The following is a 57,671-nucleotide window of genomic DNA, read 5'->3' as shown; positions in this document are numbered from 1 at the left end:
GGGCGCGAGCAGGACGCCCGCAGCGCAGCGCTGGCCGCCGCCGCGCTCGGCGACCTGGCCCACGCCCGTAGCCGCGAGGCGGTGGCCAACGCCCAGGTGGCCCAGCGACGCGCCCAGATCTCGCGACTGCGCGAACAGCTTGGCATGGCGGAGAACCGGGAATGAAGAACGTTGCGATCTGGCTGCTGCTCGCCGCCACCCTGTGCCTGCCGCTGGCCCAGGCCGCCGACGATCCCGAGACGCAGGCCCTGGCCGCGCGCCTGCAGGCGCTCGACGCCGACCCGGCGCTGCACGAACTGGCGGCCTACGAGCGGCTGCAGGCGCGGCAGGCGCTGGCCGCCGCTGCGGCCGCGCGCGGCAACCGCGCCGATGCCCTGCAGGTCGCGCGCTGGCGCGTCGAGATCGCCGAGATCGCCGCCCGCACCGGCACCCTGCGACGCGAGGTCGAGGAGCTGGACCGCCAGCGCAGCGACCTGCTGGTCGAAGCGAGCAGGCAGGAGGCGGCGCGCGCGCGCCGAGAAGCGGAGCGCCTGCGCGTGCAGGCGCAGATCCAGGCCGAGGAGGCCGCGCGCCTGCGGCTTGCGGCGGAGGCGGAATCCAGCGCCCGGCAGGAGACCGAGATCGTGCTCGACGGGGTCGCCAGCGATCAGGCGGCACGGCTGCGTGCAGCGCGTGCGCGTGAGGCTGAACTGGCGCGCCGCGAGGCCGAGCTGATGCGCGAGGTCGAGGACGAGCAGTAATCGGCCGAGCGCCAGGATCGCGGAGAATTCTGTTTGTATTCAATGAGTTGAACGAAGCCGTGGCGCCCGTCACAGCGATTTGCGCCTCGCGACAGGCGTTCTTCATCCCTGTTCATCTTGTCCCGCGCCGCGCCGCCGTGCGGCCCCCGCGAGGTCCCTTGCCGGTCCGTATCGGGAGGAGTAGGGTCGACCCTACAGGTAGCGTGCAGCCCTCCTGCCGCTCCTGCAGACAGGCCGAATGACGATGACCCACGTGCACCATCCCAGGGAGCATGCCGCCGGAAGCAAGGGCCGCGCGGACGCTCTGCCGGGGTCGTCCGCGCTGTCACGTTTCCCAATACCGGCCGCTCTCCCCAGACGCCCCGTGCCCGCTCCGGCCGGGGCGTTCGCACGTTCACGATCCAAGGAGGTTTCCATGTTCGAAGGGCAACCGCAGGCGGACCTCGACGCGGTCTTCCAGAGCCACCCGGAATTCCGCAGGCTCTACCATCATCACCAGGAGCTCGACAAGAAGGTCATGGATGCCGAACTCGGGGTGCTGCCGATCGACGACACCACCCTGTCGCAGATGAAGCGCGAGAAGCTCGCAGCCAAGGACCGCCTGGTCCGGATGTACGACACCTTGCACCACTGACGCAGTCACCGCTTCCTTTCGCGGGCGGCGCCGGCCTCCTCGTCGGCCGGCGCCGCCTGCGGGGATGCTGGCGCGCGACGGATGCGATAATCGCCCGTCGCCCCAACAGCCGCCGCCAGCATGCCGACCCGCAGCTCCGTCCACGACTCCGTCCTCGACCTCATCGCCGAGACCCCGATCGTCCGCGCCCGACGCCTGGACGCCGGACCCTGCGAGCTGTACTTCAAGCTCGAGAGCCAGAACCCCGGCGGCTCGATCAAGGACCGCATCGGCCTGTCGATGATCGAGGCGGCCGAGCGACGCGGAGAGCTCCAGCCCAGGGCAACTCTGGTCGAGGGCACGGCCGGCAACACCGGGATCGGGCTGGCGCTGGTGGCGCAGCAGAAGGGCTACCGGCTGGTCCTGGTGGTCCCGGACAAGATGAGCCGGGAGAAGATCTTCAACCTCAAGGCGATGGGCGCCGAAGTCATCCTGACCCGTTCCGACGTGGCCAAGGGCCATCCCGAGTACTACCAGGACCTGGCCGAACGAATCGCCCGCGAGACGCCCGGCGCGTACTTCGTCAACCAGTTCGGTAATCCCGACAACCCCGCCGCGCACGAGCACGGCACCGCGCCGGAGATCCTGCGGCAGATGGCCGAGGCGGGCGGGCTGGACGCGGTGGTCTTCGGCTGCGGCAGTTCAGGCACCATGACCGGGCTGTCGCGGCATTTCGCCGAGCATGCGCCGGAGGTGGAGCTGATCCTGGCCGACCCGGTGGGCTCCATCCTCGCCGAGTACATCAACGAGGGCACGCTCAGCGACAAGTCGGCCAGCTGGATGGTCGAGGGGATCGGCGAGGATTTCCTGCCGTCGATCTCGGATTTCTCGCGGGTCCGCAAGGCCTACGCGATCACCGACCAGGAGAGCTTCCTGGCCGCGCGCGAGCTGCTGCGCAGCGAGGGCATCCTCGGCGGCTCCTCCACCGGCACCCTGCTGGCGGCGGCGCTGAAGTACTGCCGCGAGCAGACCGAGCCGAAGAAGGTGCTGGTGTTCGTCTGCGACACCGGCAACAAGTACCTGAGCAAGCTGTACAACGACTACTGGATGCTCGACAACGGCTTCATCGAGCGCGAGCAGCACGGCGACCTGCGCGACCTGATCCTGCGCCCGTTCTCGCAGCGCGACACCGTGGTGCTGGCGCCCGGCGACCTGCTGATGACCGCCTACCAGCGGATGAAGCTGTACGAGATCTCGCAGCTGCCGGTGATGGAGGACGAGAAGATCGTCGGCATCCTGGACGAGTCCGACGTGCTGTTGCACGTCTACGGCGACGAGGCGCGGTTCCGCGACCCGGTGTCCACGGCGATGGTCAGCAAGCTCGACATCATGGACGTGAAGTCGCCGATCGAGGCCCTGCTGCCGGTGTTCGACCGTGGCCAGGTGGCGATCGTGGTCGACGGCGAGCGGTTCCTCGGCCTGATCACACGCATCGACCTGCTGAACTGGCTGCGCCGGCGGGTGCAGTAGCGGGCGCTGCAGGCAGCCCGCCCGGCGGTCTGCACCGGCACTCCCCCGAGGCACCCGGCTTCCCGTAGGAGCGCCCCATGGGCGCGAAGGCCGGCGTGGTCGCCCGGCCGGTGAACGCCGCCAACCGGCCGGAGAGTAGAGTGCCGGGAGGCGAAACCATGCCGACGCCCCGCCTTGTCCCCGGTGGGGCGGATACCTGCTGCCCCTGGACGGCTGCTACGAACTACGGACCCGGGCGAGGGAGAACGCCGCGCCGGCCCGCGGCGCGACAACCCGGGGCCGGCATGGGTTAACCCTGCCGATGATAGAATCCGCGCCCTGTTTTCATAGGATTTCCCTGAATGACGGACGACCGCCGCGCGGCCGACGCCGGCCCCCGACCCCGGGGCCTCGGCACCCTGGCCATCCACGCCGGCCAGTCGCCAGACCCCAGCACCGGCGCGGTCATGCCGCCGATCTACGCGACCTCCACCTACGCCCAGCGCAGCCCGGGCGAGCACCAGGGGTTCGAGTACTCGCGCAGCCATAACCCGACCCGCTTCGCCTACGAGCGCTGCGTGGCGGGCCTGGAGGGGGGCAGCCGCGGCTTCGCCTTTGCCTCGGGCATGGCCGCCACCTCGACGGTGCTGGAACTGCTGGACGCCGGCAGCCACGTGGTCGCCATGGACGACGTCTATGGCGGCACCTACCGGCTGTTCGAGCGGGTCCGACGGCGCTCGGCCGGGCTCGACTTCAGCTGGGTGGACCTGAGCGACATCGCGGCGTTCGAGGCCGCGATCCGCCCGGAAACCCGCATGGTCTGGATCGAGACCCCCACCAACCCGTTGCTCAAGCTGGTCGACATCGCGCCGATCGCGCAGATCGCCCGCAAACGCGGCTTGATCGTGGTGGTCGACAACACCTTCTGCTCGCCGATCCTGCAGCGCCCGCTGTCCCTGGGTGCCCACATCGTCATGCACTCGGCCACCAAGTACCTCAACGGTCATTCGGACATGGTTGGCGGTATGGCGGTGGTGGGCGACGACGCCGAATTGGCCGAGCAGTTGGCCTTCCTGCAGAACTCGATCGGCGCCGTGCAGGGGCCCTTCGACAGCTTCCTGGCCCTGCGCGGGCTGAAGACCCTGCACCTGCGGATGAAGGCGCACTGCGAGAATGCGCAGGCGCTGGCGGAGTGGCTGGAAGGCCATCCGGCGATCGAGAAGGTGGTGTACCCCGGGCTCGCCTCGCATCCGCAGCACGAACTGGCGATGCGGCAGATGGATGGCTTCGGTGGGATGGTGTCGATCTGGCTCAAAGGGGGCTACGAAGCGGCCCGGCGGTTCTGCGAGCGCACCGAACTGTTCACCCTGGCCGAGTCGCTGGGCGGGGTGGAGAGCCTGGTCAACCATCCGGCGGTGATGACGCATGCCTCGGTGCCGCAAGAGCGCCGGGCGCAGCTGGGGATCGATGCGAACCTGGTGCGGTTGAGCGTGGGGGTAGAGGATCCGGAAGATCTGCAGAGTGATCTGGAGCGGGCATTGCGTGACTAGTCACGTCGAGCCTACGCAGATGTTTCCCCGTGCCTGCTCGGTGGAGCGCTGGGGCCTCTTCGCGCACTTGATTGCGAGCATCCGCAGGCCGGAGTTTTGGGCCTATTCGACGTGGCTCGACATCGTTACCAAGTATCGCCGGACCCGATTGGGGGTGGCGTGGCTGCTGTTGCCCACATTGGTGTTCATCACCGTGTTGGGCAATGTCTATTCGCACCTCATGGGTCACCCGGTGACGGAGTACCTGCCATATCTGGCGGTGGGATACGCCTGCTGGCGCTTCATGCTCCAGTGCATCAACGAGTCGAGCACCGTATTTCGGGGCCACAAGGCCTTCATTATGGATGGGAGGGTGCGTTTCACGGATTATGTGTTGAGGGCCATTGCCAAGCCGCTCTTCTACTTCACGTTCGCTCTGGTGATCGTTATCGGGGTGCTGGTGTGGTCGCCGGCAGTGAGCTGGATAGGCATCTTCTCGATGCTGGTTTCGTTGCCCGTCCTCATCCTGAACATGATGTGGATCAGCTTCTGCGTAGGCCTCGTTGGAGCCAGGTTCCCCGATACGAGCGAGTTCATCGGCACCGTACTCGTCGTGGGCTTCCTGCTCACTCCGATTCTCTGGCACGTCGACAGGTTTCCCGCCGACACTACACGCGGCTTCTTTGCACGGCTCAATCCGGCTTTTCACCTGATCGAGGTCGTGCGGGCGCCGGCGCTGGGTCAAATGCCCGAGAGTGGTTCCTTGTGGGCGGTGGCGGCGATGACCATCTTTGGATGGCTGCTGATGGCGGTCCTCTACCGCCGCTATGCACGATTCGTGCCCCTGTGGATCTAGGGAGAAGTCAGCGGTGACAGCCTATATCAGCGTCAGAAACCTCACTCTCGATGTGCCCTACTATGTGCAGACGGCCCAGGCTGCCCAGACGGCCAGATCCTGGGGCACAACTCTAGTAGGGGCCCTGTTCTCGCCACCTAAGCGTCGGTTCGCTCGAATTCTGGACGGAGTTTCGTTCGACATCTCGGCCGGAAGCCGTGTGGCCCTCCTGGGCAGGAATGGGGCGGGGAAAACCACGCTATTGCGTGTTCTTTCCGGCGCCTTTCAGCCCACCCGGGGTGAGGTGGAGGTTGCAGGGGCACGGCAAGCACTGCTGAATCTAGGGCTGGGGTTCAACCCGGAAGCCACGCTGACGGAGAACGTCTTCCTCCGGGCGACGGCCATGGGCATGTCGCCCGCGGAAATTCGGGGTATGGTGGAATCCATCTTCGAGTTCTCCGAGCTGGGAGGAGTCGCCGAACGCAGGCTCAGCACGCTGTCCTCCGGCCAGCGAATGCGCCTCGGATTCGCTATCTCCACTTCGGTGCAGCACGACATCATGCTGATGGACGAGTGGTTCGGCGCAGGCGACGCGAGTTTCGTCAACAAGGCTCGCGCGCGGCTCACCGACAGGGTGGCGTCGAGCCAGATCGTGGTTCTTGCCAGCCACAATTTCAACATGCTGCGCAAGATCTGCGACGAGGGAATCGTGATCGAGCGCGGCAAAGTCGCGTATATCGGGGAGGTCAACGACGCGATCAGCGCCTACAAGGATATCTATCGTGCAGTCCCGATGTCGGAGAAACGAAGTGCAGCCTAATCGACGGCCCATGGCGGCGAAAGGTAACGTACGAAAGTCGAAGATTCTCGTCGCGATCGGTACGCGACCGGAAGCCATCAAGATGGCTCCGGTCGTTCAGGCATTGCGCTCCCAGGATTGGGTGGAGGTAGTGGTGCTCGCCACGGCGCAGCACAGACAGATGCTCGACCAGGTCTTGAACGTTTTCGGCATCGTGCCGGATGTCGACCTCGATATCATGCGTCAGAACCAGTCGTTGTCCGATTTGACCGCACGCCTGATCCAGAAGCTGGATCACGTGCTGGAGGATATCGCTCCTGACGCAGTGCTGGTCCAAGGAGATACCACCACTGTGCTCGCCGTTGCCCTATCGTCCTTCTATCGACGCATTTCGATCGGTCATGTCGAGGCGGGCCTGCGCACCGGCGATATGAGGAACCCGTTCCCGGAGGAAATGAATCGAAGCCTAGCAGGCCGGCTTTGCCGGTGGCACTTCGCTCCTACTGATTTGGCGGCCCGCAATCTCTACGGGGAAGGTTTCTCCGATCATGCGGTGCACGTCACGGGCAATACCGTGATCGACGCGCTGCAACAAGTTGCGTCGCGTGAACTGGAGATCGGCGTAGAGCTCGAAGAAGGCAAGCGCCTGGTGCTGGTCACGGCGCATCGCAGGGAGAACTTCGGCGATCCGTTCCTCGAGATATGCGCGGCCATACGGGAACTCGCAGACGTGCGCGAGGATATTCAGATTCTCTATCCCGTGCATCCGAACCCCAATATCTCGACGGTAGCTCGGAGCCTGCTGGCGTCTCACCCTCGAATCGTACTGTGCGAGCCGCTAGACTATCTCCCTTTCGTTGCTGCGATGAAGCGGGCGGAGATAGTTCTTACCGATTCGGGAGGGGTTCAGGAGGAGGCCCCGGCGCTGGCGAAGCCGGTGCTGGTGCTTCGAGACGAGACAGAGCGTCCGGAAGCGGTGGAGCAGGGCGTGGTCAGACTGGTAGGGCCGCATCGGGAAGCGATTGTCCGGGAAGCATGCCTGCTGCTCGATGACCGTGCCGCTTATTCGCGTATGGCCAAGGGTGTGTCGCCCTACGGCGACGGAAACGCGGCCTCGCGAATCGCGGAAATCCTGAGGCGGGACCTTTCAGGCGCTGGATGACGTTTCAGCAACCCAGGGATTCGGCTGGCACCTTGCGATGCAGCGACCCTTCCTCTTTTCCACCAAGAATGTCAGAACCCGAGATTCCGGAGCAGACAATTGAACGATCAAACTAGACCCGCCGAGGGCTCGCGCGCTCCGGAATCCGATACGACGATGGCGGGCATCGGCACCCTTTCGGTAATCGGCCTGGGATACATCGGCCTGCCGACTGCGGCCATGTTCGCTTCGGCGGGCGTGGACGTGATTGGCGTGGATGTCAATCTGCGCGTGGTCGAGGCGGTCAACGGAGGTCGCGCGCACATCGAGGAAGGCAACCTCGACGAGCTGGTTGAGCGGTGCGTGAGGGCAGGGAAGCTCAGGGCAACAAGCGAACCAGAGCCGGCCGAAGTATTCATCATCGCTGTCCCGACGCCCGTCGACAACGGGGACTCTCCGTCCCCGGATCTGTCGTACGTGCGTGCTGCGGCGATCTCGCTCGCGCCATCGCTCAAGCGCGGGGATCTGATCATTCTCGAGTCCACCTCCCCCGTGGGAACCACCGAAATGGTGGCCGGCATCCTGCGCGAAGCCCGTCCCGATCTGACGTTCCCCGATCAGGCCGGGGAGGACGCCGACATTTGCCTCGCATATTGCCCGGAGCGGATCATACCCGGGCAGATGCTGAAGGAGCTTGTCGAGAACGACAGAGTCGTCGGTGGCATGTCGCCACGTTGTGCGGAGCGCGCCGCCGCGGTGTACAAGACATTCGTGCGCGGTGTGTGTCATATTTCGACCGATCGGACGGCCGAGATGGTCAAACTTACCGAAAACGCCTTTCGCGACGTGAATATCGCATTTGCCAACGAGCTCTCCATGATATGCCGCGATCTCGGGGTCGACGTCTGGAAGGTCATAGAATTCGCCAACAGGCACCCGCGCGTCTCGATCCTCAACCCGGGTGCCGGCGTCGGCGGACACTGCATCGCAGTCGACCCATGGTTCATCGTGGCCTCCGCTCCGGACCGGTCGCGGCTGATCCACGCCGCGCGCAAGGTCAATGACGCGAAGCCACTGTTCGTGATCGAGGAGATCGAGAGGGCTATTGCCGAGAATCCGGGTGAGCGGGTGGCCTGTCTCGGATTGACCTACAAGGCGGACGTGGACGATTTCCGGGAAAGCCCGGCGCTCGAAATCGCGAGCGTATTGTCGCGAAAGTACGGCGAGACGATCGTATGTGTCGATCCCTACGCCGAGGCGTTGGGAGAGCGAGAATGCGCAAATCGCGGCTTGCGGTTCATCGATCTGGACGCAGCCATGCGCGATTGCGGAATCCTCGTCATGCTCGTTCCCCATCAAGCGTTCCGCGCCCATCCGAAGCCGGAGTCTGCGGTAATCGTGGACCCGGTCGGCTTCTGGCACTGATCAGCGATGAGTGGCGTGAGAACCGGAGTACATGCTCACGACGCCGGGCCGTCCGGGGGCGATGCCGTGGACGCCGCCGCGAATGCCCTCATGCAGTCTATGGACGAGCACGGCTGGGCGAGAATCCGTTGGACTCGAGATGAGCTGCTGGAATGCGACCGGGTCCTGATCATCGGGCACGAAACGGCGGCGCTCGCCGCCCTGCTCGTGCGCGAGGGCCTGGCGGTGTCCGCGCTGGAAACCGACCGCCAGTCCATCCACCTGTTCCATGCCGTTCTGGATCGGGAGGAGCTGGCCTCGGATAGCTGCGCAGTCGAGCCATTCAGTGACGGGGCGCTGCATTCTGCTCTTGCCGAACACCGGCCGGACGCGGTCGCGATTGTCGAAGAGCATGGCGGTGACATGCGCTCCCTGTTGGCGTCCATCTTCGACGAACCTGCGCGGATCGAGCGCCTGGTGGTGGTGATTCCGTTCGGCTTGACCGATTCCCGGAGCGGATCTTCTCTTTATCCTCGCGGAATCGTCGCGAAGGTGCCGCCGACATGGTCGGTTTCGATGGATGTGAACGATGGCCACTTGCGGGTCGTCGCTACGAAAGGCATGGCCCTGGGGCGACCGGATACCTTCGATCTGTTGGAGGTCACGGAGTCGGGCGCGACCGAGGAGCACGAGCGCCGGCGCTTGGTCGAGCGCGAGTTGCAGGACACGCGCGAGGCGCTGCAAGACGCCGAAAAGCTCGCCGAGGAGCTTCGCACGAGCACCTCGTTCCGGCTAGGCCAGGCCCTGGTGACGGCGCTGCGTTCGCCACGAGAGTTCCTCGCGCTGCCCATTTCGATCCTGCGCATTGTCCGGGGTCGCCAGCAGCGGAACCTCGAGCAGGCGTCGAAGCCCAAGGCTCGTGCGGGTCTGTCGGAATGGGAGAAGGAGCGACTGCGCAGCCGTGCACGCCATGCCATCGACGGTGGCGCCGATGCGGTCATCGCTGCAGTGGACGAATCGCTCCCCGAGGCCCCGGATTCGTTGAAAGCGTTCGCGTACCTGGTAGCTGCGCAGGCGTGCAATGCGGCGGGTCGGCACGACCTGGAATTCGAAATCGCGAATCGCGCCCTCGAACTCAACCGGTCCATCGGCATGCTGCGTGGCTTCCTCCATGTCGCGTTGAGGTGCAGGCAGATGGAAGCGGCATCGGAGGTGCTGAGGGAGATTCACGCCGCTGAGCGCGCGGGTAACCAGATCGCGAAGCGATTCCTGGCCAACTTTCGCGAGGCGTCCTCCTACAAGATTGCTGCGCTGGAGGCGATTCCGCCGCGTCTCGAATACGCTTCGACGCTCGCCGATGGCCGATTCGCCTATATCCTGCACAACAGCCTGCCCTATTCTTCAGGCGGCTACGCGACACGCTCGCACGGGGTAGCAACGGGGTTGCGCGGCGTCGGAGTGGAGGTGATCTGCCTCACGCGTCCGGGGTTTCCTTTGGATATGAAGAGGGAACTGGCGCCGGTCGATGTCGCTGCCGTGGACGTTATCGATGGCGTGCCGTATCAGAGAATCAACGAGCCGCTACGCGCAAACATCTCGGAGTACAGGTACGTGCTCGCGGCGGCGAATAGGCTGGAGGCCGAGCTGGCCCGGCTCGGCGTGAGCTACGTGCAGGCAGCATCCAACTATGTGACCGGGCTTCCAGCGCTGATCGCAGCCAGGCGGCTCGGCGTCCCCTTCTTCTACGAGGTGCGGGGGCTCTGGGAAATAACCCGAATGTCCAGGGACGAGGAGTTCGCCAAGAGTATTTCGTTCGACGTCCAGAGACACCTTGAGGGGACGCTGGCCAGGGAGGCGGACCACGTGTTCACGCTCACCGAGCCCATGCGCGAGGAGCTGATCGATCGCGGCGTGGACCCGGAGCGCATCAGCCTGCTTCCCAACTCGGTCGATGCGAAGCGCTTCGTGCCTGTGCCTCGCGACGATGCTCTCGCTCGGCAACTCGGATTGCCGGAGGGCGTGCCCGTCATCGGCTATGTCGGAACCTTCGTCATCTACGAAGGACTGGAACACTTGGCGGAAGCTTGCGTTGAACTGCATCGCCAAGGGCGGAACTTTCGCCTCCTGCTCGTCGGCAACGAGAACGCATCTGGTCAGGGGCGCGGACCAATCACCGAAGAGATCCTCAGAATCTGCATGGAGGGGGGTATCGAGGACAAGCTGATCCTTCCGGGGAGGATCCCGCACGAACAGGTGGAATCCTACTATTCATTGATCGACATCTGCCCGTTCCCGAGGAAGCCCTGGCCGGTATGCGAAATGGTGTCGCCCATGAAGCCCCTCGAGGCCTTGGCGATGGAGAAGGCCGTGGTCGTTTCGAGCGTCCGGGCTCTGGCCGAAATGGTCGAAGACGACGTTACGGGCGTCGTCTTTGAAAAGGGAAACACGGCGAGCCTGGCAACCGCCATCGACGGCCTGATGGCGGATCCCGAAAGACGGCGCCGGCTCGGCAGGAACGGGCGCGAGTTCGTGGTGCGCGAGCGCAGCTGGACCCAGGTGGCGGAGCGGATCCTGGCGGTCAAGCACGGTTTCGACAGCCTGCGCGAGCACGAGGCCGGCGGAATGGGTGGCCGGGGTGAAGGTACGGAATCGCCGATGCCCGCCGCGACGGAATGATAGGTCCTCGTCCCGATCCGACAGCCGAGGTGGTAAAGGCGCTTGTCGAAGCCCAGGATCTTTGTGGCCAGCTGATCGATGAACGACATGCCGCCCGTGCCGAGGCGCAACGCGCAGCGCTGCGTGTTCGGGTCCTGGAGAATTCGCTCGCCTTCAAGCTGGGCTCCGCCGTGCTGGATGCGGTGCGCTCGGCGCGCGGCTTTCTCAGATTACCCGGAGCGCTGATTGCCGTGGTGCGCTACTGGCGTGCTCGACAGGGGCTTCCCGAAGAGGGCTGCTTTGAAGCTCCCGTAGAACGACCCGATATGCCTGGATCGGATCTGGTCAGGGCATGGCACATGGAGCGGCGGCCCAGCGCGCCAACGGTGCTCGCGGAGCTGAAGGTTGCAACCGTGGTCGACGGGTTCACGCGCTCCTGCCTCGCACCGGATTGCCGGCTGCTCGACCTCCCCGCATCGGACTACGAGCGGATGATCGACGGCTTTCAGCCGCATCTCCTGTTCGTGGAGTCGGCATGGCGCGGCAAGGACGGCGCCTGGATGCACAAGATCAATCCGCTGTCGCAAGAACTCGTGCGTCTCGTCGACGCTTGCCGCCGTCGCGGGATCCCGACGGTCTTCTGGAGCAAGGAGGATCCCTCTCATTTCGACGGGTTCATCGACGCGGCAGGGCTGTTCGACCACGTGCTCACGACCGATCTCGACTGCGTCGAACGCTATCGCGCCGCACTAGGCCACGAGCGCGTAGGGGTATTGGGCTTCGCGTGCCAGCCCAGGATCCATAATCCAGTGGAGGAGGTTGGGCGCCGGATCGCGGCCGGTTTCGCGGGCTCGTGGTATGCGCAGTATCCGGAGCGTTCCCGGGATTTCGAAGAGCTGGTGGCATCGGTCTTGGACGTCATGCCGGTCGAGATCTACGACCGCAATCACGGCCGCAACGATCCCGCCTTCGAGTTTCCGCACAGGTTTCGAAAGATGATCAGAGGGAGTTTGCCGTACGAGCGAATCGACGAAGCGTACAAGGCGTGCGCCTTCTCGATCACGGTAAACACCATCAAGACTTCTCCTTCCATGTTCGCGCGGCGGGTGCTCGAACTTCTGGCCAGCAACACCATCGCGGTGAGTAACCATTCTGTGGCGCTGGAGAGTACCTTCGGCGACATCGTCGTGATGGCGGCAAGGGACGACGTGCAAGAGAGATTGCGATGGCTTCGGGATTCCGGCGAGGCTCGGAATCGCTTGAGACTTCGCGGTCTCCGCGAGGTAATGATGCATCACACCGCCTCCAGAAGGCTGGCGGAAGTCGCCAGGGTTGCCGTAGGACACATCCCGTCCACGGTGACCAGGGTGCATGTGGTGGCGCAGGCGCGTTCGGCTGCGGAAATGGAGCGCGTCATCGACGCTTTCCGGGCGCAGAGATGGCCGCAGAAGAGCCTGCTTCTGGTCGTTCCCGAGCCATTTGGGAAAGGCGACTCCATCGCCGAGGACGTGCGGCTCGCTTGCGGTGAAGCCGCGCACGTTCGCGTAGGTGCATGGATTGCCGAAGGCGACTGGGTCGCACCCTGGCACGAGCGGGACTACTACGGCCCTTGCTACCTGCTGGACCTGATGCTGGCCACCCAGTATGCGGAAGCCCCAGCGATCGGGAAATCGGCCTGCTTCGTGCTGCACGAAGGCCGGCCCAGGCTGGAGGGTGGGGGAGCGCCGTATCGTGAAGGGAGCCCGTTGCGACTTCGCAGTTCCATCCTGCAATCCACCCAGTTGCACGACAGGGAACTGATCGATCTCGTCAATGACACGGAAGCCGACGTGGCCAATGACATGCGGGGGCTTTCGGTCGATGAGTTCGGCTACTGCCGATTCGGTGCGGGATCGCGCGTTTCGTCCGTCGACGTGGATTGAAAGAATGCAGCCGCCTAAGGGAAAGAAGGCCGTGTCGCAAAAGCTACTGAAGAGCGATTTCTACGTTTTTGGTGCGGGTTATGCCGAGCAGGTGGCGGGGGGCTTTCGGCCGCGAAAGGACACCAGGCCGGTCAGGCTCAGCCTGCCGCTGGACTGGAACATGGATCCTCTCAAGGATCGCAATTGGTGCTTTCAGCTGCACGCGTGGCGAATGCTGCAACCCGTCTGGTCTGAGTTCTATGGCCGGGATTGGGCGCGATTGAAAGCCGAGGTCCTGCCGTGGGTGCGAGACTGGTACGCCTACCACGTGCGGCGTAGGAAGAAGTCCGCGTTCATGTGGTACGACATGGCTGCGGGTTTGCGTGCCCAGCACCTCGCGCTCCTGTTGCACCTGCAGGACGAGGGACGCATCGTTCTGGACGAAGAAGAGCAGGGTGAGGTCGACGAGTTGGCGAGATTGCACATCGCCAAGCTCCGGGACCCGTCGTTCATCAGCGGCGGCAACCACGGCATATTCCAGCTGGTAGGACTCAGACTCTTGGGGATCGTTCGCAGGGGACGACCCGAGGTCGAGGGCGAAGAGGCCTACTCGAGTGAACTGATGGGGCGGCTCCTCGACTCGCAGTTCGGGCATCATGGGGTACACGTGGAAAACTCGCCCGCTTACCACAACTTCGCAGTAACTCACTTCGGTCGAATTCGCCCGGAGCTCTTCCCGTCCATTTCGAAGCTGTTCAAGGAAAAGTTGGGGAAGGCGAGGGACATCGCCCCTTGGTTCACCCTTCCGGACGGGACTATCGCCGCGATTGGGGACAGCGAAGGTCTCGGGCAGAAATTCTCCCCCGATATCCGCCACGATGCGGAGTCACGGAGCAAGTGGGGGGACCGCGTGCTCATGCGTGATCTGACCCCGGGAGGCTACGCGGCAATCCGGACCGGACTGGATACTCCCCCCTATCGCGCGGAAATGCTGATCATCAAGGGCCAGGCCTTCACGACTTCCCACGCGCACGCGGACCATCTGGGCTTCGAGCTATATGCCCATGGGCAGCCGATGTTCGTAGACTCGGGGAAGTTCACCTATAACAGGGACAGCTGGCGCAACTATTTCGTAAGCGATCGCGCCCACAATGTCGTTGGCTTGCTCGGGCGCAGTTTCGGCCCCTACGACACCGCGCCCGGGCAGGGTGGCCTGGTTCGCGCGGAGCGCCTGCGCGACGAGTACGTGGTGGAGGGGCACGTCTCGAGAGGGGACGAGTTCATCCACCATCGAAAGTTCTTGTACAGGCCCGGCGAGCGGCTGACCCTGTGGGAGGAGATCGAGGCGCCCGCGGGAGCTGCTCCCGTCGCCTACTTCCACTTGGCCGAACACGCCGATGCGTTGGTGACCGACGCGGGAGTGGATGTCGTCGTCCGCGGACGGGCCGTCGCAACATTGACGTTTACCGCGTCTGATCTCGTGCCCAGACTTGCAAGAGGGCAGAAGGGAGCGAGCGTTCAAGGGTGGAGGAGCCCTTCCTACGGCAAGCGACAGCAGGCCACTACGATCGAGCTCGTCGGACGTTCGGATCTGCGCTGCTGGCAGGTGGATATCCACCTGCATGAGCCTAGACAGCCAAGCGACCTGTTGCAGACGCCATTGCCGCTGAGCATCCAGGTCCCGCTCCTCTACTCGTGCAGGACGGACCGGGTCATGCCAGGATCGGAGCTCGGGACGGAGCGTCGCATTGTCCTCGAGTACTACAACGGGAACCCGCGAGGGGTGGATACGCTCATGCACCAGGAGCTCTCACGCGGCGGATTTGCCAGGATCAGCAGCCGGCCCGAACAGGAAGGGGTTCGTGCCTACTATCGGCACGAGAACGGAATCAAGGCGAATGTACTCATCAGGCCCGCCGAGACTTTCGCCGTGCGGTCGCAAGGAGCCGTCGGCACCATCTACATGGCGTTTACGACGCCGCACGTCCGGCACCCCGGAGCTTCGGCTCCCGGTCGTGCCGGCGTATGAGCCGCGAGGGGCACACTCCGCTTTCGTACCGGCCAGATATCGACGGCCTGCGCGCTGTTGCCGTTCTTAGCGTCGTTGCCTATCACATCGACGAGGCGTACGTACCCGGCGGATACACAGGCGTTGACATTTTCTTCGTCATATCGGGGTACCTGATCACTTCTATCATACGCCGCGACCTTCTGAGCGGGACGTTCTCGCTGTCCGACTTCTACCGACGACGACTGCTCCGCATCGGCCCTGCCTACTTCGCCGTCACCGTTGCGACGATGTTGGCTGGTTCAGCGATTCTCCTGCCAGCAGACATGCGAAGTCTGGCGGTGTCCGCGCTCTGGAGTGCTTTCTCCCTTCCCAATGTCTATTTCTGGCTCCACCTCGATGCCAGTTACTTCGCGGCATCCAGCAATCAGGTCCCGTTACTCCACCTATGGTCTCTGGGGGTAGAGGAGCAGTTCTATCTCGTCTGGCCCATCACGCTGCTCCTGCTTGGCAGATGGATCGGCTGGCAGAAGGCGATGCTTCTAGCGGTTGGGGCGGCTGCGGTAGCTTCGTTCATTCTGGCGCAGTATGCCGCGGTCTCGCATCCTTCGTTCGCGTACTACATGCTTCCGACCCGCGCCGGGGAGCTGCTCGCGGGCGCTCTGCTTGCCCTTCGGAGTGTCGAGGCCAGTAATGCAACCAGGTCGCGCCTCGCAAACGAGAGCGTGGGGCTGGCCGGAGTGATCTTGATCGGAGCGGGCTTGTTCGGCCTGGACGGTGAGTCGATTTTCCCCGGGCTCAACGCCTTGTACCCATGCGCTGGCGCGGTCCTGCTGTTGCATTCCGGCGCGTCCCGCTCTTCGATCTTCAATACAGCGCTGCGGGCTCCGCCGCTGGTGTACGTGGGATTGATCTCGTACTCGCTCTATCTGTGGCACTGGCCGATTCTTGCGCTGATGCGCTACTCAACAACCACGTTGAGCCCATCGGCGAAGCTTGCGGGTGCAGCAGCGATGCTGGCTCTCGCCACGCTCAGTTACAGATGGATCGAGCAGCCGTTCCGGAGGAAGCGATCCACCATCGCCACGGGTGGTCGCGCGCTCGCGTTCTACGCAGTATGTACGATTGCGATCTGCGCCGTCGGTGCGGGAATGTTCGGGTTGTCGCATGCGCGCGAGGAGCGGATGGTCATGCGGCACGAAACCGAGCTTCGCGACCTTGGCCAACGCATGCAAGCGGCGCTTGAGTACGAATACAACTGCCAGAGAGCCAGCTACGATCCCGCGCTGGCGGTCGGCGACAGGTGTGTAATCGGCGCGTCCCGGGCCTCGGGCGACTCCAGGGTGCCGGCGGTGCTGATCGGTGACTCCAACGCTGCGCACTACATCGGTGTCCTGGGAGCGATCGCGGAATCGCATCGCTTCTCTTTCAGGAACCTGAGCGTTTCGTCCTGTCCACCCATCTTCGGTGGAGGAGACAAGTATGGAAAACCAACCGACCGGGAGGGATGCTCGTTCTTTCGCAACGAAATGCGCGAGCAGACGCAGCGCTACCAGTATGTGTTTCTCGGAGCACAGTGGAGCTTTCACTCCCGGGTACCAGGCTTCAAGCGGGATCTCGAGCGGACGATCAGGGAATTGACGAAAGCCGGCTCCCACGTCGTTATTCTCGGCCAAGTCCCCAGGTTTCCCGCCTTCAATCAGAACTGCGAGTTCAAGCGAGTCGGAAATCCCGACCTCAACTGCGAGGCTTCGGTTGGCGGCAGGGTGCCCCATATCAATAGATATCTGGCTTCCCTGGCCGGCAAGTACTCCCGCGTCGATTATCTGGATCTGACGCACGTTATCTGTCCAGCCGGAAAATGCTCTCCTTACCTTCACGGTCGGCCGGTCTATTACAACGCCGGCCATCTGAGCATGGCGGGCTCCTGGGAGCTCGGGAGAGAGCTGGTTGACGGCGGGCTGCCAACCGAGGATGTGTTCCAGGCTATGTCCAGGCCTGCGCCATCTCGTTGATGATTTCCTGGTGCGCGAGCATGGATCTGCACGACCGATGCTGAGCCCGGGCCGGAAGCGGAGTGCGGCACTCCGCGACACCGCGAGCCGTCGGCGCAGTAAGAGGACGAAACGATTCAGCCTTCGGGCATTGTAGATGGGGTGTCGATCCGCGGGAAGAATATTTCCACGAAGGTGTCCTCCTGCCGATAGCTTCGACTCGGCTCGCCGCGAATCGTGAGGTCGAATCGCAGATTCGTGCACCCGCCGTCATCGAGCGGTAGTCGAGTACGCACGCGGCGCGGGTGTGCCCGATCAGACAGAGGGGAGCTCCAGATCAGGTTCTCGTTGGCGCGCAACTCCAGCGAGAGTTCTCCATTCCGCATTAGGGTTCCGCCGGGCGCGTGGTATTGGAACTCGAACTCGACGGGGGGGTTCAGGCCGCATACCGAGGTCCGGGCGGAAGCGCCGTTCGGCTGGGGCCGCGGCGAGGGAAGCATCAGCTTCAGCGAGAGTTCGTCGAACTTCGCCAAGATCGGCTCTCCGTCACGGCCCTTCATCACTGTGGACCTGCGGTCCTGCAGGGTCGCCAGGAACTCCCGGGTGCCAGCGTCGGCACCTGGGCCAGAGAGCGTCCAATCGTGAAGGATCAACCCGCGTGCGGGAGTGAAGATCCACGTGGCGAGCAGCCAGAATGCCGCAAGCAACGCGACTAGAACGCCTGCGGAGGTGGCCAGAAGCCACGCCGGGCCGGGCGCCCGGTCCCTGGCCAGGCTCTCGGCCGCCATCTGGCTCGGGATGGCGATTGCTCCCGCCAGCCACAGAAGCGAGAGATAGCGAGGCTGGTTCTCGCCGATCAGAAGCATCGCCGCGGAGATGGCTGCGGTCAGCAGCAGCAGAAACGATTCTACGATGGGGACGTCGATCCGACGCTGAGCGAGTCGGATGATCGCAAGCAGCAACATCGCTACGAAAGACATCGCGAAGAAGATATTGTAGGCACCGAGGATCCGCCGCGCCGGGGCGTCCACCCCGCGCAAGTAGAATCCGAGCTGTGACCCGAGAGAGTACTGGCGCTGCATCCGCTTCAAGCTCGCTTGCAACCGATCAGTGGGCTCCACGATGAAGTCCGTAAGGGCCAGCGAACGACGAAAGCTTGCGAAGGCTTCCGGATCCTCGCGGAATTCGGTCATGAACGCCAGTTCGAAGGCGCGCATGAAGGCGTATGTGCCATCGGACAGGGAAGTTGTGTGTGGCGTCGTGTAGCGGATCCGGGCATGTCGCTCGGTTTCGTGGGACGTCAGCATGCCGGCTTTGCGGAGCGCGCTTTCCGTGGCTGCAGAAGACGCGATGACGAGTACGAGCCCGACCAATGACAGGATCGCCCGGCGTCTCGAGCTCGGAATTTTGCGAGCTCCCCGGATGAGCGCCACCGCCAGCGCCGCAAGAGTGATCAGGGTGAGACAGATCAGATACAGTGTCCCGAGCCCACGGATCGCTTCGAGCAGCGCGACCAGGACCCCCGCGGCGATCCAACATGCGACGGATACACTCTTTCGCGTAGTGGCAGAATCGTGGAACTGTGCGATCAAGCCGAGCCAAACCGCGGCGCTCACCAGCAGCATTCCCACCAGATCGTGGTTGGGCACGACGGCCGACATGAGTGGGATCGGGACTACGAGCCACAGCAGGCTGAAGCCCTGGGCGGCCTGGTGGCTTCTGACGCGTCTGAGGATGTCGTAGCCGATGATCTGGATCAACGTCAAGACGAGGACGTTCGAATAGGGGACCACCGCGGGGCGGGGGCCGAACAGCTCGATCAACGGGCGAGTGATGAAGTTGGCTCGGCGCAGGTAGCCATTTGTGATCTGCCCACCATCGCTCTTGGCCAACTCGAGTCCATATCGCCAGTAGCGTTCGAAATCGCTGTACCATTCCGGTTCGATGGCGCTGACATAGGCAAGGCGGATCATCAATCCGGTGGCGATGGTGACTGCCAGGAAGGGCGCCACGGGAAAAGCGGTCGCGCGCGTGGCTGTCCGGTGGACGATCTGCCAGAGGATCAGGGTCGCGAAAGCCAGTGCGGACAGTTCGAGAGCGTGATCCTGCCAAGGAAGCGAAAGCACGCGCTGGCCGCTTACCACCAACCCGATCAAGAGGCCCACGCCGAGCACGCCCACGATCGGGCTTCGTCCCAGGGTGAGGACGACGGTTTCGCTCGCGCTTCGCAGTCGTTGCGAGTTCACTTTATGCTCCTGGCGGTGCGCATTCGCTGTTGAAGTCTGCCGTTCAACAAAGGCCGGCCCGAGCTTCGGGAGATCCGGAGGCCGCCAATCGTCGTTGTGGATTACGAACGCGTCGTAGTTTTCATGGGGACATGCCTTCCGGGGGCGTTTGGGAGCAAAGCGCAAGCGCTCTCGTCTCGAGGAGCGGCGCGATCGCTGGCCACTAGTGAACCAAGCGCGGGAACCAGATCTCTACATGGGAAGCGCGAGCCCAGGACAGGGCGTTGCGATCGACGTTCGACACGAGCTCTATGGACAGCGTGCGGCACTGATTCTGGTCGTCCATGACGTCGGGAATTGAAACGAGCGCCATGGTATCGCCTCGATCCTCGTAGGGAACCGGAAATTGCCCGAGTTGTCTGCCGTCGACCGCTACGCGCACCGAGAACGCATTCGTGACGCTCCTTCGTTGATAAGGTGCAAACATGAAGAACTGCAGCGCCTTCCGCTGACTGGTCACGCATACCTCCCTGGCTGCGGAAAGCTTGTCGCCAGCCGAGATGTGCCCGTCCGGGAATCTGAGCGTCATGTAGAGCGCATCTGCGCGGTGGAGGATGCGGCCCCCATCCTGTGGAGCATCGCGAAGCACGAAGTCCCTCGTGTCCCGGACGTAGTATTTCGGCTCGAACGCCCGCGTGGGCTCGTTCTCCAATATCGACGTCCAGTCACCCCGGGCGGCGCCGGACTGTTTCAGACTGAGTGCCCATCCATCGAGGATCAGGCCGTCGTCCTCCCCGTAGCTCGCGCGCAGGCAGAGCCAGATGGTCAGAAGAGCGGCGATTCCGAAAAGAATCCCCACCGATGTCGCCAAGATCGCGCGCCTTGCCGGATGCACGGCTTCGTCGTGCCGGCCGTTGCGCCCGCCAAGGGAGAGCGCGCAGCCGACTAGGAGCGGATAAACGAACCATGCAGGAGCGATGTTGTAGGGCTTGTTCTCAAAAAGCGACAGCAAGGCCAGGCTCACCGCGACCAAAAGCAGGATCCCCGCCAGCACAGGGAATGCGATCCGGAATGGGCGACTGGCGAGTACGGCAAGTGCGAACAGCGTCGCGACAAGCAGCATGAAGCCGAATGCCCCGATATGCAGGATCAATGTCTTTCGGACTTCCGGGTCCATCTCGGCCGGCCTTCGAAGGATGGTGTCCCAGTCCGGTGGGTAGCTCAGGGAAAACAGCCTCTCGGCGTGCTCTCGCATGCCGTCCAGCTTGCCAGCGGGCTGGAGCGCCCACGTGGAAATGATCACCGACCGCGAGAAGTCTCTGGCCGGGTCCGCGCCGTGCGTGGTTTGCGCATGAAACCTGTCGTTGAACCTCGCGTACCATGCGCTCCTTGCCGTTCCCATCGCGCTGCCATGCGCAGCGAGCTTCATCGCACGGGGAACTGCATTGCGCTCGGTCTTGACGGGGTGCACTTCGATGGCCCGTCCGACTGTTGCGAGGGCGGGCTGCAGTAGAAGTGCAGCCGTTGCCACGATAGCCATCGACGCCGCGGGCATAGCCAGGCATCTGCGGCCTTTCCGCCAAGATGCGCCCAGCTGGATCGCGGCAGCCAAAGCCATTGCGGCGCACAGTATGGTCCCGATGGAGCGCTGCAGTTCCAAGGCATAGGCCGAGACCGAGCACAGCAGGATCAGCGCGCATAGACACGCCACCCTCGCCAGCCTGCCCCCCTGTAGGGATCGTGCTCTTACCACGGCCCAGATCGAAACAGCGACGAACGGAAGGGCCCAGATGTCGTGGCTCGGAATCAGAGCGGCGTATGCGGGAAGCGGAGAAGCTGCGAGTATGATCGAAGACGCTTGCGCGGCTTGATGGCTCGTCGACAGGCGCATCATGTCGTAGGCGGCGAGCTGCACAATCAAGAGCAGAGCCGCATTGGTCCACTTGAGTGCCGTGGTCGCTTCCGGTCCGAATACGAGCGCGACCGGGTAGGGAACAAAGAGTGCCCGTTGGTGGTAGATGCTGGTCACGGAGAACGCGTCGCTGCCGGCCATCTCCACGGCACGCTGCCAGTATCTGAGGTAGTCGGTGCTCCAAGCGGGTTCTACGTGGCCGATCAGCGCGGCTCTCAGCGCCAGGGTCGCGACGACCAAGCCAAGGAGGAACAGAACTGGCGGCAGGGGACGAGCGCGGCGCGCGAGCCACCAGGCTGCAGCGAAGGTCGCCATTGCTGGCGCTACCGCCAGCACGCTACGCAACACGAGGTGGGCGCCGCTCTCCTTCGAGAGGGCGTCCCACAGGTCCATCCACGTATGTCCTATGCCCAGAACCACGCCCAACCCGAGCAGCGCAAGGACGAAGGCGATGCAAGCATGCATCAGTCCGTTGCGGATCTCATCGAAGCGCAGTGGCAGGTAGTGCTTCATCCCCATAGAAGTATCCAGCTCGCGGCACGTCCCTCGACTACCGGTTGTCCGATCCCCAGCTCATCTGGAGAAGCGATCGACCGCCCCTCCCCCCTTCGGACTGGGCCGCCGCGATGTTCCATGGCGGCGCGGTACGAACGAGCCGCCGCGGTTCTTTGGCGGGCGAGCGCAGGCGAAGGCGCCTATTCCTCATCCAGCAGTGCCTCATCTGCGATGCGCAAGACCTCTTCGAATGCCTCGCCCATGCCCAGCCAGAACGGCATGCGCACCAGGCGCTCGCTGGCGTCGGAAGTGACATCCAGACGGCCCGAGGTACGGCCATAGCGCACGCCGGCGGGCGAATCGTGGAGCGGCACGTAGTGGAAAACGCTCCCTATGCCGCGGCCGTTGAGGCTCCCGAGGAATCGCGCGCGCTTTTCGCCAGTAGGCAAGAGAACGTAGTACATATGAGCGTTGTGGTCGCAATGAGGCGGAACTACCGGTCGCCGCAGCCGACCCTCTTCCTCGTGTCGCTTGGCCCAGGCGTGGTAGGCGCTCCACAGCTCCATTCGCTGCCGGGAAATTTCATCCACCTCGTCGAGCTGGGAGTACAGCAAGGCGGCGATCAGATCGCTTGGCAAATACGAGGATCCGACGTCGACCCAAGTGTATTTGTCGACGTGCCCGCGAAAGAACCTACTTCTATTAGTGCCCTTCTCGCGGATTATTTCCGCGCGCTCTACCAGCTCGGGATCGTTCAGCAGTAGCGCACCGCCTTCGCCCGAAACGACGTTCTTCGTCTCGTGGAAGCTGAGTGCACCTAGGCTGCCGATGGAGCCAAGCGGAAGGCCACGATAGCGTGCCCTGATCCCCTGTGCGGCGTCTTCGACGACGGACAAACCATGGCGCTCGGCGATCGACATGATGGGATCCATCTCGCAGCCCACTCCGGCGTAGTGCACGGCACAGATTGCGCGTGTCCGCGGCGTAATCGCGGCCTCGATGAGCGATTCGTCAAGATTCAGCGTGTCGGCTCTGATGTCGACAAAGACCGGAACTGCGCCGCGGAGAACGAAGGCGTTTGCCGTGGAGACGAAGGTATAGGACGGCATGATGACTTCGTCGCCGGGTTCCAAGTTCAGCAGGAGAGCGGCCATTTCCAGCGCGCCGGTGCACGAATGCGTCAGTAGCGCCTTGCGACAGCCGATGTCCTCCTCGAGCCACTGCTGGCACATCGCCGTGTACGGGCCATCTCCGGACAGGCTGCGGCTCTCCAGCGACCGGCGGAGGTGCTCCAGCGCCCGGTCCCCGACGTACGGCTTGTTGAAAGGCGTACGTCTGTTCGTTGCAGGTTTCACTTTCGAAGGGTCCCTAGCATCTGGTCCAGGCCGCCCAAGATACCAACTAGTACACGGATGAAGAAGATGACCAGTGCGAGGAGAGCCGCCTCTGAGGTCGAAACCCCGGCCTGAGCGAGCACGAGCACCAGTGTCGCTTCCCTGATGCCGAGCCCGGACGGGGATATGGGAAGCGCGGTTGCGAGATATGCGAGCGGCAGGGCCACGAGGAGCTCCGGACCGTGGAGTGCCGTGCCCAGAGCCTGGCCAACCAGATAGGTACCGAGAATATCGGAAAGCTGAAAGCCACCGCTGAGACCGAGAGCTTTCGCTAGTCCAGCGGGACGGAGGCCGCCCACGGCATCAAGCAAGCCCCCGAGCCGGGCAAGACGGGGGTGGAGAGCCACGCCCAGAGTGTTCCGCCGCACGAGCGCGGGAACGGCCAGGATCGCTGCGAGCCCCGCCGCCGCAAGAAGCGGCGCCACGGTCGCCGCCTGCGGCGGCAGGAATTCGGCGGACGAGCTCGAAAGGCCGATGACCAGCAGGCACAGCAGCGTCACTACGCCCAGATACCGCTCGAGAAGAACGGATCCCGTGAGCTTTCCCAGCGGCGCACCGGTCTGGTGGCGGCAGATCACCACACGGCTGACATCTCCTCCGATCACCCCGGGCATCGCCAAGCCATAGAAAGCGCCGGCCAGATAGCACCGGAACGCGTCCAGGATCCGGTAGCCTATTCCCGCGGACCGCAGCAGGATCACCCAGCGCAAGGACGCCGAGAACAGACCGAGCAAGGCAAGGAAGAAGGCCGCTGCGAAGAAGCGCAGGTCGATGCCAGACAGGGCCCGCCTCGCTTCCTGCAGGTCCACGAGCGAAAATACATAGAAAAAGGCCGCCACAGCGACGGCCAGTTGCAATGCCCGAAAAGACCGACGCTTGCGCGTGGAGTGCGTGCTCATCCGGGAGGCTTGAAGTACTTGCCGAAAGCCGGATCTGCGTAGCGTTGGCGAATGTGGGTGTCCCGGTAGACGCAGATCGTATGTTCGAAGAGTGGAGAGGCGTGGTCGACAGTGAAGAACCGCGACAGGTCGCTGGAAATGAACCGTGTGACCTCCCCCACGTCTCCATAGAAAAGATCCGGCAGCCTATAGCCGACGTATCCGGTAACAAAGTTGACCGCGATCCCTTTGCGGGCGCTCATGAACCCATGCGTCAGCATGCGTTTGACGAACTCCCAGAACTCGGCGGAATCACTGCCGGCGAGATGGTAGAAGGTGCCGCCGAACACCAGGTAGTCGTACTTCTCCGGGAAAGGTGCGGCGGAAAGATCGCGAAGTTGGAAATCCTTGTCCGGATAGACGCTCTTGCAGTGCTCCACGAAAGCCGGGGTGATCTCCGTGCCAGAGTAGTCGATCTTTCTTTCCGGATAGTGCTTTCCCAGAAATTCGTAGAAGTGCCCAACCCCGCAACCCACGTCGTGCACGGAAAATGCGTGGTCTTGGCCGAACATCGAGGCCAGTTTTTCGTACCTGAGGTTCTTGTAGACCTGATTTCCGGAAGCCACGGCGTCCACCCCGGGGCCATGCTGCTCATAAAGGCTGCCGTAATAGGCCGCCTGTCTTGCGGCAATGTCCTGTTCCCCATGACTCATACCAGACCTCCCAAGTTGGAGCCGTCCCGCCTTCATTCGAAACGGCTTCCCGCGGCGACGCGGAAAGCGCTGCAAAACTCCGCTCCATCCAGTGTGGGAGCGGTATGAAAGGCCTCCGGCCAGAATCGATCGGACGCCGGCTGCACCTCTGTCAGAATAATTGCGCCCTCGCCACAAGTCACCAGAGGACCCCGATCCGTGATCTTCACGACGCGCCCGATCTCGCACGGCATGGCGGTAGCTGGTGGGCCCGCAATCGCACGTCGGACCATGAATCGCTTCTCGCGAAAATGGAAGTACGGCCCGTTGTAGCGATACGACTCCTGCGTGCAGGCTAGAACGAACCGACGGATTTCTTCCGCAGGCTTGTCCCACGACAACCGAAGAAAGTCCAGGTCCTCCCACTTCCATCTCGAAAAGTACGGCGCGCCTGCAGGGGGGGGCTGCTTCTCGGTAGCGGCGCGTCGGGGCTTGGCTTCGTCTATGAGCGCCAAAGCGTGCGCCATCAGCGGTCCGGCCGAGATGGCGGCCCGTCTCGCCAGGACCTGAGGCGGGTCGGAATCGTCCACGCAGAATCGCACTTGGCCGACAATCGCGCCGGTATCGAAGGATTCGTCGACGTAATGGATGCTGCTCCCGGATTCGTCGACACCGTGCAGCACCTGCCAGCGGTGCACGTCGGTGCCCCGGAATTCTGGAAGTAGAGACGGATGGGTGTTGATGACTCCGAGAGGCGGGCACGAGATCACGCGGGGCTTGAGCATTTGCGGCCATCCGCCGCCCAGCACGATCAGCTCGGGCGAGTACGAACGCAACAGGGCAAACCCCTCTCCAGCATTGAGGTTGGCAACATGATGCACCGGAACGGCATGCTTTCGGGCGAGTTCGTCGATTGAACCGGTCGAATCGCACTTTCCGGTAGCACTGGTCGTGGCGGCGTCGGCTGCGTCCGAAGGGGCGGCATGCCGGAGATACTCCACCCTTCCCCGGTAAGGCGGGAGTATTACGCAATCGGGAGCGTAGCGGGTTTCGGTGAGCAGGTGCTCCAAGATGAGATAGCCGCTACGGTTGGCCTGGCGTGAGAGATAGACGAAGCGCATCGTCACTTGCCCGAAACGCCAGGTGCTGCGCTGGACGCAATGCGCCGGACGATCCTGTGATTCAGTCGTTCGGTATTGCGGCTGATGCGCAGGATGTACTCGCCCAGAACGCCGAAGGCGAAGAAGTTGAATCCGGATAGCCCAAGCAAGGTCAACAGCAGCGTCGTCCAACCTGGCACACCGATGCCGTGGGCGAAATAGCGCACGGCGAAATAGACGCTGAACAGGATGCTGAACAGAACTCCGAATGCCCCGATCGCAGCAAGCATATGAAGGGGGAGAATCGAATAGCCGATGAAGTTCGCGAGCGTCTGCTTGATGATCCGCCTGAGATCGTAGCCGCTCCTTCCGTGTTGGCGCGCGTCGTGACGAACGACGAGATTGACGATCCGCGGCGTGATCGAAATGAGCATCGGCCCGAGTGCGGGATACGGCACGCGCTGGCCTAGGAGGGCTTCTGCAACGTTGCGCCGCATCGCCCGGAAGCCGGTGAAGCGCAACTCCGGATCCTTGTGCAGAAACCATGTGTTGACGCGGTTGACCAGGGCGCTTCCGGTGCGCCGGACAAGGTTGTGCCGCTTGATTTCAGGTGCGCCGATGACGACGTCGCATTCGTGGTCTGCGCGCAGCGCCCCGATCATCGACGGAATCTCCTCCGGCGGATGCTGGAGATCGTCGTCGAGCGTGACGATGATTTCACCGGTGGATTGCTCGATTCCGGCGAGGGTCGCATTGCCCTGGCCGGAGTTGCGCATCAACTGCACGGCCTTCAGTCTCGGGTCAAGCTCAGCCAGCGTTTCCAGGACTTTCCATGAGCCGTCGCGGCCGCCGTCCTCCACGAACACCAGTTCGAACGGCTCGCCGAGAGCTTCCATGGTGGTCGTCAGGCGTCGATGGAGTTCAGGTAGGGTCGCTTGTGAGTTGTAGACCGGGACCACGATCGAGAAGCCGGTGTTCGCTGGCATGGCGTTCTCCGGGAGCAATGCGTTCATCCTGGCTCCACCGCAAGATCGAGTGCCTTCCGGATCCGGCCTACGGTAGGCGCGTATAGAGCGGGTTCCGGGCAGTCGAATAGCGCATAGCCGAGGAGTTGTCCGCCGTGGGTGAATGGTTCGACCTTTCCGCCCACGGGAATGGCTTGATGGAACTCGAATAGCTCGGGAACCTTCTGGCGTACGGCATCGAAATCGGCAATCCTTTTGAGGGTCCCGGACGAATCGCTTCCGAATATCCAGGATGCCACACCTTTGGGGTGAGCCGATGTCCGCAGGTCTGGGCGTTCTCCGAGTGCCAGGCGAATGGCGGCGACCTCCGCGTCGACCCCGGTCGCCCGGGCAATGACGGCGGCGATACCGTTCCCCCCGTTTCTGGCGCTCATTTCCAGGACGTAGACGGTCTCCGCCGTGACCATGACATCGAAGTTCAGCACGCCTTCGCTGTATCCGAGAGCACGACAACACTCGTCCAGGGCCGCCTGTACCCGAGCCTGATCCGCTGCGTCGATATCGGCAGGCAAGCTGTGCCCCGTCACCACGAACCGGGACAGGTGCTTGTGCGTGATCGCAACGAAGGCGATCTTCCCGTCCAACAGAAGGGCATCGCCGCCCACCTCGGTTCCCTGGATGAACTCCTCCACGCATACCGTGCCGGAGGGCGAGAAACGCTTGGCTTCATCGAACGCTGCGCGGGCGCTCGTCTCATTCGCCTCGGGCACGGAAATCACGCCGCGCGAACCGGACGTATCCACCGGCTTGAAGATCAGTGGGCAGCGCATACGGCCGATCGGCTCGCGCAGCATGTCGAAGGACTCGCCAGCGGCGAACAGCGGGTGAGGCAAGCCCTTCTCTTCGAGGAATCGCCGGAACCGGTTCTTTAGCGACATGGTTCGTGCGATCTCCGGCGCGACTCCCGGAAGTCCGAGCTCGGAGCAGGCAAGCGCGAGGGCCTGGATCGCGACGTCGGACGAGAAGGTGCAGATGCCGTCGACATCCAAGTCCCGGGCCGCTCGGGCGACGCCTTGGGCATCGGCCGTACTGCAATTTACGCTGCGGTGAGAGTATCGATGGCCGACATTGTCCGGCCGATAATCGAGGGTGATTACTTCGTGCCCGAGATCCACCGCCTTCCTGATGCCGCTCAGCTGGAACGGGCCGGCGCCGAGTATCAAGAGCCTGCTCATCACCGGAGCCTCACTATGGCGATTTCCTCCATACAGGTGCCTAGTTTCTCGATCATGCGAAGCGCCCCTCCGTCATCGGCACCATGATGCCGCCCCCTTTCGTCTCGTGGCTCGGCGCGTGCCCATCCCGGGTCAAAGCGCCGCTTCCAGCTCCGGCAGTACCTTGAACAGGTCCCCCACCAGACCGATGTCGGCGATCTCGAAGATCGCCGAGTCCGGGTCCTTGTTGATGGCGACGATGGTGCCGGCGTCCTTGATGCCGGTCAGGTGCTGGATGGCGCCGGAGATGCCGATGGCGATGTAGAGCTCGGGGGCGATGATCTTGCCGGTCTGGCCGACCTGCAGTTCGTTGGGCACGTAGCCGGCGTCGACCGCGGCGCGCGACGCGCCGACCGCCGCGCCGAGCTTGTCGGCGAAGTCGAAGATGATCCTGAAGTTCTCCTCCGAGCCGACGCCGCGCCCGCCGGAGACCACCCGCTTCGCGCTCTGCAGGTCCGGGCGATCGGAGCTGCCGGCTGCCAGTTCCACGAAGCGGGTGTGCGCAGGCAGATCGGCTTCCACCGATATCTCTTCAACGACCGCGTCGCCGTCGCGGGCCGCTTCGCGCCAGGATGCCGTGCGTACGGTCGCCACCACCGGGCGGTCGGCCGGGGCCTTCACCGTGATGATCGCGTTGCCGGCATAGATGGGCCGGGTGAACTCATGACTCGACTCGACCGTCATCACGTCCGAGACCTGGGCGGTGCCGAGCAGGGCCGCCACCACCGGCATCAGATCCTTGCCGAAGGTGGTGGAGGGACCGAACACGTGGCTGTAACCCTCGGCCAGCTTCACCACCTGTGGGCCAAGCACCTGGGCGAGCGGATGGGCGTTGGCTTCGTTGGCGACAGTGAGCACCTTGCGCACGCCGGCGAGCTTGGCCGCCTCGGCGGCCACGGAAGCGGGGTCGGCGGCCAGCACGACGATGTCGATGGTGTCGGGCGACAGCGCCTGCGCGGCCGACACGCATTTGGCGGTCGAGCCGTTGAGCCGGCCGTCGAGGTGTTCGGCGACGATGAGGACGTTGGACATGGGAGTTCTCCTTGCGGTTCGGGTCGGTCGCGACAGCGCGGTGCTTCGCGCCCTCACCCTGGCTCTCTCCCGCAGCCGGGAGAGGAGCTGGAAGCGGGTTACAGCAGGCCCTTTTCCTTCAGCATCGCGACCAGCTCGGCCGCGTCTTTCACCATCACGCCCTTGCTGCGCTTCGGCGGCGCGGCGTGGCCGGTGGTCTCCAGGAAATCGCCGGACTCGACGCCGAGGTCGGCGAACGGGATCGTCTCCAGCGGCTTGCTCTTGGCCTTCATGATGTCCGGCAGCTTGATGAAGCGCGGCTCGTTCAGGCGCAGGTCGGTGGTGACCACTGCGGGCAGGTCGACCTCCAGCGTCTCCAGCCCGGCGTCGACTTCGCGGGTCACTGTGGCCTTGCCACCTTCGATCGCCAGTTTGCTGGCGAAGGTGGCCTGCGGGCGGCCCCACAGGGTGGCCAGCATCTGGCCGGTCTGGTTGGCGTCGTCGTCGATCGCCTGTTTGCCGAGGATCACCAGGTCGGGCTGCTCCTTCTCGATCAGCTTGAGGAAGGTGCGCGCGGCGGTGAGCGGCTGCACCGGCTGGTCGGCGACCACGTGCAGGGCGCGGTTGGCGCCCATCGCCAAGCCGTTGCGCAGGTGCGCCTGGGCGTTGGCCGGGGCGATGGTAGCGACGACAACCTCGGTCGCCACGCCCTGGTCGCGCAGCCGCAGCGCCTCCTCGAGGGCGATGTCGTCGAATGGGTTCGGCGACAGCTTGACGCCGTCGGTGACCACGCCGGAGCCGTCCGGCTTGACCTGGATGCGGACGTTGTAGTCCACCACGCGCTTGTAGCCGACGAGGATCTTCATCGTTGCGGGGGTTCCTTGTGGATGCGGCGGGCAGCTGCCAGCCTGGATGCAGAACCCGTGGATTTTACCGGTTCGGCCCGGTCGGGCGCGAATCCGCCTTCACGCACCGGTTTGGAGGCGTTCGGCCAGTGCGGTAGCCAGGCGGCCGGCCGCCCCCGGCGCCTGCGGCAGGAACAGCGAGGGCTCGGTGAGTTCGAGTTCCAGCAGCCGGAAGCTGCCGTCGGCGGCAGCGAGCAGGTCGACGCGGGTATAGGGCAGGGGCGTTTCCAGCCCGAACCTGCGCCGGATCGCCTCCATCGCCTGATCCGCGAGCCTGCGCTGCGCGGGCGTGGCTTCGGCCGGGGTGATGGCTTCCGGCGCCAGCGGCACGCCGTCGGCATCCGAGCCCAGTCCCAGCAGCGGTCCCTTGCGTGCGGCGTGGCTGAACGTGCCGCCGATGTACACCAGCGCGGTCTCGCCCTGGCGGTCGACCTCCGCCAGGTAGGGCTGCAGCAGCACGCTGCGCCCGGCGTCCAGCAGGCGGGCGATATGGCTGGCCGCGGCCACCTCCTGGTGCGCCGCGTGGCGCTGGGCATCGCGGGCGCCGGCCCCGACCGCCGGTTTGACCACGAAGCCGTCGTCGTGGCGGCCTGCGGCCAGGAACGCCTGCAGCGCCGGCATCGGTTCGGCATCCGGCTCGACGAAGGTGCAGGGAATGACCGGCACCCCGTCAGCCGCCAGGTCGGCGAGGTAGTGCTTGTCGGTGTTCCAGGCCACGATCGGTGCCGGATTGAGCAGGCGGGTGCACGCGGCCACCCGATCGCACCAGTCGAGGAAGTGGGCGCGTCGCAGGGCGTAGTCCCAGGTCGAGCGCAGCAGCACCAGGTCGAAGCGGGCCCAGCCGACGCTGGGGTCGTCCCAGGCCAGCACCTGCGCGTCCAGTCCGGCGTGCGCGCAGGCCTCCAGCAGCAGCGGCATGTCGGGGTCGTGGCCGGTCACGGCGACGGCGGAGGCGAGGGCGATCCGGGGCATCCGCCAAGTCTACCGGCGGCGCGGCCTGTCCGAAGGTACGGGTCGGCCCGGGCGGGGCCAGGCGGTAGACTGTGTGCTTTCCGCCCGAGGAGCCGTCCGATGGCCGAGGCCGTAGCCCCATCGACCGGGGATGCCCGAAACAAGCTCTATCCCGACGCCGCCACTGCACTCAACGGCCTGGTCGCCGACGGCCAGACCCTGGCCGTGGGCGGGTTCGGCCTGTGCGGCATTCCCGAGGCGCTGATCGCCGCGCTCCGCGATTCCGGCGCGAAGGACCTGACGGTGATCTCCAACAACGCCGGCGTCGACGGCTTCGGCCTCGGCCTGCTGCTGGAGACCCGGCAGATCCGCAAGATGGTGTCCTCCTACGTCGGCGAGAACAAGGAGTTCGAGCGCCAGTTCCTGGCCGGCGAACTCGAGCTCGAGTTCAACCCGCAGGGCACCCTGGCCGAGCGGCTGCGCGCCGGCGGCGCGGGCATTCCCGCCTTCTTCACCCGCACCGGTTACGGCACCGTGGTGGCCGAGGGCAAGGAAACCAGGCAGTTCGGCGAGCATCACTACGTGATGGAAACCGCGCTCACTGCGGACGTTGCGCTGGTCAAGGCGTGGAAGGCGGACCGGTCCGGCAACCTGGTGTTCCGCAAGACCGCCCGCAACTTCAACCCCGCCTGCGCGACCGCCGGCCGGGTCTGCGTGGCCGAGGTGGAGGAGGTCGTCGAGACCGGCGCGCTGGACCCGGACCACGTGCACCTGCCCGGCATCTACGTCGACCGTATCGTCCACAATCCGACCCCGGAAAAGCGCATCGAGCAGCGCATCGTCCGCGCAGCCTGACTGGAGACCGAGATGCCCTGGAACCGCGACCAGATGGCGCAGCGCGCCGCCCGCGAACTCACCGACGGTGCCTATGTCAACCTCGGTATCGGCCTGCCCACGCTGGTGGCCAACCACATCCCCGAGGGCGTGGACGTGTGGCTGCAGTCCGAGAACGGCCTGCTCGGGATCGGCCCGTTCCCGACCGAGGAAGAGGTCGACGCCGACCTGATCAACGCCGGCAAGCAGACCGTCACCGCACGCAGCGGGGCGAGCTACTTCGGCAGCCATGACTCGTTCGCCATGATCCGTGGCGGCCACATCGACCTGGCCATCCTCGGCGCGATGCAGGTCACCGGCACGGGTGACCTGGCCAACTGGATGGTGCCCGGCAAGATGGTCAAGGGCATGGGCGGGGCAATGGACCTGGTCGCCGGGGTCAAGCGCGTGGTGGTGCTGATGGAGCACGTGGCGAAGGACGGCAGCCACAAGATCCTGTCCGAGTGCAGCCTGCCGCTGACCGGTGTCGGCGTGGTCGACCGCATCATCACCGACCTTGGCGTGCTGGACGTGACCCCGGACGGACTGAAGCTGGTCGAGCTGGCACCCGGAGTCGCCGAGGACGACCTGCGCGCCAAGACAGGGGTCTCCATCGCGCCACGCTAGTGGCCTGCCACGAGCTTCGACGATCCCGCTTCGCCCGCGGCGGCCCAGCATCGGCGTCCACCATCGACCATGAACTGTAACGGGTGGAGGCTAGGCTAGCCTCCTGACGCGAGAGCCGGGATGAGAAGGATGAAGGTCAGCATCTTCGGGACGGGTTATGTCGGCCTGGCGACCGGTACTTGCCTGTCCGAGATCGGGCACGATGTCACCTGCCTCGATGTCGACGAAACCCGAATCGAGAGCTTGAAGCAGGGTCGCCTGCCGATCTACGAGCCTGGACTGGCGCCGATGGTGGCCAGGAACAGCGGCGATGGTCGTCTTCACTTCACCACCGACGCTGCGTCCGCGCTCGAGGGTGCGGAGATCGTGTTCATTGCGGTCGGCACCCCCCCGGACGAGGACGGCAGTGCCGACCTTCAGTACGTGCTGACGGTGGCGGCGACGATCGGCGCGAACCTTCGGTCGTCGACAATCGTGGTCAACAAATCGACCGTCCCGGTCGGCACCGCGCGATTGGTCGAGGAGGCCATTGCCGGCGAGCTGACACGGCGCGGGGTCGAGATCGATTTCGAGGTCGTATCCAATCCCGAGTTTTTGAAGGAGGGCGATGCGGTCAACGACTGCATGCGTCCCGACCGCATCGTCATCGGCGCCGCTACCCAAGCCGCCGTGGACAAGCTCAAACGGCTATATGCGCCGTTCGTCCGCAATCACGACCGCTTCGTGGTGATGGACGTGCGTTCGGCCGAGCTGACCAAATACGCAGCCAACGCGATGCTGGCGACCAAGATCAGCTTCATGAACGAGATCGCGAACATCGCCGAGCGTGTTGGCGCCGATGTCGAGAAGGTCCGGCAGGGAATCGGCTCGGACCCGAGGATCGGCTGGCAGTTCATCTATCCGGGCGTGGGTTACGGGGGATCCTGCTTTCCCAAGGACATCCAGGCGCTCGCACGCACCGCGCGGCAGCACGACTACGAGGCACGGCTCATCGAGGCAGTGGAAGACGTCAATCAGCGCCAGAAGGGTCACCTGTTCGAGTTGATCCTGCGACACTATGGCGACCGGATCTCAGGCCGTACCTTCGCGTTGTGGGGCTTGGCGTTTAAACCCAACACGGACGACATGCGCGCCGCATCCAGCCGCCGCCTCATTGACCAGCTGTGGCAGGCAGGAGCGCGGGTCCGGGCCTACGATCCCGAGGCGATGAGCGAGGCACGCCGGATCTACGGCGAGCGTGCCGGCCTGGTGCTCTGCGATTCGATGGAGGAGGCGCTCGGTGGCGCCGACGCCCTGGCCGTGGTGACCGAGTGGCGGCAGTTTCGCAGTCCCGACTTGACTGCACTGCGCGCGCTCGGCGATGCGGTCGTTTTCGACGGGCGAAACGTCTACGATCCCGCCGAGCTGGAGCAAGCCGGTATCGCCTATTACGGAATCGGCAGGGGCCGCTCGCTACGGGCTCCTGTCCCGATCGTCGCGTGAGCTGGTGTAGGGGCGAGGGAACAGGCGCGGTCAGCGCAGCGTCGCCGCCACCAGCGCGCTGGCGCCGAACCGGATCTGCCGGTCGGCCGCGATCCGACGTGCCTCGGCGTCGAGCAGGACGTTGATCGCGCGAACCGCGATACCCTCGCCGGCGCCATGCTCGGCCTGCATGGACAATACGCCTTTGCGCCCGAATCCAAGCCGATAGGGCAGGGCGCGCAGCAGGTACTGGGGCAGTACCAAAGGGGCGAAGTAGTAGCCCAGGTAGTCGATGTCGAACAGGCCCTCCAGCAGCCCGTGCAGGCTCCGGCGGGTGTAGCGACGAAAGTGCCCGGCGTGCTCGTCCGCTCGCGACCATAGCCACTGGTGGCACGGAATCGCCAGGTAGAGGCGCCCGCCGGGCATCAGCAGCGGCGCGATATCGTGCAAGAACGCACGATCGTGCTCGATGTGCTCGATCACGTCGAACATGCCGATCGCGCCGAAGCTGCCGGGAACGAATCCGGCATCCTCCACCTTGGCGCAGGCCACGTGCTCGAGCTTCCGGTGCAGTCGCGCGTTGCGCGCGCCGATCGGACCGGGCTCGAGCAGCAGTACCTCATGGCCCTCGGCCGTCAGACCCTGGGCGACGTAGCCATTGCCACCGCCGATGTCGAGGAACGGACCGCCGGGAAAGGGGTGGTTGCGAACCACGCTGGCGATGCAGCGGTTGCGGTGCCGGAACCAGAACGAGCGGTCCTCGATGCCGAAACAGTCCTCGTGACCGTGCGTCGCGTACGAGACCTCGGAAGACCCCGCTGCCGTGTAGATACCTTCCGCATCCGGGTGCAGCCGCATGCTGATGTCCGCGATTCGCATCATCCAGGTCCTCCGGCTTCAGGCTTGTATAGCACCGAATTCCCGGCAGGGCGATCAGAGGGACACTGGACTTCACCCCTACAGGTTCTGGTAATTCGGCCCCGCCCCGCCCTCCGGCGTCACCCAGGTGATGATCTCGTACGGATCCTTGATGTCGCAGGTCTTGCAGTGCACGCAGTTGGCGGCGTTGATCTGCAGGCGCTTGCCGTGTTCGGCGGCGGCGTCCTCGACGATCTCGTAGACTGCCGCCGGGCAGAAGCGGGTGCAGGGGTTGCCGTACTCCTCCGCGCAACGGGTCACGCAGACCTCGGTGTCGTGCACGATCAGGTGCACCGGCTGGTCCTCGTCGTGCTCGGTGGCGGCGAAATACACCCCGGCCAGGCGGTCGCGCGGCGGCAGGTCGCGCTGCACGTAGTCGCGTTCCGGCTGCTCGCGCTCGCCCAGCTCGTCGAGCGAACACCAGTCCGCGCTCACTTTCAGCGTCCACGGCGACAGCCCGGCCGTGGCGGTCTCCCAGGCGCCGTTGACGAGGCCGAACCACAGACCCCGCTTGAAGCCGGGCTTGATGTTGCGGACCTTGTGCAGTTCCTTCATCGCATGCGAGGCACGCAGCCTGGCGTCGAACCCGGCCGGCTCCAGCCCGCCGCCCGCCAGGTGCTCGGCGGCGAGCATGCCGCTGCGGATCGCCTGGTGGGTGCCCTTGATCTTGGGCACGTTGAGCAGGCCGGCGGTATCGCCGATCAGCAGCGCGCCGGGCATCTCGACCTTGGGCAGCGACTGCCAGCCGCCGGTGACGATGGCGCGCGCGCCTGCCGAGAGGATGTTGCCGCCTTCCAGCAGCGGCTTGACCGTCGGATGGTGCTTCCATTGCTGGAACGCCTCGTACGGCGCGTAGTTCGGATCGGCGTAGTCCAGGCCGCTGACGTAGCCGATCGCCACCTGGTCGTTCTCCAGGTGGTAGATGAAGCTGCCGCCGTAGGTACGGCTGTCGGCCGGCCAGCCCAGCGTGTGCACGATCTTCCCCGGCGTGCCGCGCCCGGCCGGCAGTTGCCACAGTTCCTTGATGCCGATCGAGTAGGCCTGCGGGTCGCTGCCGGCATCCAGCGAGAAGCGCTTCACCAGGCGCTTGGTGAGGTGCCCGCGGGCGCCTTCCGCCAGTACCGTCACCTTCGCGCGGATGTCGATGCCCTGGGCGTAGCCGGGCTTCTGCGAGCCGTCCTTGGCGATGCCCATGTCGCCGATGCGCACGCCGGTCACGGCGCCGTCGTCGTCGTGCAGGGTCTCGGCGGCGGCGAACCCCGGAAAGATCTCCACGCCCAGGGCCTCGGCCTGCGGCGCGAGCCAGGCGCACATCGCGCCCAGCGAGACGATGAAATTGCCGTGGTTGCGCATGCCGGGCGGCACGATCGGCGCCTTGCGCCCACCGTCCTTCGACAGCAGCCAGAACTCGTCCTCCGCGGCCGGCACGCAGACCGGGGGCGGGCTGTCGCGCCAGCCGGGAAGCAGGGCGTCGAGCGGGCCGGGCTCGATCACCGCGCCGGAGAGGATGTGCGCGCCGATGGTGCTGGACTTCTCGATCACGCAGACCGAGATCTCCGGGTTCAGCTGCTTGAGGCGGATCGCGAACGCCAGCCCCGCGGGCCCTGCGCCCACGGTGACCACGTCGTATTCCATCACGTCGCGCGCTTCGGTTTCGGCTGGCTGGTTCATGCTGGCTTCCCGGATGGCATCGGACGATTGTCGCGGGTTTGCCGAGGATGCGGCAAATCGCCGGCGGATGGACGCATGGAGCAAGACCTTCGCGAGGGCGCGCCGTCGCCCTCGGGCCGGGATGCGTCTTCGCCGGCGGTTCGACGAGAATGGACCGGCGAGGTTGCCGCAGCGGCCGACGTTGGCGGCGGGCGGGGCCGACTCCAGCGCCACGCCCGGCCCGCACGAAACGGCGCCTGGACCGAATCCGGAGACGATGCATGGCCCTGAGTGCGATCCCGCTACCCGACGGCGACCTGGCCTTCGATCCCACCTGGCTCGATGCGGGACCGGCCGACGCGCTGTTCGCGGCGCTGTCCGCCGGCATCGCATGGCAGGTGCACCGTATCCGCATGTTCGGGCGCGAAGTGGACAGCCCGCGGCGCAGCTGCTGGATCGGCGATCCGGGCGCCAGCTATCGGTACTCGGGCACCCGCTTCGAACCGCACCCCTGGCCGACGGTGCTGCTGACGCTGCGCGTGCGCCTGCGGGCGGAGCTCGGCGTCGACTTCAACAGCGTGCTCGCCAATCTCTACCGCGACGGCGGCGACCGCATGGGCTGGCATTCGGACGACGAGCCGGAACTCGGCCCGCGGCCCTGCATCGCCTCGGTCAGCCTGGGCGCGACGCGGCGGTTCCTCCTCAAGCGGCGCGATGGCGGCGGGCGCCTGACACTGGAACTGCCGCACGGCAGCCTGCTGCTGATGCGCGGCGACACCCAGCGCCGCTACCGGCACGCGCTGGCGCGGACCACGCGGCCGGTGGGGCCGCGGATCAACCTGACGTTCCGGCGGATCGCGATCGGTGGGTGAGGCTGCAAGACCGCGAGTGTCGCTGCAGTCTCCGGCCGGCCTGGCGGTGACTCCGGGGGTTGCCGACTGCGCCGGCTTTCGCGGCCATGGGCCGCTCCTACGGGCGCGGCGCGAGTGTGGCCGCTCCCCGTTCTCGGGCTTCGCGCGCTGGGCGCATGCCTACACCCGCTCGAGCCAGCCGTGACGGTCGGGGGTGGTGCCGTCGAACAGGCCGAAGAACAGTGCCTGCAGCCGCTGCGTGACCGGGCCGGGGCGGCCGGCACCCACCTGGCGGCCGTCGACCGAGCGGATCGGGGTGATCTCGGCGGCGGTGCCGCACATGAACAGCTCGTCGCACAGGTACAGGTACTCGCGCGGCAGGTCGCGCTCGATCACCGCGATGCCGTCTTCGCGCGCCAGCGCGATCAGGCTGTGCCGGGTGATGCCGTCGAGCAGCGCGGCGCTGGTGGGCGGCGTGTGCAGCGCGCCGTCGAACACCAGGAACAGGTTCTCCCCGGCGCCCTCGCTGAGCAGCCCGGTCGAGGCCAGGGCGATGCCCTCGCCGAAGCCCAGCCGTCGCGCCTCCCGTGCGACCAGCTGGCCGGACAGGTAGTTGCCGCCGGCCTTGGCGCCGGCGGGGATGGTATTGGGGGCGAAGCGCTGCCAGCTCGACACGCAGGCGTCGATGCCGGTTTCGAGCACGCCCTCGCCGAGATAGGTGCCCCAGTTCCAGGCCGCCACCGCGACGTCCACCGGGGTCTCCGCCGACAGGCCGAAGCCGCCGAGGCCGCGGAACGCGACCGGCCGCAGGTAGGCGGCGCCGAGCCGGTTGCGCAACAGCACCTCGCGGCAGGCGGCGTTGAGCTCCTCCAGCGTATGGGGGATGTCGATCTCGTGGATCTTCGCCGAAGCGAACAGCCGGCGGTTGTGGTCGGTGAGGCGAAAGATCGCCGGGCCGTCCGGGGTACGGTAGCTGCGGATCCCCTCGAACACCGACGAGCCGTAGTGCAGCGCGTGGGCCATTACGTGGGTGGTGGCCTCGGCCCAGGGTTTGATCGCGCCGTTGTGCCAGATCCATTCGGGGTACTGCATCGGGCCGCCTCGCATGGGGACGGCGCATTCTGCCAGACCGGCGGCCGGTTTCGGGTAGGCCGCGACGGGGCAGGAAGCCGCGACGCTGCAGCGACCCGGGCGGGAAGGGCGCGCCGCCCGTAGGGGCGGCGCGTCTTCGTTCCCGATCGTCAGCGGAAGCCGGCGACGGTGCCGCGGCGTCCGTTGAGCAGGCGGGCGTTGTCGTGCCTGGCCGCAGTGCCCATCACCGCGCCGCCGTAGGTGCGGCCGGGATTGGACCAGTAGTTGATCCGATTGCAGCCGGACGGGCAGTTGTAGGCCATGACGGTGCGCCAGGCGGACCCCGGATGCAGGTAGCCGTGGCCGTACGGATAGGTGGTGTTGTTGGCCGGCGCCTCCGGATTGTGGTGCGCGCCGAAGTTGTGGCCGATCTCGTGCCCGAAGCTGTAGTAGCCGGTCGCGCAGCTGTAGTGCACCACGCTGAAGGCGCTGGTCGCGCTCGAATTGAGATAGCCGATGCCGCACGAGGAGCTGTTGTTGATCACCAGCACGTTGACGTCGGCGGCGATGCTGTTGCGGGTCGCGTGCCAGCCGTCCAGGTGGCCGTCGCTGGTGGAGGCGAAACGGAACAGGTCGTTGCTGTAGCCGGCGCTGTTGTAGGCCACGGTGTACACGCCGGCCAGCTGCAGGGTGACCTCGACGCCGCTGTTGGCGAAGCCCTGGTTGCTCTCGGCCACCGCCAGGTTGGCGAAGCCGGTCACGTCGCCGATGGCGCTGGCCGCGGAGTTGGCCACCAGCACGCCGACGCGGACCACGGTATTGGCCTTGTCCGCCAGCATCCCGGGATCCAGCTCGATCGCCGAGGACGGCCGGGCGCGGTAGCCGGCAGGGTGATCCGGCGGCATCAGCGCTTCGTCGATGCGGGCGACGACGTGTCCGCCGCCTGCGAGCGGGCTGATCCGGTACAGGCGCCCGCCCGCGCGCACCGTGCCGGTGAGGCGCTCGCCGTTGCGCACGATCAGCACCGAGGCCTCGGGGGCGTCGGCCACCTCGGCGTCGCCGAACAGCCGCAGCCGCGCGCGGGTCTCGTCGGCATCGAGCAGGCCCGACCAGACGATGGTGCCGTCGGGGTTGCGGTAGGCGACCTGTCGTTCGCTGCGCACGCGCAGGCCAGGCTCCAGCTCGAGCACCAGCACCTCGGTGGACTCGGCGACCTGGGCGGCATCGGCCGCCACCAGGCGGCTGGCGACCACGGCGTGATCGCCCTGGATCGCGCTCAGCACGCGGTCCGGGCCAGCCTTGGCGGCGGCGCTCTCGAGCAGCGGGGAGAACAGGGGGGCGGGCTCGGCGGCGCTGGCGGCGGTGCCGAGGCAGGCGGCTAGCGCAAGCGCGAGGACTGCTGGAAGCTGGCGTTTGGTCATCACGACTCTCTCCGGTTGGGGACCGGTGCGCACCGCGCGCGCCGGCGGGCGGGATCGCGACGGTCGCGGGGGAATGCGATCCCTGCCAGCGACGCTACGCCCGCGCCGCCCCGGTCACCACGGCGTTCGTGCGCTTCTGTGAAGTCGCGCCTGAACCGCTGTGACGGGCGCCGTTCGGAAGTTCAACGACGTGACGGGCCTTTCACGCAGGGCGACGGCGAGGGCGACGGAACGCCGCACCGCGACCCTCAGAGGCTGACCCACCAGCAGTCCAGGTGCCGGCGCAGCCCGAAGATGGTGCGCACCGGCGCCGCGCCGCCGCCCGCGGTCTGCTCGACCCGCAGCGCCACCGGCCGGCGATCGCCCGCGACGCGCACGCTGCTGTCGGCGCTCACGCTGGCGCTGATGCCGGCCCGCTCCACCACCACCACCGGCGTGGCCGGGCGCAGCGCCACGATGTCGACCAGCGGCTGCTGCACGATCCGGTCGAGCCGGTCCATGGTGCCGTAGCCGGCGCGGTGCGACATGCCCGTCCAGTGGTAGACGCCGGCCAGGCGGTTGACGTCGCGGCTGTCGATCGCGACGGTCATCTCGTGGATCAGGTCGTGCAGGTTGCGCGCGCACCCGCCGCGGTAGGCGCGCGCCGCGCCGCCGCCGGCGCCGTCGCGCGGCAGGCGTTCGACCGCGTCGAGGTCGCTGCATCTCCGGTCGGTGTAGATGGTTCCGCCGTCGGGTGTGGTGCAGCGGTTGATCTGCGCCGCAGCCGGCTCCGGAGCGAGCATGAGCAGCGCCGATGCCACGGCGGGAAGGAGGGCACCGGTGATCGGGCTGCGGGACATCGTGCCAGCCTAGCGCCGGGGGCGGGCACCGGGAAGTGGATCCATGCCGCGTGTTCAGGCTGGCGCGCGCACGGCCCCCAGGCGCTCGAGGAGGGTCTGCGTGGGGCGGGCGAGGTTGAGGGTGTAGACGTGCAGCGCCGGCGCGCCGCCTGCGAGCAGCCGCTCGCACAGGCCGGCCACCACGTCGGCGCCGAAGGAGCGCACCGACTCGGCATCGTCGCCGTAGGCCTGCATGCGCTTGCCGATCCAGCGCGGGATCTCCGCGCCGCAGGCCTCCGAGAAGCGCCGCAGCTGGGTGAAGTTGGCGATGGGCATGATCCCCGGCACGATCGGCACCTCGATGCCGGCCCTGCGCGCCGCGTCGACGAAGTAGAAGTAGGCGTCGGCGTTGTAGAAGTACTGGGTGATCGCGGCATCGGCCCCGGCGTCCACCTTGGCCTTGAAGTGGCGCAGGTCGGCCAGCGCGTCGTCGGCCTGGGGGTGGGTCTCGGGGTAGCAGCCCACCTCGATCGTGAACGCGTCGCCGAACTCGGTGCGGATGAAGGCCACCAGGTCCGAGGCGTAGCGCAGGTCGCCGGGGTGGCCCATGCCGGAGGGCAGGTCCCCGCGCAGGGCGACGATGCGGCGGCAGCCGAGCTCGCGGTAGTGCTGCAGCAAGGTGCGGATCTCCTCGCGCGTCCCGCCGACGCAGGACAGGTGCGGCGCCGCGTCGAAGCCATGTTTCTCGCGCAGCCCGCGGATGGTTTCCGGCGTATAGCTCAGGGTGGAGCCGCCCGCGCCGAAGGTGCAGGACACGTACTCCGGGCCGTATGCCTTGAGCTTGCGGGCGCTGCGGTCCAACTGCGCGCGCTGGTCGTCGGTCTTGGGCGGGTAGAACTCGAAGGAGATCGGGGTCATCGCGGCGGGCGGGGCGGGTTCGCGTGAATGGTATCTCTTTATCGCGATGAAAGTGAAATCTTGGCCGGGTTGCACTCTGCTGCTCGGTGGATCGGGACGGGCGGGGCGCCGGGCACTGCCGGGTCGCTCCGCGCTTGCCGGCCGGCGCTGCATGCGGTCCGCCCGGGAACGTCCGGAGGCGGGTCCTGTCGCGCTGCAGCGAGTGCCGCCGGGGTCGCGTTCCGCTTAACCTGCACGGATGCCAGATAGTCCCGCCACCCAGGAGCCCGGCCGGTCGCGTGCCCGCAACCTGCTCGCGCAGGAGGTGGCCGAGACCCGGCAGCGCGCCAGGCTCGGGGGGTGGTTCTACGGCGTCGCCGCGGCGCTCGCGTTCGGGGTCACCGGCTTCGCGCCGCCGTACCGGCTGTCGGGGCTGCTGGTGGTCGGGACGCTGGTGATGCTGGCGGTGGTGCGCGTGGCGCTGCCGGTGGCGGCGGCGCCGGACGAGCGGGAGGCGCGCCGCTACCTGCGCAGGCTCTGGGCCGTGATCCTCGCGACGGCGGCGGCCTGGGGAGCCTTCAGCGCGTGGAGCCAGGCGGCGCTGCCGCAACCCGCGCCGCTGATCGCGCTGCTGTTCTCGGGGGCCTTCGGCATGGCCATCGCGCACACCCTGTGCATGCGCCGGCTGCCGTCCGCGTTCGCCATCGCCGCCGTCATGGCGCCCACGCTGGCGGTGCTCTGGCGCGAGGTGGCGTTCGGGGTCGGCGCGACCTGGCTGGTCTACATGGCCTACATGCTGCTGGTCATGGGGCGCAGCCACCGCGAATACTGGACGCGCCTGGAGCTGGAGGAGGAGCTGCGCCAGCAGCGCGACGCGTTCGCCACCCAGAGCCGTGTGGACGGCCTGACGGGCTTGCCGAACCGGCGCGAATTCTCCGAATCGCTCGAGCAGGCGATGGAGGTGGCCGGCGGCGGCCGGCCGCTGTCGCTGCTGATCCTCGACATCGACCATTTCAAGCGCATCAACGACACCTATGGGCACCTCGCCGGCGACGCTTGCCTGCTGCGGTTCGCGTCGCGGCTGCGTGAGGCGTTCCCCGGCGAAGGCGAGCTGTGCGCCCGGCTGGGCGGCGAGGAATTCGGCGTGGTGCTTGCCGTCGACCGGGCCGCTGCGCGGGTCCGCGCCGACGCCTTTCGCGAGGCCCTGGCGCGCGTGCCGCTGGAGTTCGACGGCATCCGGCAGGTGGTGACGGCGAGCATCGGCTGCTGCGGCTTCGATGCCGGCCGCCACTCCGGCGCCGACGCCCTGTACCGGGAAGCCGATGCGGCGCTCTACCGTGCCAAGGTCGGCGGCCGCAACCGCACCGAGTGCGCCCCCGGCGATTGAAGCCCGCCGAGTGAAGTCCGCACGTTGAACCCGCATGCGCGAGGCATGCCGGTCGGTCGGCGGCCGAGCCGGCGCATCCGCCTGGCGGTGCCGGCCGGATCGCATCCGGGCGGCTCCAGACGCGCAACGGGCGCCATGCGGCGCCCGTTGCGGTGACGGCGATGTGCCCGGGCGGGATCAGTACCGGTAGTGCTCCGGCTTGAACGGTCCGTCCACCGGGACGCCGAGGTACTCGGCCTGCTCCTTGCTCAGCTTCGTCAGCTTCACGCCGATCTTCTCCAGATGCAGGCGCGCGACCTCCTCGTCCAGGCGCTTGGGCAGGATGTAGACCTTGGGGTCGTACAGCTCCTTGTTGGCCCACAGGTCGATCTGCGCCAGGGTCTGGTTGGAGAACGAGTTCGACATCACGAAGCTCGGGTGGCCGGTGGCGCAACCCAGGTTCACCAGGCGGCCCTCGGCGAGCAGGAAGATCGCGTTTCCGTTCGCGAACACGAACTTGTCGACCTGCGGCTTGATGTTGATCTTCTCCACGCCTTCCAGCGCCTTCAGCGCATCGACCTGGATCTCGTTGTCGAAGTGGCCGATGTTGCAGACGATGGCCTGGTCCTTCATCGCCTGCATGTGCTGCACGGTGATGATGTCCTTGTTGCCGGTGGTGGTGACGTAGATGTCGGCGCGGCCCAGCGTATCCTCGATCGTGGTGACCTCGAAGCCCTCCATCGACGCCTGCAGCGCGCAGATCGGGTCGATCTCGGTGACGATGACGCGAGCGCCGTAGGCGCGCAGCGATGCCGCGCAACCCTTGCCGACGTCGCCGTAGCCGCAGACCACGGCCACCTTGCCGGCCAGCATCACGTCCAGGGCGCGCTTGAGGCCGTCGGCCAGCGACTCGCGGCAGCCGTACAGGTTGTCGAACTTGCTCTTGGTGACCGAGTCGTTGACGTTGATCGCCGGGATCAGCAGCTTGCCCTGTTCGGCCAGCTGGTACAGGCGGTGGACGCCGGTGGTGGTCTCCTCGGAGACGCCCTTCCAGTCCTTGACCACGGTGGTCCAGAAGCCCGGGCGCTCCTGGTGCACGCGCTTGAGCAGGTTCTTGATCACCTGCTCCTCGTGGCTGGAGGAGGGCGACTCGACCCAGTCGCTGCCGTTCTCGAGCTCGAAGCCCTTGTGGATCAGCAGGGTCACGTCGCCGCCGTCGTCCACGACCAGTTGCGGGCCGAGGAAGCCGCCCTTGCCGTCGGGGAAGCTGAGCGCGTCGAGGGTGCAGTCCCAGTATTCCTCCAGGGTCTCGCCCTTCCAGGCGAACACCGGGGTGCCGGTGGCGGCGATCGCCGCGGCGGCGTGGTCCTGGGTGGAGAAGATGTTGCAGGAGGCCCAGCGCACGTCGGCGCCGATGTCCTTCAGGGTTTCGATCAGCACCGCGGTCTGGATGGTCATGTGCAGCGAGCCGGTCACGCGCACGCCCTTGAGCGGGGCCTCGGCGGCGTGCTTGCGGCGGATCGACATCAGGCCCGGCATCTCGTGCTCGGCGATGTCGATCTCCTTGCGGCCCCAGTCGGCCAGGGAGATATCGGCGATGCGGTAGTCGCCGCTGGACGAGGTGTCCGCGGCTGGCTTGACGACAGCGTTCATGGGTTCTGCTCCGGTTCGTGGCACCCGCGCCGAAGGCGGGGCCGTGTGAAGGCAACCGGGCGCCGTTGATGCGTGGAACCCGCCGAGCCTGGCCGTGCGTCGCCTACGCATGAATGCGCAGGCGGCCGGTCGCAGCGCCCCTCGGCGGACCCGGCGATTATATCGCCTCTTGCGGATGGAAGGATGACCGGCGGGCTGGCGCCGCCGGCGCGGCCGGGACGGGCCTGGGCCGTCGCGCCAGTCCGGGTCCGGCAGCGCGCCGATCGCCGAGGCGCAGGCGCCTCAGCCGGCCCGACCGAGCGCTTTCAGCGCTTTGCGCAGCCATGGCAGCGCGCCCTCGCAGGTCTGCCAGGCGCCCAGGAACCGCTCACGGTGATGCCAGGCCTGGTCGGCACCCCCGTAGGTGTACCAGCGCGGATCCAGAGCCGGCTTGCGAGGGCGCGCGGCGGCCAGCATCGGCGCGATGCGCGGCAGTAGCGCGTGCGCCTGCCGGAGCACCTGCAGCGCCTCGCCCTCGCGGCCGAGCGCATACAGCGCCAGCACGCGGGCAAAGCAAAGCGACGTATCCTCCGGATAGCGCACGACGATTTCGAGGGCGCGTTCCGGTTCGCGCCGCTCGAGCCTCGCGGCGGCCACCGCGGTCCGATAGTCGTGTTTGTCGCCGGGATTCAGCGCCAGCGCCCATTCCATTCGTGCCAGGGTCGCGTCGCCGGGCTGTTCGTCGTCGGTGGCGATGTACTGGGCCAGCAGGCGCAGCGCGGGGCGGTTCGCCATATGGCCCCATTCGAGAGTTTTCCCGGTATGCGGGTCCAGGGTCAGATGCAGCAGGGTCTCGGCGCGACCGAGCAAGGCGTCGCGCAGAGGCTCGATGCCCGGCACGTAGACCGCGGTCAGCGCGAGCACCAGATCGTCGAGCACGTCGAAGCTCTGCCACAGCAGCGGCCGCTCGCGCAGGCATCTCAGCCAGGTGTCGGCAACGTCCCATGCGGGATGTTCCTCGATCACCAGCGAGGTCAGGGCGGGCCCGACCTGTGGGAACACTTCGCGCCAGGCATCGAGGGCGGCGGCAAGTTCGCGATCTGGAACCATCATTCCCAGATCCTCGCCGCTGCCGCCGGCGAACCCGTGCGCCGCCATCGGCGCCGGAGCCGCCCGCGCCAGGCCGCGCAGCGCGTCGAGCTCCTCGCCGAGGCCGGTCTGCATGTCGACAAGCGCCTCGGCCCCGTTCTCGACCAGCTCTTCCAGGAGGCCGATCAGACCGGCGTGACCGACCGGATCGATGCGGCGCAGTCGCGCGATCCAGAAGCGGGCGCGCTCCCGCGCTCGCTCGGATTCGCCCTGATTGAGCAGCAGGATCACCTCGAGGTGCGACAGCGATGCGGCATCGGCGTTCTCGCGCTGCGCCTCGCGGAAATGCCGCCACGCGGTCCCGTAGTCGCCTTCGTCGGCCGCCATGGTCGCCAGACGCTGATGCATGCTGGACCGGATGATCCGGTCGCCGTGCTCCAGCGCGCGCTCGATTAGCGTCCGCTTCTTGCGCGGCCGCGCCAGTACCGAATACGCATCCAGCAGGCTGTCGAGCAGCGGCTCCAGCCGGCCGGAGATTTCCGCGGTGCCCGCGAACCACGGTTCGAGCAGGGCGATGGCGCGATCGGCCTCGTCTCCCTCGAGCATCGCTCTTGCGGCGTAGTCCACAGCCAACGGATCGATGGCGCTCCCGACCAGTTCCGCCCATCGCCTGCGCGGCAAGTTGTCGAGCACGTAGGGCAGCAGGTTCATGCCCTCGATCGGGTTCGCCGGGGCACCGCTCTCCAAAGGCAGACAGCACTGCTTGAATTTTCGTCCGGAGCCGCAGTCGCAGGGATCGTTGCGGCCGGGCCTGGGCGACTTCAGCACCGCGAAACGGCGCTCGGGGCGTGGCGTGTGGTCGGCGACGCAGCGGGCCAGCATGCGTGCCATCGCCTGGACGTCTTCGCGCGCATCCGGATGCTCAGGCAGCAGCGGCAACAGCAATGGGGCCGACTGCGCCGCCAGCCGACTCAGGTCCGCGGTCGAGGCCCGACGGACGATGGCTCCGACGATGGCTCCGACGAACAGGTCCAGCGCGTCGCCGGACGCGTCGGAGAGATCATCTGGATCGTGCGGGTGGCTCATCTGGGTGGCGCATGGACTAGCGAGTTGGTCGCCCGTCGTGGCGGGTGCTTCGAGGCACCGCTTGGTTCGGGATCAGGACGGGCCGCTTGCGCGGCCCGTTTACGGCGATGCGATCCAGCCAGGCCTACTTGATCCCGGCGGCCTTGCGCAGTTCCTCGGCGCGGTCCGTCTTCTCCCAGGAGAACGCGGTCGCGGTCTGCCGCTTGCCGGCGCCGTCGACGTAATCGACCTCCTTCGGCTTGCGGCCGAAGTGGCCGTAGGCGGCGGTGGCCTGGTAGACCGGGTGGATGAGGTCGAGCATCTTGACGATGCCGTACGGGCGCAGGTCGAAATGCGCGCGGATCAGTTTCTCGATCTTCTCGTCGCTGATGTGTCCGGTGCCGAAGGTGGTGACCGAGATCGAGGTCGGCTCGGCCACGCCGATCGCGTAGCTGACCTGCACCTCGCACTTGTCCGCCAGGCCCGCCGCGACCACGTTCTTGGCGACGTAGCGTGCCGCATACGTGGCCGAGCGGTCGACCTTGGACGGGTCCTTGCCGGAAAAGGCGCCGCCGCCATGGCGGGCCATGCCGCCGTAGGTGTCGACGATGATCTTGCGCCCGGTCAGGCCGCAGTCGCCCACCGGCCCGCCGATCTCGAACATGCCGGTGGGGTTGATGTGCAGCTTCTTCTTCGCCAGCGAGTCCAGCCACTTCTTCGGCAGCACCGGCTTGAGCACGTGCTCGCGCACCGCCTCGATCAGGTCCTTCTGGCGTACGCCCGGATCGTGCTGGGTCGACAGCACCACCGCGTCCAGGCCGAGGATGCGGTTGTCGCTGTCGTAGCGCAGCGTCACCTGGCTCTTGGCGTCGGGGCGCAGCCACGGCAGCGGCGAGTTCTTCTTCTTGCGCACCTTCGCCTGCTGCTCGACCAGGCGGTGGGCGTAGTAGATCGGCGCCGGCATGTACTCGGGCGCCTCGTTGCAGGCGTAGCCGAACATCAGGCCCTGGTCGCCGGCGCCCTGTTCCTCGGGCTTCTTGCGGTCCACGCCCTGGGCGATATGGGTGGACTGCTTGCCGATCAGGTTGAGCACGCCGCAGGTCTCGCCGTCGAAACCGACCTGCGAGCTGTCGTAGCCGATGCCGGTGATGACCTTGCGCACCAGCGACTCCAGGTCGACCCAGGCGGTGGTGGTGACCTCGCCGGCGACGATCGCCACGCCGGTCTTGACCATGGTCTCGCAGGCCACGCGGGCGCGCTTGTCCTGCGCCAGCATCGCGTCCAGCACGGCGTCGGAGATCTGGTCGGCGACCTTGTCCGGGTGGCCTTCCGAGACCGACTCGGAAGTGAAGAGATAGCTCGACATCGACTTGTATCCCTGTATTCGGATGAAAGGATGGCCGGCATGATACAGCGGCGGCGGCGGCCGCGCGAGCGCGGCGCGCTTGGCGGCAGGGGTCCGCCAGTAGCTCCGAAAGAGGGCGCACCCCGACCCGCGAGGCCGGTCCAGGACGGGGCCCAGCCCGGCTCGCGGCCCCGAGGGGCGGGAATGCGGGCGCTGTCACGCCCGCGCAGCATTCCCGCAACCGGCCGGTCTCGGGGCGGGCGCAGGCTGGCGGCCGTCAGGGCCACCGCCACGCGACATGCTCGAACTCGAACAGCGCCTGCAGCAACGCTTTCCGCACTGGTTTCGCGGGCGCCGCGCGCGTCTCGTGCGGCCGCTGCTGCGCACGCTCGGGCGCTGGTCGCGGCTGCACGAGATCGATGCCTTCCTGGCCGCCCACGGGCATCTGCGCGGCTTCGACTTCGTCGCCTGCGCGCTGCGTTTCCTGCAGGCGCGCTACGACGTGGCCGACGAAGCGCTCGCGCGGATCCCGGCGGCGGGAGGTCTGCTGGTGGTCGCCAACCATCCTTCCGGCGCGCTGGACGCGCTCGCCCTGCTCGACTGCGTAGGGCGGGTGCGGCGCGACGTGCGCATCGTCGCCAACGACCTGCTGTCGGCGATCGCGCCGCTCGAGGATCTGCTGCTGCCGGTGCGAATCCTCGGCGGTCGCGCCGATGCCGCCGGCCTGCGCGCGGTCGGCCGCGCGCTGGCCGCGGGCGGTTGCGTGATCGTGTTCCCCGCTGGCGAGGTCTCGCGGCTGGGATGGCGCGGCGTCCGCGACGGGCGCTGGCGCAAGGGGGTGGTGCGGTATGCGCGGGCCGCGGCGGCGCCGGTGCTGCCGGTGCGGATCGTGGCGCGCAACTCGGCGCTGTTCTACGGCACATCGGTCCTGTACAAGCCGGCGGGCACCGCATTGCTGGCGCGGGAGATGTTCGCGCGGCGATCGCGGCCGATGCAATTGTCCATCGGCGAGCCGCTGCGGGTCGGCGACGGCGATGCGGCCTCGGCGCTGCGCCGGATCCGTGCCACGCTGTATGCGCTCGGTCGCGGAAGCCGCGCACCGGCCCCGGCGCAGGCGCTCGCCCCGGCGCTCGATCCGCGGCGGCTGCGGCGGGAGCTCGCGGCGACCGAACTGCTGGGCGCGACCGCCGACGGCATGGAGATCCGGCTGCTGCGGGGAAGCGCGCAATCGTCGCTGCTGCTGGAGCTCGGCCGCCTGCGCGAGCTGACCTTCCGCGAGGTCGGCGAAGGGACCGGCCGCAGTCGGGACCTCGACCGCTTCGACGCCCACTACGAGCACATTCTGGTCTGGGACGCATCGCGCTCGCGGATCGCCGGCGCCTACCGCGTCGCCCGGGTCGCCCCGCTGCTGGCCCGGCACGGGCTCGGCGGCCTCTACAGCGCCTCGCTGTTCCGCTATGCCGACGACGCGGTGCCGAGGCTGGCCGAGGGCATGGAGCTGGGGCGCAGCTTCGTGGTGCGGGACTATTGGGGCGGCCGCAGCCTCGACTACCTGTGGCAGGGAATCGGCGCTTATCTGCGGCGTTGGCCGCGGGTACGCTATCTGTACGGTGCGGTGTCGATCAGCGCGGCACTGCCGCTGGCCGCGCGCGAGCAGCTGGTCGCCTACTACCAGCGCTACTACGGCAGCGACGAGCCGCTGGCGGCGTCGCCGCGGCCGTTCCGCTATTTCGCCGCGCCGCCGTGCTTCGGCGAGCTGGACGCGGACACCGCCTTTCGCGTGCTCCGGCAGAACCTGGCCGCGACCGGCAGCGCCGTGCCGACGCTCTACAAGCAGTACACCGAATTGTGCGAACCGGGTGGTGCGCGGTTCCTGGCGTTCGGCGTCGATCCGGATTTCAGCGATTCGATCGATGGCCTGATCGAGGTCGACATGCAGCGGCTGCGGCCGAGGAAGCGGCAGCGATACCTGGGGGAGGGCGAGGCCGTGCGCGCCGACGGGGCGGAGGCCGCGGCATGAGCGCGACGGCACCGATGCGGCGGGCTGTCTTCGTGTCCGACTTCCATCTGGGCTCCAAACACTGCCATGCCGCCGAGCTGGCGGAGTTTCTGGGCGAACTGCGCTGCCGGCGGCTGTACCTGGTCGGCGACATCGTCGACCTGTGGTGGATGGCGCAGCGGCGCGCGCGCTGGGGCGCGGCGCAGCAGCGGGTGGTCGAGGCGTTGCACGCCCAGCACCGCGCCGGGGCGGAGCTGATCTACGTGCCCGGCAACCACGACCGCGCCGTGCGCCGCTTCTGCGGGGTGATGCTGCCGGCGATGCAGCTGCGTCGGCGCACCATCCACGCCACCGCCGACGGCCGCCGGCTGCTGGTCACCCACGGCGACGACTACGACGCGATCACCCACTTCGGCGGGCTGCAGGAAAAGTTCGGCGATTGGCTGTACTACCGCATCCTCACCGGCAACCAGGCCCTCGACTACGTCAGGCGACGGCTGGGGCGGCGCTACTGGTCGCTGTCGGAATTCCTCAAGCGCCGCAGCGGCGCCGCCGAGCGCTACATCGAACGCTTCGTGCAGGCGGGACTGGACGACGTGCGCCGGCGCGGGCTGGACGGGATCGTCTGCGGACACATCCATCGCGCCGCCCTGCTGCAGCGCGACGGTCTGGTCTATGCCAACGACGGCGACTGGGTGGAGAGCCGGACCGCGCTGGTGGAAGAGACCGACGGTTGCCTGCGCCTGCTCTCGCACCACGGCGAAGTGCTGGCCGAGGTGCCGCCGCGCCTGCGGCTGGTGGCCGGGGATTCCCCGCTGCCGCGCGCTGCGTAAGCGCCGTTCCGGCCCCCTGCTAGCATCGCGGCATGGATTCCTTCACCCAGATTCTGCTCGGTGCCTCCGTCGCTGCCGCGGTGGTGCCGAAGCGGCACCGTCGTGCCGCACTGCTCGCGGGCGCCGCGCTCGGCACGCTGCCGGACCTCGATTCCTTCCCGATCATGCTGCTGACCGACGATCCCGTCGCGCTGATGACGCTGCATCGGGGCTTCAGCCATTCGCTGCTGGTGCTGCCGTTCGTGGCCTGGGCGATCTGGGCGGTATTCCGGCGTCGCGGCGGCCGCGTCGCCGAGGCGCCCGCGCGCTGGTTCTGGGCGATGCAGCTGGCCCTGGTCACCCATCCGCTGCTCGATGCCTTCACCGTCTACGGCACCCAGCTGCTGTGGCCGCTGCCGCTGCCGCCGGTGATGTGGTCGAGCGTGTTCATCATCGATCCGATGTACACGCTGTGGCTGTTCCTCGGCGTAGTGGTGGCCGCCTTCGCCGGCACGCGGCCGATCGCGAGGCGCGCGCTCGTGCTCGGGCTGGCGCTGAGTTCGGTCTACCTCGGCTGGTCTCTGCTGGCCAAGGAGATGGTGGACCGCGAGGCCGGCCGCGCTCTGGCCGGCCTGGGATTGGCCGATGCGCCGCGCTTCTCCGTGCCGATGCCGTTCAACACCTTGCTCTGGCGGGTGGTGGCGATGACGCCAGACGGTTTCGTCGAGGGCGAGCGCTCGCTGGTTGCGGACCGCGGCCCGATGCGCTTTCGTCGCTTTCCGTCCGAGACCGCAGCCCTGGCCGACGCCGCCGCGCTGCCGGCGGTGCGGCGCCTGGCCTGGTTCAACCACGGGTTCATGAAGGCCCAGGTCCGCGACGGCCGGCTGGTAGTTAGCGATCTGCGCATGGGCGCCGAACCCGACTACAGCTTCAACTTCGCCGTGGCCGAACGCGACGGCGCCGGCTGGCGCCCGATCCCCCCGGAGCAGTTGTCGTGGCCGTGGCAGGCGCGCCGACGCCTGGGCGAGATGTGGACGCGGATCTGGAACGAGCCGCGCCAGGCGGACCCTCCGGCAGGGTGAGACGAGTGCCGAGGCCGCGAACGGAGCGGCCGCCTTCGTGGGCGCCGCCCATGGCCGCGAAGGCCCCGGCAGGCTCCGGCCGGGGCGGCGGTGATTCCGGGCGTAGCCGCCCGCGCCGGCTTTCGCGCGCATGGCGCGCTCCTACAGGGATCGCGCTGCCGGCGACCGCACCGCAGGAGCGGCCGATGGCGACGGCCGCGGCAGGCTCCGGCCGGGATGGCGGTGATTCCGGGTGCGTCGCCGGGCTCCGGCCTTCGCGCAACGGGGCGCTCGCGGCAGCGACATCAGCGGCCGCGGCTGCACTCGGGAAGCCTGCGTTCAGGCGGCCGCCGACAACGGCGCCTCGCCCGCGATCAGCGCATCGAAGTAGTCCCGGGTCAGCGCGATCTGCGCCTCGGCGGCGTCCGCGCGGTTGACCACGGCGCGGAAGGCCGACCGCTGTTCGCTCGAGTGCTCCGGCCGGTCCTTCGCATACCAGCCCAGATGCTTGCGGGCGATGCGCACGCCGGCCGGTTCGCCGTAGAAGACATGCAGGGCCTGCAGGTGGCCGAGCAGCACGTCGCGCACCTCGACCAGCGACGGCGCCGCCAGCAATTTCCCCGTCGCGAGGTAGTGGGCGATCTCGCGGAAGATCCATGGCCGGCCCTGCGCCGCGCGGCCGATCATCACCGCGTCGGCGCCGGTCCGGCGCAGCACCTCGGCGGCCTTCTGCGGCGAGTCGATGTCGCCGTTGGCGATCACCGGGATCGACAGCTGCGCCTTGATCGCGGCGATGGTGTCGTACTCGGCCTCGCCGCGGTACTGCTGATCGCGGGTGCGGCCGTGCACCGCCAGCGCGGCGATGCCCGAAGCCTCGGCGATGCGCGCGATCTCCGGCGCGTTGCGCCGCTGCGCGCACCAGCCGGTGCGGATCTTCAGCGTCACCGGCACGTCCACCGCGGCGACCACCGCCTCGAGGATGCGCGCGACCAGCGCCTCGTCCTGCATCAGCGCCGAGCCGGCCCAGGCGTTGCACACCTTCTTCGCCGGGCAGCCCATGTTGATGTCGACGATCTGCGCGCCCTGGCCGACGTTGTGTCGCGCGGCCTCGGCCATGATCTGCGGGACCGTGCCGGCGATCTGCACGCCGACCGGATCCGGCTCGCCGGCGTGGTCCATGCGGTGGCGCGACTTGCGGGTGTTCCACAGGCGCGGGTCCGAGGTGGTCATCTCGGAGACCGCCAGCCCGGCACCGAGGCGCTTGCACAACTGCCGGAACGGCTTGTCGGTGACCCCCGCCATCGGCGCGAGGATCACGGGCGGGACGATGCGATGGGGCCCGATCTGCATGGCGCCATTGTCGCCCATCCCCGCCCTGGGCGGACGACCTGGCCGGGCGCGGGCCGGCGCCCGCGGTCAGGCTGTCAGCCGCGGCATCGCCGCCGCCGCGCCTTCACGCTCGGTCGATGCCGCCGCGTAGCGGGTGGCGAAATCGACATGGGCGGCGAAGGGCGCCGTCGGGCGCAGCGCCAGGGATGCCGCCAGCGCGCCGTTGAAGGCGTCGCCGGCGCCGGTGGTATCGACGACCGTCGCAGGCGCCGCCGCGACCCTGTAGCAGGACCCCGCGTCGCCGCGCCGGCGATCGTCGGCATGCGAGACGAAGCAGCCGGCGCCGCCCAGGGTCAGGACCACGGTGCCGTGCGGAAGGAGTTCGCGGCACAGTGCGTGCAGCTGAGCATCGGGCAGGGCGCCCGCCCCGGCGCCGCTCGGGGAACGGCCGCCGCGCCTTTCCAGCAGCCCGGCGAACTCGGTTTCGTTCGGAGTGACGATATCGCTGGTCGCGAGCAGTTCCGCGCCCACCTCGGCGTTGGCCGGGGCCGGGTTGAGCATGGCCAGTGCGCCGCCGGCGCGCGCGCGCTGCAGCGCGGCGAGGATCGCCGGCGCCGGGGATTCCAGCTGCACCAGCACCACCGCGGCATCCGCGAACGCGTCCGCTTGTGCCGCGACGAAGTCCGCGGTGAGGTCGGCGTTGGCGCCGGCGCCGATGACGATGCTGTTGTTGCCGGCCTCGTCCAGGTAGATGCCGGCGGTGCCGGTGGGCGCCGCGCTCGGCGCCTCGCGCAGATCGATGCCGTCCCCGCGCGCCAGGTCGCGCGCGAGCTCGCCGCCGGCGTCGCCGCCGAGCGCGCAGACGAACGTGGTGTCGGCGCCGGCGCGACGCGCGGCCACCGCCTGGTTGAAGCCCTTGCCGCCGGGACCGGTGGCGTAACGGCCGCCCAGGGTTTCGCCGGGATGCGGCAGGCGCGCGGCGGTCCAGACATGGTCGACGTTGAACGAACCCGCGACGAGAACGCGTGGCATCGCGGCGCCCTCAGGTGAACAGGGTGAGGACGCCGGCGATGGTCGCCGTCATCATGGTCGCGATCGAGCCGCCGAGCACGGCGCGCAGTCCGAAGCGGGCCAGATCGGCGCGCCGCTCCGGGGCGATCCCGCCGATGCCGCCGATCTGGATCGCGATCGAGCTGAAGTTGGCGAAACCGCACAGCGCGTAGGTGGCGATCAGGGTGCCCTGCGGCGTCAGCGACACGCCCTCGACGTTGCCCCGCAGGATCTCGCCGAGCTGCACGTAGGCGACGAACTCGTTGAGCACCACCTTGGTGCCGATCAGGCTGCCGACGGTGGCGGCATCCTGCCACGGCACCCCGATCAGCCACGCCAGCGGCGAGAGCGCCCAGCCCAGCAGCGCGGACAGGTCGGTGGGCCGGCCGAGCGCATCCTGCAGGCCGGTCGCCTCGCCGAGCCACACCAGCGGCCAGTTGAGCAGCGCGATCAGGGCGATGAAGGCCAGCAGCATCGCGCCCACGTTGAGCGCCAGCCTGAGCCCGTCGGCGGCGCCGGCCGCGGCGGCGTCGATCACGTTGGCGGTGGTCTTCTCCACCTCGACGCGCACGCTGCCCAGGGTGAGCGGCTCGCGCGTCTCCGGCACCAGGATCTTGGCGATCACGATCGTCGCGGGCGCCGCCATGATGCTGGCGGTGATCAGGTGCTTGGCGTAGACCGCCTGCTGCACCGGGTCGCCGCCGCCGAGCAGCAGGACGTAGGCGCCGAGCACGCCGCCGGCGATGGTCGCCATGCCGCCGACCATCAGGGTCATCAGTTCCGAGGGCGTCATCCCGGCGATGTAGGGGCGCACCACCAGCGGCGCCTCGGTTTGGCCGATGAAGGCGTTCGCGCAGACCGAGAGCGTCTCGGCGCCGGAAACGCGCATCAGCCTGGTGATCACCCAGGCCATCCCCTGCACCACCTTCTGCATCACCCCGAGGTGGTAGAGCACGCTCATGAAGCTGGCGAAGAAAATGATCGTCGGCAGCACCTGGAAGGCGAACACGAAGCCGAACTTGTCCGGGTCGGTGAAGTCGCCGAAGATGAACCGCGCGCCCTCGGTGGTGAACCCCAGCAGGGTGACGAAGCCGGTGGAGAGCGCATCGAAGATCTGCGCGCCCCAGGGCGTGAGCAGCACCAGGCAGGCGATCACGATCTGCAGCCCCAGGCCGATCGCGACCAGCCGCCAGTCGACCCGGCGACGGTTGTTCGAGAACAACCAGGTGATGCCCAGCAGCACAGCAAGCCCCAACAGGCCGAAACCGACCCGCGTCAAACCTTCCATCCGTTGCCCCTGGGCATGATCTTTCCGGTCGGCGCAGGGTAAGGGGAGGGGGGGCGGGGGGCAACCGGCAGGCTCCCCCGGGGCCGGAGAACCCCAATCACGAATCCCGCGCCACCACCCGGTTGCGCCCTTCGCGCTTGGCCTGCTGCAGGCGGCGGTCTGCGGTGCCGAGCAGTGCGGAAAGGTCGGCACCGTCCTGCGGCCACGCCGCCACGCCGGCGCTGAAGGTCAGGCGCTGCGGATCGCCGCCGCGGCTGGCCTGGAACGGCCGCCCGGACAGCAGCCGGCGGCGGCGGTCCAGGCGCTCCCAGGCGCTGCCGACCGGGCAGCGCAGCAGCAATACGAACTCCTGGCCGCCGATGCGGGCGATGTGCTCGTTCTCCTCCAGCATCGCCGACAGCTCCGCGGCGACGTGGCGGATCGCGCGGTCGCCGCCGCGGTGGCCGGCCTCGTCGTTGATGCGCCGGAACCCGTCCAGGTCCAGCATCGCCAGGGTCAGCGAGGCGCCTGAGGCGCGCGCCGCCTCGAAAGTGTGCGGCATGCTGTGCAGCAGCCAGGCGCGATTGGGCAGTCCGGTCAGGCCGTCGCGGCCGGACAGCTCGACCAGGCGCTGCATGCGGTACACGATCGTCGCGGTCACCAGGGTCACGATCAGCAGCAGCACCAGGCGCTCGGCCTGGGCGCCGATCGAGGCGCTGCCGTAGTCGATCGACACCAGTTGCCGCGGCGGCGCCAGCAGGAAGATCGCGCTCACCAGCGCCAGGTACTGCAGCATCGCCAGCGCGCCGATGTACAGGGTCAGGCGGCCGTCGTTGCGCAGCGCGGTGAGGACGATGGCGATCACGTAGAAGCACCACACCACGGCGCTGTTCATCCCCGCCACCGGGTCGTACCAGCCCAGCAGCGCAAGCACGCAGCTGGTCACGGTGACGTCGTAGATGCTGGTCGCGTGCGACAGCCAGCGATGGCGACGCAGCTGCCGCGCCAGCGCCAGCCAGACCTGGGCCATCAGGTTGATGAAGACCGCCGCACCCAGGCCGATCAGCACCTCGGTGGTGCTGGCGCCGCCGGCGGCCGCCAGCAGCGGCAACAGCAGCACGATCGCGCACAGCAGCGCCCGCACCCTCGCCACCAGCAACTCGCCGCCGGCGCCCAGTTCCAGCATCAGTTCGTCGGGCCTCGCCAGCAGGCTGGCGACGATCCCCGATCCCCCCGTATCGCCCTCGCGCATGGTGTGCTGCCCTCCGCCACGCAGCATAGCGCGGGCCGCGTTCAGCCGATTCCGCGCACCGCCACCCACCCGGCGAGCAGCAGGAACAACAGCGCCGCGGCCAGCCGTGCGGCGCGCAGCGGCAGGCGATCGGCGAAGCGGGCGCCCAGCAGCACCACCGGCAGATTGGCCAGCAGCATCCCCAGCGTGGTCCCGACGATCACCGGCCCCAGCGCATCGTACTTGGCCGCCAGCAGCACGGTCGCCACCTGGGTCTTGTCGCCGATCTCGGCCAGGAAGAATGCGACCGCGGTCGCCGCGAAGGCGCCGCCGCGCGCCTGCGGCCGCTCGTCCTCGCCGAGCCGGTCGGGGCGCAGCGTCCAGAGCGCCACCGCCACGAAGCTGGCGGCCACCAGCACCCGCAACAGCCCTTGCGGCAGCCAGTCCGACAATGCCGCGCCGAACCACGCCGCCAGGGCGTGATTGAGCAGCGTCGCCAGCAGGATGCCGGCCATGATCGCCCACGGCCTGCGGTAGCGCGCCGCCAGCAGCAAGGCCAGCAGCTGGGTCTTGTCGCCGATCTCGGCGACCGCGACCGCAAGTGTGGAGACGAGCAGGGCGTCCAAGGCGGGGATCCGCGGCCGGGCGCCGGGGGACGGCAGGCGAACGTCGGCGCAGCCCGGCCGGGTATGCGCGACGTCTGCCTCCGGTCTTGCCCGACTCGAGGTCCCGCGCGCCATGGCGACTGCCAAGCATGTTGACGCGCGGCCCCGCCACCGGCGGGTGGGCTACTCCCCGAAAGGAAGTGGGCCGATTGTACGGCAACGGCGCAGGGGCCGCGGCGCGGTCCATGCCGGGCGCCGGCGCGAAAGCGTGCGGACGGCGCGGCGAGCCCGGCGCGGCCCGGG

General features: G+C 67.1%; 46 protein-coding genes and 1 riboswitch (1 of these 47 running past the window's edge). Of the genes, 21 read left to right on the top strand and 25 right to left on the bottom strand.

Annotation, left to right across the window (positions count from 1 at the left end):
* The 13 genes from H0E84_RS02965 to H0E84_RS02905 all read left to right on the top strand — a co-directional run.
* Positions 1–165: the end of a DUF4398 domain-containing protein gene (locus tag H0E84_RS02965; protein ID WP_180677137.1), read on the top strand. Its footprint begins 225 nt before the window's first position; only the last 165 of its 390 coding nucleotides appear in the window; the start codon falls outside the window, past its left edge; it ends in the stop codon at positions 163–165.
* Complete coding sequence (locus H0E84_RS02960; RefSeq protein WP_180677136.1) at positions 162–740, top strand: hypothetical protein; 579 nt, start codon at positions 162–164, stop codon at positions 738–740. The genes H0E84_RS02965 and H0E84_RS02960 overlap by 4 nt, the downstream gene beginning before the upstream one ends.
* 415 nt (positions 741–1,155) lie before the next feature.
* Entirely contained in the window at positions 1,156–1,374 is a 219-nt protein-coding gene (locus H0E84_RS02955) for an HP1242/YdcH family protein (RefSeq protein ID WP_180677135.1), read from the top strand.
* A 120-nt stretch (positions 1,375–1,494) separates the two neighbouring features.
* Positions 1,495–2,883 carry a pyridoxal-phosphate dependent enzyme gene (locus H0E84_RS02950; RefSeq protein WP_180677134.1) on the top strand — a complete coding sequence of 463 codons (1,389 nt, stop codon included), beginning with the start codon at positions 1,495–1,497 and terminating at the stop codon, positions 2,881–2,883.
* A gap of 341 nt (positions 2,884–3,224) precedes the next feature.
* The gene (locus H0E84_RS02945; RefSeq protein ID WP_180677133.1) at positions 3,225–4,412 is read left to right on the top strand and encodes a cystathionine gamma-synthase; all 1,188 of its coding nucleotides are present in this window, start codon (positions 3,225–3,227) and stop codon (positions 4,410–4,412) included.
* Positions 4,413–4,431: 19 nt separating this feature from the next.
* Complete coding sequence (locus tag H0E84_RS02940; RefSeq protein ID WP_180677132.1) at positions 4,432–5,247, top strand: ABC transporter permease; 816 nt, start codon at positions 4,432–4,434, stop codon at positions 5,245–5,247.
* Between the two features lie 13 nt (positions 5,248–5,260).
* Positions 5,261–6,046, top strand: a complete 786-nt coding sequence (locus H0E84_RS02935) for an ATP-binding cassette domain-containing protein (RefSeq protein ID WP_180677131.1) — start codon at positions 5,261–5,263, stop codon at positions 6,044–6,046.
* A 10-nt stretch (positions 6,047–6,056) separates the two neighbouring features.
* Positions 6,057–7,187, top strand: coding sequence for a non-hydrolyzing UDP-N-acetylglucosamine 2-epimerase (gene wecB, locus H0E84_RS02930; protein ID WP_180677130.1), 1,131 nt, complete (start codon positions 6,057–6,059; stop codon positions 7,185–7,187).
* 99 nt (positions 7,188–7,286) lie between these two features.
* On the top strand, positions 7,287–8,591 hold the full coding sequence (wecC, locus tag H0E84_RS02925; protein WP_257644033.1) for a UDP-N-acetyl-D-mannosamine dehydrogenase: 1,305 nt from the start codon (positions 7,287–7,289) through the stop codon (positions 8,589–8,591).
* Between the two features lie 90 nt (positions 8,592–8,681).
* Entirely contained in the window at positions 8,682–11,246 is a 2,565-nt protein-coding gene (locus tag H0E84_RS02920; RefSeq protein ID WP_180677129.1) for a glycosyltransferase family 4 protein, read from the top strand.
* A 29-nt stretch (positions 11,247–11,275) separates the two neighbouring features.
* Positions 11,276–13,147 carry a glycosyltransferase family protein gene (locus H0E84_RS20630; protein ID WP_180677128.1) on the top strand — a complete coding sequence of 624 codons (1,872 nt, stop codon included), beginning with the start codon at positions 11,276–11,278 and terminating at the stop codon, positions 13,145–13,147.
* 4 nt (positions 13,148–13,151) lie between these two features.
* Positions 13,152–15,155: a heparinase II/III family protein gene (locus H0E84_RS02910; protein ID WP_180677127.1), complete on the top strand. Its 2,004-nt coding sequence runs from the start codon at positions 13,152–13,154 to the stop codon at positions 15,153–15,155.
* Positions 15,152–17,149: an acyltransferase family protein gene (locus H0E84_RS02905; protein WP_180677126.1), complete on the top strand. Its 1,998-nt coding sequence runs from the start codon at positions 15,152–15,154 to the stop codon at positions 17,147–17,149. The genes H0E84_RS02910 and H0E84_RS02905 overlap by 4 nt, the downstream gene beginning before the upstream one ends.
* Before the next feature lie 116 nt (positions 17,150–17,265).
* Here H0E84_RS02905 and H0E84_RS02900 read toward each other — a convergent pair whose 3' ends face one another.
* From H0E84_RS02900 to H0E84_RS02850, 11 genes are all read right to left on the bottom strand, one after another.
* Complete coding sequence (locus tag H0E84_RS02900; RefSeq protein ID WP_180677125.1) at positions 17,266–19,374, bottom strand: glycosyltransferase family protein; 2,109 nt, start codon at positions 19,372–19,374, stop codon at positions 17,266–17,268.
* A 202-nt stretch (positions 19,375–19,576) separates the two neighbouring features.
* Positions 19,577–21,778, bottom strand: coding sequence for a hypothetical protein (locus tag H0E84_RS02895; RefSeq protein WP_180677124.1), 2,202 nt, complete (start codon positions 21,776–21,778; stop codon positions 19,577–19,579).
* 182 nt (positions 21,779–21,960) lie between these two features.
* Positions 21,961–23,115 carry a dTDP-4-amino-4,6-dideoxygalactose transaminase gene (gene rffA, locus H0E84_RS02890; protein ID WP_180677123.1) on the bottom strand — a complete coding sequence of 385 codons (1,155 nt, stop codon included), beginning with the start codon at positions 23,113–23,115 and terminating at the stop codon, positions 21,961–21,963.
* Positions 23,112–24,053, bottom strand: coding sequence for a lysylphosphatidylglycerol synthase transmembrane domain-containing protein (locus tag H0E84_RS02885; RefSeq protein ID WP_180677122.1), 942 nt, complete (start codon positions 24,051–24,053; stop codon positions 23,112–23,114). The genes rffA and H0E84_RS02885 overlap by 4 nt, the downstream gene beginning before the upstream one ends.
* Complete coding sequence (locus tag H0E84_RS02880; protein WP_180677121.1) at positions 24,050–24,745, bottom strand: class I SAM-dependent methyltransferase; 696 nt, start codon at positions 24,743–24,745, stop codon at positions 24,050–24,052. Before H0E84_RS02880 ends, H0E84_RS02885 begins: the two co-directional genes overlap by 4 nt.
* A gap of 32 nt (positions 24,746–24,777) precedes the next feature.
* Positions 24,778–25,845 (bottom strand): methionyl-tRNA formyltransferase, encoded by a 1,068-nt coding sequence (locus H0E84_RS02875; protein WP_180677120.1) that lies wholly within the window; start codon positions 25,843–25,845, stop codon positions 24,778–24,780.
* 2 nt (positions 25,846–25,847) lie between these two features.
* Positions 25,848–26,837, bottom strand: coding sequence for a glycosyltransferase family 2 protein (locus tag H0E84_RS02870; RefSeq protein ID WP_180677119.1), 990 nt, complete (start codon positions 26,835–26,837; stop codon positions 25,848–25,850).
* Positions 26,834–28,024 (bottom strand): ATP-grasp domain-containing protein, encoded by a 1,191-nt coding sequence (locus tag H0E84_RS02865; protein ID WP_180677118.1) that lies wholly within the window; start codon positions 28,022–28,024, stop codon positions 26,834–26,836. The genes H0E84_RS02870 and H0E84_RS02865 overlap by 4 nt, the downstream gene beginning before the upstream one ends.
* 132 nt (positions 28,025–28,156) lie before the next feature.
* A complete protein-coding gene (locus H0E84_RS02860; protein ID WP_180677117.1) occupies positions 28,157–29,095 on the bottom strand; it encodes an electron transfer flavoprotein subunit alpha/FixB family protein in 939 nt (312 codons plus the stop codon).
* 98 nt (positions 29,096–29,193) lie between these two features.
* Complete coding sequence (locus H0E84_RS02855; protein ID WP_180677116.1) at positions 29,194–29,940, bottom strand: electron transfer flavoprotein subunit beta/FixA family protein; 747 nt, start codon at positions 29,938–29,940, stop codon at positions 29,194–29,196.
* A 99-nt stretch (positions 29,941–30,039) separates the two neighbouring features.
* Positions 30,040–30,951 carry an ATP-grasp domain-containing protein gene (locus H0E84_RS02850; RefSeq protein WP_180677115.1) on the bottom strand — a complete coding sequence of 304 codons (912 nt, stop codon included), beginning with the start codon at positions 30,949–30,951 and terminating at the stop codon, positions 30,040–30,042.
* A 99-nt stretch (positions 30,952–31,050) separates the two neighbouring features.
* Between H0E84_RS02850 and H0E84_RS02845 the strand changes: the two genes are divergently transcribed.
* From H0E84_RS02845 to H0E84_RS02835, 3 genes are all read left to right on the top strand, one after another.
* The gene (locus H0E84_RS02845; protein WP_180677114.1) at positions 31,051–31,785 is read left to right on the top strand and encodes a CoA transferase subunit A; all 735 of its coding nucleotides are present in this window, start codon (positions 31,051–31,053) and stop codon (positions 31,783–31,785) included.
* Between the two features lie 12 nt (positions 31,786–31,797).
* On the top strand, positions 31,798–32,430 hold the full coding sequence (locus H0E84_RS02840) for a CoA transferase subunit B (RefSeq protein WP_180677113.1): 633 nt from the start codon (positions 31,798–31,800) through the stop codon (positions 32,428–32,430).
* Between the two features lie 129 nt (positions 32,431–32,559).
* Positions 32,560–33,912, top strand: a complete 1,353-nt coding sequence (locus H0E84_RS02835; RefSeq protein WP_180677112.1) for a UDP-glucose dehydrogenase family protein — start codon at positions 32,560–32,562, stop codon at positions 33,910–33,912.
* 30 nt (positions 33,913–33,942) lie between these two features.
* Here the strand turns inward: H0E84_RS02835 and H0E84_RS02830 are convergent, their stop codons facing one another.
* Both H0E84_RS02830 and H0E84_RS02825 read right to left on the bottom strand, forming a co-directional pair.
* Positions 33,943–34,773 carry a class I SAM-dependent methyltransferase gene (locus H0E84_RS02830; RefSeq protein ID WP_180677111.1) on the bottom strand — a complete coding sequence of 277 codons (831 nt, stop codon included), beginning with the start codon at positions 34,771–34,773 and terminating at the stop codon, positions 33,943–33,945.
* Between the two features lie 75 nt (positions 34,774–34,848).
* Positions 34,849–36,480, bottom strand: coding sequence for an electron transfer flavoprotein-ubiquinone oxidoreductase (locus tag H0E84_RS02825; RefSeq protein ID WP_180677110.1), 1,632 nt, complete (start codon positions 36,478–36,480; stop codon positions 34,849–34,851).
* A 260-nt stretch (positions 36,481–36,740) separates the two neighbouring features.
* Between H0E84_RS02825 and H0E84_RS02820 the strand changes: the two genes are divergently transcribed.
* Entirely contained in the window at positions 36,741–37,331 is a 591-nt protein-coding gene (locus H0E84_RS02820; RefSeq protein WP_180677109.1) for an alpha-ketoglutarate-dependent dioxygenase AlkB family protein, read from the top strand.
* A 159-nt stretch (positions 37,332–37,490) separates the two neighbouring features.
* Here H0E84_RS02820 and H0E84_RS02815 read toward each other — a convergent pair whose 3' ends face one another.
* The 4 genes from H0E84_RS02815 to metF form a co-directional block, all read right to left on the bottom strand.
* Positions 37,491–38,402 carry a branched-chain amino acid transaminase gene (locus H0E84_RS02815; RefSeq protein ID WP_180677108.1) on the bottom strand — a complete coding sequence of 304 codons (912 nt, stop codon included), beginning with the start codon at positions 38,400–38,402 and terminating at the stop codon, positions 37,491–37,493.
* 149 nt (positions 38,403–38,551) lie between these two features.
* Positions 38,552–39,802 carry a M12 family metallo-peptidase gene (locus H0E84_RS02810; RefSeq protein WP_180677107.1) on the bottom strand — a complete coding sequence of 417 codons (1,251 nt, stop codon included), beginning with the start codon at positions 39,800–39,802 and terminating at the stop codon, positions 38,552–38,554.
* Between the two features lie 248 nt (positions 39,803–40,050).
* Positions 40,051–40,641 carry a DUF4124 domain-containing protein gene (locus tag H0E84_RS02805; RefSeq protein WP_180677106.1) on the bottom strand — a complete coding sequence of 197 codons (591 nt, stop codon included), beginning with the start codon at positions 40,639–40,641 and terminating at the stop codon, positions 40,051–40,053.
* A gap of 54 nt (positions 40,642–40,695) precedes the next feature.
* Positions 40,696–41,538 (bottom strand): methylenetetrahydrofolate reductase [NAD(P)H], encoded by an 843-nt coding sequence (gene metF, locus H0E84_RS02800; protein WP_180677105.1) that lies wholly within the window; start codon positions 41,536–41,538, stop codon positions 40,696–40,698.
* Positions 41,539–41,776: 238 nt separating this feature from the next.
* Here metF and H0E84_RS02795 point away from each other — a divergent pair, with 238 nt between their 5' ends.
* Positions 41,777–42,904: a GGDEF domain-containing protein gene (locus H0E84_RS02795; protein ID WP_180677104.1), complete on the top strand. Its 1,128-nt coding sequence runs from the start codon at positions 41,777–41,779 to the stop codon at positions 42,902–42,904.
* Positions 42,905–43,081: 177 nt separating this feature from the next.
* On the opposite strand, the gene ahcY is transcribed toward H0E84_RS02795, so the two are convergent.
* From ahcY to metK, 3 genes are all read right to left on the bottom strand, one after another.
* Positions 43,082–44,536: an adenosylhomocysteinase gene (ahcY, locus tag H0E84_RS02790; protein WP_180677103.1), complete on the bottom strand. Its 1,455-nt coding sequence runs from the start codon at positions 44,534–44,536 to the stop codon at positions 43,082–43,084.
* Positions 44,537–44,586: 50 nt separating this feature from the next.
* Positions 44,587–44,685: riboswitch (S-adenosyl-L-homocysteine riboswitch) on the bottom strand.
* A 133-nt stretch (positions 44,686–44,818) separates the two neighbouring features.
* Entirely contained in the window at positions 44,819–46,690 is a 1,872-nt protein-coding gene (locus tag H0E84_RS02785) for an SEC-C metal-binding domain-containing protein (RefSeq protein WP_180677102.1), read from the bottom strand.
* Positions 46,691–46,814: 124 nt separating this feature from the next.
* Positions 46,815–48,035 (bottom strand): methionine adenosyltransferase, encoded by a 1,221-nt coding sequence (gene metK / locus H0E84_RS02780; RefSeq protein ID WP_180677101.1) that lies wholly within the window; start codon positions 48,033–48,035, stop codon positions 46,815–46,817.
* A gap of 277 nt (positions 48,036–48,312) precedes the next feature.
* Here metK and olsF point away from each other — a divergent pair, with 277 nt between their 5' ends.
* The 3 genes from olsF to H0E84_RS02765 are packed head-to-tail and all read left to right on the top strand — an operon-like array spanning position 48,313 to position 51,907.
* A complete protein-coding gene (olsF, locus tag H0E84_RS02775; RefSeq protein WP_180677100.1) occupies positions 48,313–50,034 on the top strand; it encodes a bifunctional ornithine lipid synthase OlsF in 1,722 nt (573 codons plus the stop codon).
* Positions 50,031–50,846 (top strand): UDP-2,3-diacylglucosamine diphosphatase, encoded by an 816-nt coding sequence (locus H0E84_RS02770; protein ID WP_180677099.1) that lies wholly within the window; start codon positions 50,031–50,033, stop codon positions 50,844–50,846. The genes olsF and H0E84_RS02770 overlap by 4 nt, the downstream gene beginning before the upstream one ends.
* 32 nt (positions 50,847–50,878) lie before the next feature.
* Positions 50,879–51,907: a metal-dependent hydrolase gene (locus H0E84_RS02765; protein WP_180677098.1), complete on the top strand. Its 1,029-nt coding sequence runs from the start codon at positions 50,879–50,881 to the stop codon at positions 51,905–51,907.
* A gap of 318 nt (positions 51,908–52,225) precedes the next feature.
* On the opposite strand, the gene dusB is transcribed toward H0E84_RS02765, so the two are convergent.
* From dusB to H0E84_RS02740, 5 genes are all read right to left on the bottom strand, one after another.
* Positions 52,226–53,236, bottom strand: coding sequence for a tRNA dihydrouridine synthase DusB (gene dusB, locus H0E84_RS02760; protein ID WP_180677097.1), 1,011 nt, complete (start codon positions 53,234–53,236; stop codon positions 52,226–52,228).
* 66 nt (positions 53,237–53,302) lie between these two features.
* Entirely contained in the window at positions 53,303–54,247 is a 945-nt protein-coding gene (locus tag H0E84_RS02755) for a ribokinase (RefSeq protein ID WP_180677096.1), read from the bottom strand.
* Positions 54,248–54,257: 10 nt separating this feature from the next.
* Positions 54,258–55,553, bottom strand: coding sequence for a NupC/NupG family nucleoside CNT transporter (locus H0E84_RS02750; RefSeq protein WP_180677095.1), 1,296 nt, complete (start codon positions 55,551–55,553; stop codon positions 54,258–54,260).
* 97 nt (positions 55,554–55,650) lie between these two features.
* Positions 55,651–56,784 carry a GGDEF domain-containing protein gene (locus tag H0E84_RS02745; protein ID WP_180677094.1) on the bottom strand — a complete coding sequence of 378 codons (1,134 nt, stop codon included), beginning with the start codon at positions 56,782–56,784 and terminating at the stop codon, positions 55,651–55,653.
* Between the two features lie 41 nt (positions 56,785–56,825).
* Positions 56,826–57,389 (bottom strand): TMEM165/GDT1 family protein, encoded by a 564-nt coding sequence (locus H0E84_RS02740; protein WP_180677093.1) that lies wholly within the window; start codon positions 57,387–57,389, stop codon positions 56,826–56,828.
* Positions 57,390–57,671 lie beyond the last annotated feature (282 nt).

The sequence above is a fragment of the Luteimonas salinisoli genome (genome assembly GCF_013425525.1).
GTDB classification, from domain to species: domain Bacteria; phylum Pseudomonadota; class Gammaproteobacteria; order Xanthomonadales; family Xanthomonadaceae; genus Luteimonas; species Luteimonas salinisoli.
Note: the sequence above shows the minus strand (reverse complement) of the source record. Positions and strands in the feature narration are given on the sequence as shown.

Excerpts from the sequence above, each read along its gene's own strand:
- H0E84_RS02960 (WP_180677136.1), top strand. The coding sequence starts at position 162 with ATGAAGAACGTTGCGATCTGGCTGCTGCTCGCCGCCACCCTGTGCCTG.
- H0E84_RS02955 (WP_180677135.1), top strand. The coding sequence starts at position 1,156 with ATGTTCGAAGGGCAACCGCAGGCGGACCTCGACGCGGTCTTCCAGAGC.
- H0E84_RS02950 (WP_180677134.1), top strand. The coding sequence starts at position 1,495 with ATGCCGACCCGCAGCTCCGTCCACGACTCCGTCCTCGACCTCATCGCC.
- H0E84_RS02945 (WP_180677133.1), top strand. The coding sequence starts at position 3,225 with ATGACGGACGACCGCCGCGCGGCCGACGCCGGCCCCCGACCCCGGGGC.
- H0E84_RS02940 (WP_180677132.1), top strand. The coding sequence starts at position 4,432 with ATGTTTCCCCGTGCCTGCTCGGTGGAGCGCTGGGGCCTCTTCGCGCAC.
- wecB (WP_180677130.1), top strand. The coding sequence starts at position 6,057 with ATGGCGGCGAAAGGTAACGTACGAAAGTCGAAGATTCTCGTCGCGATC.
- H0E84_RS02920 (WP_180677129.1), top strand. The coding sequence starts at position 8,682 with ATGCAGTCTATGGACGAGCACGGCTGGGCGAGAATCCGTTGGACTCGA.
- H0E84_RS02910 (WP_180677127.1), top strand. The coding sequence starts at position 13,152 with ATGCAGCCGCCTAAGGGAAAGAAGGCCGTGTCGCAAAAGCTACTGAAG.
- H0E84_RS02905 (WP_180677126.1), top strand. The coding sequence starts at position 15,152 with ATGAGCCGCGAGGGGCACACTCCGCTTTCGTACCGGCCAGATATCGAC.
- H0E84_RS02895 (WP_180677124.1), bottom strand. The coding sequence starts at position 21,778 with ATGAAGCACTACCTGCCACTGCGCTTCGATGAGATCCGCAACGGACTG.
- H0E84_RS02885 (WP_180677122.1), bottom strand. The coding sequence starts at position 24,053 with ATGAGCACGCACTCCACGCGCAAGCGTCGGTCTTTTCGGGCATTGCAA.
- H0E84_RS02880 (WP_180677121.1), bottom strand. The coding sequence starts at position 24,745 with ATGAGTCATGGGGAACAGGACATTGCCGCAAGACAGGCGGCCTATTAC.
- H0E84_RS02875 (WP_180677120.1), bottom strand. The coding sequence starts at position 25,845 with ATGCGCTTCGTCTATCTCTCACGCCAGGCCAACCGTAGCGGCTATCTC.
- H0E84_RS02870 (WP_180677119.1), bottom strand. The coding sequence starts at position 26,837 with ATGAACGCATTGCTCCCGGAGAACGCCATGCCAGCGAACACCGGCTTC.
- H0E84_RS02865 (WP_180677118.1), bottom strand. The coding sequence starts at position 28,024 with ATGAGCAGGCTCTTGATACTCGGCGCCGGCCCGTTCCAGCTGAGCGGC.
- H0E84_RS02860 (WP_180677117.1), bottom strand. The coding sequence starts at position 29,095 with ATGTCCAACGTCCTCATCGTCGCCGAACACCTCGACGGCCGGCTCAAC.
- H0E84_RS02855 (WP_180677116.1), bottom strand. The coding sequence starts at position 29,940 with ATGAAGATCCTCGTCGGCTACAAGCGCGTGGTGGACTACAACGTCCGC.
- H0E84_RS02850 (WP_180677115.1), bottom strand. The coding sequence starts at position 30,951 with ATGCCCCGGATCGCCCTCGCCTCCGCCGTCGCCGTGACCGGCCACGAC.
- H0E84_RS02845 (WP_180677114.1), top strand. The coding sequence starts at position 31,051 with ATGGCCGAGGCCGTAGCCCCATCGACCGGGGATGCCCGAAACAAGCTC.
- H0E84_RS02840 (WP_180677113.1), top strand. The coding sequence starts at position 31,798 with ATGCCCTGGAACCGCGACCAGATGGCGCAGCGCGCCGCCCGCGAACTC.
- H0E84_RS02835 (WP_180677112.1), top strand. The coding sequence starts at position 32,560 with ATGAAGGTCAGCATCTTCGGGACGGGTTATGTCGGCCTGGCGACCGGT.
- H0E84_RS02830 (WP_180677111.1), bottom strand. The coding sequence starts at position 34,773 with ATGATGCGAATCGCGGACATCAGCATGCGGCTGCACCCGGATGCGGAA.
- H0E84_RS02825 (WP_180677110.1), bottom strand. The coding sequence starts at position 36,480 with ATGAACCAGCCAGCCGAAACCGAAGCGCGCGACGTGATGGAATACGAC.
- H0E84_RS02820 (WP_180677109.1), top strand. The coding sequence starts at position 36,741 with ATGGCCCTGAGTGCGATCCCGCTACCCGACGGCGACCTGGCCTTCGAT.
- H0E84_RS02815 (WP_180677108.1), bottom strand. The coding sequence starts at position 38,402 with ATGCAGTACCCCGAATGGATCTGGCACAACGGCGCGATCAAACCCTGG.
- H0E84_RS02810 (WP_180677107.1), bottom strand. The coding sequence starts at position 39,802 with ATGACCAAACGCCAGCTTCCAGCAGTCCTCGCGCTTGCGCTAGCCGCC.
- H0E84_RS02805 (WP_180677106.1), bottom strand. The coding sequence starts at position 40,641 with ATGTCCCGCAGCCCGATCACCGGTGCCCTCCTTCCCGCCGTGGCATCG.
- metF (WP_180677105.1), bottom strand. The coding sequence starts at position 41,538 with ATGACCCCGATCTCCTTCGAGTTCTACCCGCCCAAGACCGACGACCAG.
- H0E84_RS02795 (WP_180677104.1), top strand. The coding sequence starts at position 41,777 with ATGCCAGATAGTCCCGCCACCCAGGAGCCCGGCCGGTCGCGTGCCCGC.
- ahcY (WP_180677103.1), bottom strand. The coding sequence starts at position 44,536 with ATGAACGCTGTCGTCAAGCCAGCCGCGGACACCTCGTCCAGCGGCGAC.
- H0E84_RS02785 (WP_180677102.1), bottom strand. The coding sequence starts at position 46,690 with ATGAGCCACCCGCACGATCCAGATGATCTCTCCGACGCGTCCGGCGAC.
- metK (WP_180677101.1), bottom strand. The coding sequence starts at position 48,035 with ATGTCGAGCTATCTCTTCACTTCCGAGTCGGTCTCGGAAGGCCACCCG.
- olsF (WP_180677100.1), top strand. The coding sequence starts at position 48,313 with ATGCTCGAACTCGAACAGCGCCTGCAGCAACGCTTTCCGCACTGGTTT.
- H0E84_RS02770 (WP_180677099.1), top strand. The coding sequence starts at position 50,031 with ATGAGCGCGACGGCACCGATGCGGCGGGCTGTCTTCGTGTCCGACTTC.
- H0E84_RS02765 (WP_180677098.1), top strand. The coding sequence starts at position 50,879 with ATGGATTCCTTCACCCAGATTCTGCTCGGTGCCTCCGTCGCTGCCGCG.
- dusB (WP_180677097.1), bottom strand. The coding sequence starts at position 53,236 with ATGCAGATCGGGCCCCATCGCATCGTCCCGCCCGTGATCCTCGCGCCG.
- H0E84_RS02755 (WP_180677096.1), bottom strand. The coding sequence starts at position 54,247 with ATGCCACGCGTTCTCGTCGCGGGTTCGTTCAACGTCGACCATGTCTGG.
- H0E84_RS02750 (WP_180677095.1), bottom strand. The coding sequence starts at position 55,553 with ATGGAAGGTTTGACGCGGGTCGGTTTCGGCCTGTTGGGGCTTGCTGTG.
- H0E84_RS02745 (WP_180677094.1), bottom strand. The coding sequence starts at position 56,784 with ATGCGCGAGGGCGATACGGGGGGATCGGGGATCGTCGCCAGCCTGCTG.